Source organism: Paraburkholderia bengalensis, from assembly GCF_037126505.1.
Classification (GTDB): Bacteria; Pseudomonadota; Gammaproteobacteria; order Burkholderiales; family Burkholderiaceae; genus Paraburkholderia; species Paraburkholderia bengalensis.
Genome location: NZ_JACFYJ010000022.1, coordinates 57,672 through 101,566, shown reverse-complemented (window position 1 = coordinate 101,566; position 43,895 = coordinate 57,672). Strand labels below are relative to the sequence as shown.

Here is a 43,895-nt window from a genome sequence, read left to right as displayed (position 1 = left end):
CGGGACGCGCTCCCGGCATCTCATCGGTTCCGTCGGTCCCGTCGGCCGGATCGCGCGCACGGTGCGCGGCGCCCGCCTCGCGCGCGTCGCCTGGCTTGCGCGCGCTCCCCTTCGATTGCAGCGACGTCAGCACTGTCGCCAGCTTTCGACGCCCTCGCGCGAGCCGCGACATCACGGTGCCCACGGGCAGATCGGCGATCTGCGCGATCTCGCGGTAGCTCAGCTCTTCCAGCTCGCGCAAGATCAGGACCTCGCGATACTCGACGGCCAATTGTTCGAGCGCCTCGTGCACGAGCCGCGTGTCCTCGTCGCGGATCATCAGCGCTTCGGGGTCGGGCGAGCTCGAATTCCAGCCTTCGAACGACTCGTCGTCGAGGTTCTCGTCGAACTCGATGGTCGCGTTCACGCCGCCCGAGCGCCTGCGCCATTCCGTGTACCACGTGCGCCGCACGATCGCGAGCAGCCAGGGCCGCGCCGTCTCGCCGTGGAACGTGTCGAAAAAACGGAATGCGCGCATGTATGCATCCTGCACGACGTCGTCGGCGTCGTGCCCGTTGCCGCACAGCCAGCGCGCCAGGTTGTACGCCGCGTCGAGATGCGGCAGCGCCATCTGCTGAAAGCGCAGACTGCGTGCCGCCTCGGCGCGCGCGTCGCCAGATCCAGCATGTTTTCCGGTCTCATCCACCGATTGCCTCCAGGCTTGGCCAGACTCACAGCAACAATACCGATCCGAAATCCAGTTTATTCCCGCATTTATTCATGCCGCGAAAAAAGCGGGAATAGGAAGCATGGCCGCGCAGTAATACAGATGAGTCTTTCACTCGCGAGGAGAACCATGCAAAGCGCTCTCAAAAGTCTCAGGCGGCGTGACTTTCTGCGGCTCGCGGCCGTCGGCGGAGCGGCCTTCGCGTCGGCGCTGCCCGGTTTCACGTACGGACGCGACGACGATTTCTACTTCGTCCAGCTTTCCGATGCGCACTGGGGTTTCGAAGGCCCCGGCGTCAACCCCGATCCAAAGGGCACGCTGCCGAAGGCAATTGCCGCCGTCAACGCGCTGCCCTCGCCGCCCGATTTCGTGATCTTCACGGGCGACCTCACGCACACCACCGACGACAGCGCGCTGCGCCACGAACGCATGCGGCAGTTCCAGCAGATCGTCGCAGACCTGAAGGTGAAGCCGCTGTATGTGATGCCGGGCGAGCACGACGCGAGCCTCGACGCGGGCACCGCGTACAAGGAGCACTTCGGCCAGACACACTACACGTTCGATCACAAGGGCGTGCACTTCATCACGATCGACAACGTGTCGGACCCGGCAGGCCGCGTCGGCGACCAGCAGATCGCGTGGCTTGCCGCCGATATCGACAGGCAGCCGCAGGATGCGCGCATCGTCGTGTTCACGCACCGGCCGCTGTTCGATCTCGCGCCGCAATGGGACTGGGCGACACGCGACGGCGCGCAGGTGATCGACGTGCTGAGCCGGCGCAAGAACGTCACCGTGTTCTACGGGCATATCCATCAGGAGCACCACATGGTGACGGGCAACATCGCGCATCATGCGGCGCGCTCCCTGATGTTCCCGCTGCCGCCCGCGATGTCGCAGGCGAAGAAGCTGCCTGTGCCGTGGGATGCATCGGCGCCCTACCGCGGGCTTGGCTGGCGGCAGGTCGAAGTGTCGAGGCCCTCGGGCGCGCTCGCGCTCAACGAGATGCCCATCAAGACGTCGTGACGGGGAGACCAGCATGCAGACCTTTACCGTCGACAGGACGCGGCGCCGCTTCTTCACGCTTGCAGCGATGAGCGCCTTGCTCGTCGTCGCGGGCCGCTTCGAGGCGCGCGCCGCCGAGCCGCGCGTGATCAAGGTGAGTGCCCGCAAGTTCGTGTTCACGCCCAATCAGATCAAGCTCGCGCCGCATGAGAACGTCGTGTTCGAACTGACGGCGCAGGACACGGTCATGGGCTTCGCGATCCCGCAGTACAACGTGCGCGCCGATGTGCCGCCGGGCGTCGTCGTGCGCGTGCCCGCCCAGGCGGGCGCGGCCGGCACCGTCGATTTTCTGTGCGACATCTTCTGCGGATCGGGGCACGAGACGATGAACGGGACGATTGTGGTGGGGTGAGGGATTTGACCTGGCGGTATGGTTTTTGGGGGTGCTTTTGGTCCGGTGGCGTCAGGGTTGCGCCATCGCGGAGGCCCACGCAAAGGGCAACACCACCGGCAATGCCCGCGCCGCGTAGGCGCCAAAAACCAAACCCGAACCACAAAAGCCCGCGCAGCCAACTCCTTCATTCGACACTCGCCCAATAATCCGCCCGCGCGTACACCTCTTTCAGATAATCGATGAAATACCGCACTTTCGCGGGCACATAGCGCTGCTGCGGATACACGGCAAGGATGTCGTAATCAGGCAGCGCATATTCGTCGAGCACCGTCTCAAGTTCGCCGCGCGCGAGCTGCTGATCGATTTCCCACGTCGAGCGCCACCCAAGCCCGAGCCCCTCCGATACCCACCGGTGCAGCAACTCGCCGTCGTTGCAGTCGAGCGTGCCGCCCACCCGCACTGTCGTCAGCTTGCCGTTGCGCCGGAAATACCAGCCGCGGTTCTGCCCGCCTTGCAGGTTGAACGCGAGACAGTTGTGGTTCGGCAGGTCCTCGAGCGTCTTCGGCTTGCCGTGCTTGCGGAAATAGTCGGGCGTGCCGCACACCACGCGCCGGTTCGTCGCGAGCTTCACGGCGACGAAATTCGGATCGACGGCGCCGCCGATACGGATCGACAGGTCATAGCCCTCGCGCACCAGATCGACGACGCGGTCGGTCAGATTGAACGACACCTGCAACTCGGGCTTGTCCTTCAGGAACGCGGGCGCAAGCGGCGCGACGTGCTTGCGTCCGAACGCGGCGGGCGCCGACACGATCAGATGACCATTCACGGAGCGCCGCCCCGCCATCAGTTCGTTTTCAGCCTGATCCCATTCGCTCAGCAGCCCGCGACAGCGCTCCAGAAACGCGGCGCCCTCTTCGCTGACGACGAGCCGCCGTGTCGAGCGGTACATCAGCTTCACGCCGAGGCGCTTTTCGAGGGCATCGATGCGCCGCCCGAGGATCACGGGCGACACGCCCTCTTCCAGCGCCGCCGACGCGAGACTGCCCGCGTCGGCGACCCGCACGAAGGTTTCGATCTGTTTGAAGCGGTCCATGTTCGTCTCCTGTCGGCGGCCGTGGGCGCGTCTGGCTGAGCTTTCGCCCGAACCTCGCCCCTGTCTCGCCCCTGTCTCATCACTATGTCGCCCTATCTCGCCCTTGCCGCACCTGCGCCGCTACCGCGCGCCCTTCCGGCGGGCGTTTCCCAGGATCGCGCGCAAACGGCGCGGGACCCGAATTCCATACTTTTTGTTTCGTAATAAGCGACCGTGATTGATCTTATCAAACCCTGGATGCAGTTTTAAAGTGTGGCCAACACCCCATCACGCCCCACCGGCATTACAGACTTCAGGAGACACAACATGGCCAAGATGAGAGCCGTCGACGCAGCAGTGCTCGTGCTCGAAAAAGAAGGCATCGACACGGCTTTCGGCGTTCCGGGCGCCGCCATCAATCCGTTCTACTCGGCCATGCGCAAGGCAGGCAACATCAGCCACGTTCTGGCGCGCCACGTCGAAGGCGCATCGCACATGGCCGAAGGCTATACGCGCGCTGCACCGGGCAACATCGGCGTGTGTATCGGCACGTCGGGCCCGGCAGGCACCGACATGATCACGGGCCTCTATTCCGCTTCCGCCGATTCGATCCCCATTCTGGCGATCACGGGCCAGGCGCCGCGCGCGCGTCTGTACAAGGAAGACTTCCAGGCAGTCGACATCGAATCGATCGCGAAGCCCGTCACCAAGTGGGCCGTCACGGTGCGCGAGCCGGCCCTCGTGCCGCGCGTGTTCCAGCAGGCCTTTCACCTGATGCGCTCGGGCCGCCCCGGCCCCGTGCTGGTCGATCTTCCCATCGACGTGCAACTCGCCGAAATCGAGTTCGACATCGACACGTACGAGCCGCTGCCCATCTACAAGCCCGCCGCGACCCGCAAGCAGATCGAAGCGGCCCTCACGCTGCTCAACGATTCGGCGAAACCGCTGATCGTCTCCGGCGGCGGCGTGCTCAACGCCGCGGCAGAAGACCTGCTGGTGCAGTTCGCCGAAACGGTCGGCGTGCCCGTCATCCCGACGCTGATGTCGTGGGGCGCGATTCCCGACGATCACCCGCTGATGGCGGGCATGGTCGGCCTGCAGACGTCGCACCGCTACGGCAACGCGACGATGCTCGCCTCCGACTTCGTGCTCGGCATCGGCAATCGCTGGGCGAACCGTCACACGGGCAGCGTCGAGGTCTACACGAAGGGCCGCAAGTTCGTGCACGTCGATATCGAACCGACGCAGATCGGCCGCGTGTTCGGCCCGGACCTGGGCATCGTGTCCGATGCGAAGAAGGCACTCGAACTGTTCGTCGAAGTGGCGAAGGAATGGAAGGCGGCTGGCAAGCTGAAGGACCGCGGCGCGTGGGTCGAGGAATGCCAGGCCCGCAAGCGCACGCTGCAGCGCAAGACGCACTTCGACAACGTGCCCATCAAGCCGCAGCGCGTGTATGAAGAGATGAACCAGGTGTTCGGCCGGGATACGTGCTACGTGAGCACGATCGGTCTGTCACAGATCGCCGCCGCGCAGTTCCTGCACGTCTTCAAGGCGCGCAACTGGATCAACTGCGGCCAGGCCGGTCCGCTCGGCTGGACGATTCCGGCTGCGCTCGGTGTGCGAGCCGCTGATCCGCAGCGCCCCATCGTCGCGCTGTCGGGCGACTACGACTTCCAGTTCATGATCGAAGAGCTGGCCGTGGGTGCGCAGTTCAAGCTGCCGTACGTGCACGTCGTGGTGAACAACTCGTATCTGGGCCTGATCCGCCAGGCGCAGCGCGCGTTCGACATGGATTACTGCGTGCAGCTCGCATTCGACAACATCAACGCGCCGGAAGTGGAAGGCTATGGCGTCGATCACGTTGCCGTCGCGGAGGGCCTCGGTTGCAAGGCGATTCGTGTGTTCAAGCCGGAAGACATCAAGCCCGCGCTGCAAAAAGCACAGTCGATGCTCTCCGAGTTCAACGTGCCTGTGATCGTCGAAGTGATTCTCGAGCGTGTGACGAACATCTCGATGGGCACCGAGATCGACGCGATCAACGAGTTCGAAGACCTCGCCGTGACGCGCGCCGACGCGCCGAGCGCCGTCAGCCTGCTCGACTAAGCGCCGTCGCATTCCGCTTCGTCCGTTTTCTCCGCTTCACCGCTTCATCGTGCCGGAGGCGCTTCGCAAGAAACGCCTCCGACGCACGCCACGCTGTTCAATTTGACCGACCAGAGAGAAAAGCAACATGCCGAAATTTGCCGCGAATCTGACGATGCTGTTCAACGAAGTACCGTTCCTCGACCGCTTCGCAGCGGCCGCCGATGCGGGCTTCGACGCCGTCGAATTCCTGTTTCCGTATCCGTATCAGATCAACGAACTGTCGGAGCGTCTGCAGCAAAACAAGCTCAAGCTCGTGCTGCACAACCTGCCTGCCGGCAACTGGGAAGCGGGCGAACGCGGTATCGCTTCGCTGCCGGATCGCGTCGGCGAGTTTCAGGAAGGCGTGGGCCGCGCCATCGAATACGCGAAGGCGCTGAAGGTGCCGCAACTGAACTGCCTGGTCGGCATTCCGAAGAACGTCGATGCCGACAAGGCACGCGCGACGATCGTCGATAACCTGCGCTTTGCCGCCGCGGCGCTGAAGAAGGAAGGCATCAAGCTGCTCGTCGAGCCGTGCAACGCGTACGACATTCCGGGCTTCGCGCTGAACCGTTCGGCCGAAGGTCTCGACGTGATTCAGGCTGTCGGTTCCGACAACCTGTTCCTGCAATACGACATCTATCACATGCAACGGATGGAAGGCGAACTCGCCGCGACGATCAAGAAGCACTTCGCGCAGATCGCTCACATCCAGCTCGCCGACAACCCGGGCCGCAACGAACCCGGCACGGGCGAAATCAACTATCCGTTCCTGTTCGATCTGCTCGATTCGCTCGGCTATCAGGGCTACGTCGGCTGCGAGTACAAGCCGCGCACGACAACCACGGAAGGCCTCGGCTGGCTTCAAAGCGTCGCGGGCGTGAAGCGCGCACACGCGTCGGCCTGAACAGCGCCACGCCCCTCACGAACACCCGAGCACACTTTTCGAACCTCATTATCTGGAGACTCATTCAATGGCAAAGATCGGTTTCATCGGCCTCGGCATCATGGGCGCGCACATGGCGCGCAACCTCATCAAGGGCGGCCATTCGCTCGTCGTCAACGGCAAGTTCCCGGTGCCCGAAGATCTCGCCAAAACGACCACGGTCGTCGCCGATTCGACGGCTGTAGCGCAAGCGTCGGACATCGTCGTCGTGATGGTGCCGGACACGCCCGATGTCGCGAACGTGCTGTTTGCCGACGATGGCGTTGCGAAGGGTTTGTCGAAGGGCAAGCTCGTGATCGACATGAGCTCGATCTCGCCGCTCGACACGCAGAACTTCGCGAAGCAGATCAACCAACTCGGCTGCGACTACCTCGACGCCCCCGTCTCCGGCGGCGAAATCGGCGCACGCGACGCGACGCTGACGATCATGGTCGGTGGCCCGGAAAAGGCTTTCGACCTCGCCAAGCCGCTGTTCGAGCTGATGGGCAAGAACATTTCGCTGATCGGCGAGAACGGCGCGGGCCAGACCTGCAAGGTGGCGAACCAGATCATCGTCGCGCTGAACATCGAAGCCGTTGCGGAGGCGCTGCTGTTCGCCGCGCGTTCGGGCGCCGATCCCGAGCGTGTGCGCAAGGCGCTGATGGGCGGCTTTGCATCGTCGCGCATTCTCGAAGTGCACGGCGAGCGCATGACGAAGCGCACCTTCAACCCCGGCTTCAGGATCGAGTTGCACCAGAAGGACCTGAACCTCGCGCTCGACGGCGCGCGCAAGCTGGGCATCGCGTTGCCGCATACGGCGAGCGCCCAGCAGCTTTTCAGCGTGTGCGCAGCGAACGGCGGCAAGGCATGGGATCACTCGGCGATGGTCCGCGCGCTCGAGATCATGGCGAACTTCGAAGTCGCGCAGGCGCCCGCCGCCGAGCAGAAAGCGGCCTGATCGACGCAACAAACGATGCCGCGTGTTCGCACGCGGCGCAGGTGGGGCGCCCGGTCCGGCGCGCGGCACGCATCGGATCGGGCAAATCATGTCGCTCTGGGCTGAGAGCGGCAAGTGGGGTCCGCAGCGGCACCCGGCGATGCCGGGGAAGCCTTGGTCGGTCAGACGTCATCGTCGGGTGTCCTGCTGTGGTTTTGGTTTTTTGTCTGCGACGCTGTTTTGTGGTGCGATTTGGTGCCTTGGCTGCGCGGGCTCTTCTAATGCGCGTTCGACTTCTTCGCTGGCATCCACGATAGCGCCTACGCGGCGCGGGCATTGCCGGTGTGCGTTAGCCCTCTTCGCGGGCAACTGCTGCGCAGACCTTTCCGATGCGCGCTCGCCCTCTTCGTTGGCATCCGCGATAGCGCCTCGCGGCGCGAGCGTTGCCCCTGTGCGGGGCGGCACTTACTTTCTTTGCCGCCGCAAAGAAAAGTAGGCAAAAGAAAGCGGGCTACCACCGCCAGCCCTTGGCACTTGCCCACGGGCTCTCAACGTCCCCGCACTTCGCGCGGCATCGCGCTGTTCGGTTTTTTGGTGCCAGCGTACTTGCGGTGGGCCTCACCCGCTTCATGCGTCCGTGCAAACGTCGGCGCCATCAGATCTTTTGGGCCCTGTGCGGCAATCTCTGTGTAGGTTGGCTTGCCGCAAATGGCAGCGCCCGAATGGCGTGGATATTGCGAAGCGATGGTCGCGTGCAGTGACGCGCGCGCGTGAAACGGATGCGGCGATTGGGGATGCGTAGGCGACGCACGCGAAAAGAAAACTGCCGCGTGAACAGAGGGGACGTTGAGAGCCCGTGGGTAACGGTCAAGGATTGGCGGTCGTAGCCCGCTTTCTTTGCTTACTTTCTTTGCGGCGGCAAAGAAAGTAACTGCCGCCCCGCACAGGGGCAACGCTTGCGCCGCGAGGCGCTATCGCGGATGCCTGCGCACACCACACAAACGCAAACGCCCATGCCGCGAGGCACTTCACTTCGAGTACGAAATCCGGTAAACCGCGCCCGCGTAATCGTCGGAAACGAGCAGCGACCCATCCTGCAACTGCTGCACGTCGACGGGACGCCCCATGTACTCGCCGTTCGGCGTCAGCCAGCCTTCGGCGAACACCTCCGTCTGGCCGACCGTGCCGTCATCCTTCACAGCCGTGAACATGATCCGCGCGCCGATCGGCTTGGTGCGATTCCACGAGCCGTGTTCTGCATCGAAGATGCCGCCCCGGTACTTCTCCGGAAACATCTTGCCCGTGTAGAACGACATGCCGAGATCGGCTGCATGCGCCGCATATTCGACGGCCGGGAACACGACGCCCGCAGGCGGCGTGTCGTTCCGGTACTCGTCCGTGCGCACGTGTCCGCCGCCGTACCATGGAAAGCCGTAGTTCGCGCCCATTTTCACCGCGTGATTCAGCTCGCCCGGAGGAATGTCGTCGCCCATGCCGTCCACCTGGTTGTCGGTGAACCACAGCGACTTGTCCTTCGGATTGAAGTCGAGCCCCACCGAATTGCGCACGCCATGCGCATAGATCTCGCGGTTCTTGCCGTTCTGGTCCATACGGATGATGCCCGCGAGCCCGTTTTTGTCGAGCTCCGCGAGCTTGCTCTTCGGCGGCACGTTCCAGGGCTGGCCGAGCGCGATGTACAGCTTCTTGTCGGGCCCGACGCGGCAGTAACGCGCACCGTGATTGGCGCTCTCCAACTGCGTCGGAACCAGTTTGCCCTGCGGAACGACGACGGCGGCGGCCACATCCGGCCCGCCTTTGCCGACGACCTGCGCAGCGGGAAACGCCAACACCCGGTTCTGCTCCGCGACGTACAGCACGCCCTCGGGCGAGAAGCACACGCCATTGGGGTCCTTGAACGTCACGGAACTCGCGAACTGCACGACGTCGTCGGCGACGCGCCGCTTCCTGCCGTCGCTCACCTGCCACACGCGATCCCCGCGCGTGCCCACGAACACGACGCCCGTCGACGGCTCGACCGCCATCGCGCGCGCCTCGGGTACGATCGCATAAAGCTCGATCCTGAAGCCGGGCGGCAGCTTGACCGCCTTCAGGTTCTCGCGCAGCGCGTCGGCGCGCGCGCCCGTTTGCGGCACCGTTTCGGCCGGCTTCGTGTTGCCCGCGGTCCTGGAGTTCGACGGCGTCTGCACGCTGTCCTGAGCCGCCCGCGCGGCGGGCAAGACAGCCAGCGCCGCGCCGACGGCGAGCGGCCAAAGCCTCAGAGTTGCGTTCATCGGGGGTGTCTCCTGTCGGGCAACGTCGCGGCCTGCGCCTCACGCTGCCCATGCAAGCGGGTTGCCGTCGCCGTGATGCCGGTGGTTGGGCCTGCAACTACTGGAAAGACATGAATGCGCACATTGCGAATGATCGCTGCGCGAGCCGTTGCAAAAGCAACGGACCGAGCAGGCGATGTCATTTGAAAGCTAGCCCGACGCACGCGTATGAAGACGGCTTCAATCGTCCGGTTATTGATTGTTATAGACGATGCAGCGTCAAACGTAGTGACAGAAGGCGGAGCGAAGCGGGTCCGACATCGAAGTGCAAGAGAAGTCGCGTGATATCCGAAAGGACGTTCGCGCCGTCCTTTCGGATGCAAGAAATCAGTAGGTATCGAATACCTGCTGCAATGCGACGGGCGTCGTGTGTCCCGCCGCGAGCGCGAGCATCAGCAGCACGCGGGCCTTGTACGGGTTGAGCGCGCCCGCCGTGACGAAGCCGAGGGCGTCGTCGGAAGCCGCGCCGTTGCGCATCACATGCCCGGAACCGACGCGCGACGAGCGCACAATCGCCACGCCTTTCGCGGCTGCGTCGGCGAGCGCCGTTTGCACGCTCGCGTGAATCGAGCCGTTGCCCGTGCCCGCCACAACGAGGCCCCGCACGCCTGCCGCGACGAGGGCATCGACGGCGATGCGCGACGCGCCCGCGTAGCTCGCGATGATGTCGACGGCGGGCCATCCGGCGCCGATCGAATCGATCGAAAACGGCGTGGCCGTCGTGTGCGGCCGCACGACGCGCCGCTGAAACTCGACGCGTCCATCCTGCACCCAGCCAAGCGCGCCCATCTCCGGCGACTGGAACGCATCGACGGCATAGGTGCTCGTCTTCACCACGTCACGCGCGCTGTGAATGCGGTTGTTGAACGCGACCAGCACGCCCTGCCCTTTGGCTTGCGCGTTGCCCGCCACCGTCACCGCGTTGAGCAGATTGAGCGGTCCATCCGCGGACAGCGCCGACGACGGCCGCATCGCCGCCGTCAGCACGACGGGCTTGTCGCTCTTGACGCTCAGATGCAGCAGATATGCGGTTTCTTCGAGCGTATCGGTGCCATGCGTGATGACGATGCCATCAACGGTATCGGACGCCAGCAGATCGTTGACGCGTCGCGCAAGCGTGGCCCACAGCGCGAGCGTCATGTCCTTGCTGTCGACGCTCGCAACCTGCTCGGCCTGCACGTTCGCGACCGTCGCCAGCGACGGCACGGCGGCCAGCAGCTGCCCGACGCCGACGACGCCCGCCTGATAACCCGACGTATTGGTGGCATCGGGCGCGGCGCCCGCGATCGTGCCGCCCGTGGCGAGCACGGCGACGCGCGGCAGCGTCGATGCAGATGATGAAGTGAGAGTATTCATGGCGGCGATTGTAAGCGATGTGCCCGGCGCCGCCATCGATGAAAACACGAGCCGGATAGCGAACCGGTTCGCGAGCCCGTTCGCGAGCCGGATAGTGCGCTGCTCACGCAGCGCGCCACTCGCTGTCGCTCGTTCAGGCTGCTTCGCGCAACTGGCTCGCGATCTCCGCTTCGTGCAGCTGCGGCGCGAACATTTCGATCAGCCGGTACGCGTACGCGCGCAGGAACGCGCCCTTGCGCAAACCCACGCGCGTAGTGCTTGCTTCGAACAGATGCTGCGTGTCGAGCGCGACCAGTTCGCTGTCGCGCTTCGGATCGAACGCCATGGCGGCGACGATGCCGATGCCCATGCCGAGTTCGACATAGGTCTTGATCACGTCGGCATCGATAGCCGTCAACACCACGTCGGGCATCGCACCCACTTTCGCGAACGCCTGGTCGATGTGCGAGCGGCCCGTGAAATCCTGGTCGTACGTGACGATCGGATACTCGGCGATCTCTTCCAGCGTGAGGTTTTCGCGGCCCACGAGCGGATGCCCCTTCGGCACGACCACGACGTGATGCCACGAATAGCACGGGAACGTAACGATGTCGGGATAACGGTCGAGCGCTTCCGTCGAAATGCCGATATCGGCCTCGCCGTTGATGATCATCTGCGCGATCTGCTGCGGGTTGCCCTGGCGTAGCGCGAGATGCACCTTGGGATAGACCTCGGTGAACTGGCGCACCACTTTGGGCAGCGCATAGCGGGCCTGTGTGTGCGTCGTCGCGACGACGAGATGGCCGTTGTCCTGGTCCGCATACTGACGCGCGACGCGCCGCAGATTTTCCGCATCCAGCAGCATCCGCTCGATCAGTTGATGCACCGCTTTGCCCGGTTCCGTGAGACCTGTCAGGCGCTTGCCGCGGCGAATGAAAATATCGACGCCGAGTTCGTCCTCGAGATCCTTGATCTGCTTCGAGACGCCCGACTGCGACGTGTACAGCACGTTCGCGACTTCCGTCAGGTTCATGTTCTGCCGCACGGCTTCGCGCACGAAGCGCAACTGCTGAAAATTCATATCGATGTCTCCGGTTCGTCCAGAGTAAGTTTGTTGTTCGCTGCCTGCGTTGAAATCGGATCAATGCGCTGGAAACACACGCAACGCGCGCGGCACGGCCGTCACGCCGTCGCCGACTGAAAGCCGCAATTCCCGCCAGGTCTCGCGATCCAGTTCCGCTTCGAGCACATGTCCTTCACGCGCTTCGAGTTCGACGCGCACCGAACCGCCCAGCGGCACCACGCGCCGCACGCCGCGACGATGCCGTCGCGATGACCCGCCGCCTGCGGGTACAGCACGAGATCGTGCGGACGCACATATGCGAACGCCGGACCTGCAAAGTTCGCTTCGATCGCGATCGGTTGCGCCGCGCCGTCGACCACGAAACCCTTGCCGTCGACGCTGCCGTGCAAGCGGTTCGCCGCGCCGAGAAACTCGTAGACGAACGACGTCTGCGGATGGTCGTACACGTCCTGCGGACTGCCCACCTGCTCGACGCGTCCGTGATTGAGCACGACGATGCGATCGGCCACTTCGAGCGCTTCTTCCTGGTCATGCGTGACGAAGATCGTCGAGATGTGCAGGTCGTCGTGCAGACGGCGCAGCCAGCTGCGCAGCTCCTTGCGCACTTTCGCATCGAGCGCGCCGAACGGTTCGTCGAGCAGCAGCACTTTCGGCTCGACGGCGAGCGCGCGCGCAAGCGCGATACGCTGCCGCTGCCCGCCCGACAACTCGGACGGATAGCGTTGCGCCAGCCAATCCAGTTGCACGAGCTTCAGCAGTTCGTGCACTTTTTCGCGGATCACAGCTTCGGACGGTCGCTCCTTGCGCGGCTTCACGCGCAAACCGAACGCGACGTTCTCGAACACCGTCATATGACGGAACAGCGCGTAATGCTGGAACACGAAGCCGACGTTGCGCTCCCGCGCGCCCACTTCGGCGACATCCTGGCCTTGCAGCACGACCTGTCCCGCGTCGGCGTATTCGAGGCCCGCGATCACGCGCAACAGCGTGGTCTTGCCACAACCGGAGGGTCCGAGCAGCGCGACGAGTTCCCCCGGCGGGAAATCGAGGGAGACGTTGTCGAGCGCGGTGAAATCGCCAAAGCGTTTTTGCAGATTGCGTACGGTAATGCCCATCTTTGACAACTCTCCTTACTGGACCGATTGTGCGGCGGGTTGATTCGACGAAGCCGCCGGCTTCGCGACGGGACCGGCATGGGCGGGCACGTCGTGCGCGCTCGCGAGTTCCGCCGACATATGCCGCTCGGCGAGCAGCTTCAGACCGAGCGTGACGAGCGCGAGCAAGGCGAGCACCGACGCCACGGCGAACGCCGCCGAAAAGTTGTATTCGTTGTAGAGAATCTCGACATGCAGAGGCATCGTGTCCGTCTGTCCGCGAATGTGGCCCGACACCACCGACACCGCGCCGAACTCGCCCATCGCGCGCGCATTGCAGAGAATCACGCCGTACAGCAGGCCCCATTTCACATTGGGCAGCGTGACGCGCCTGAAGATCTGCCAGCCGGACGCGCCGAGCACATGCGCCGCTTCTTCTTCGTCGTTGCCTTGCGCCTGCATCAACGGGATCAGTTCACGCGCGACGAACGGGAACGTGACGAAGATCGTCGCGAGCACGATGCCCGGCACCGCGAAGATGATCTGCACGTTGTGATCGGCGAGCCACGGGCCGAACCAGCCCTGTGCGCCGAACATCAGCACGTAGATCAAACCGGAAATCACGGGCGATACCGAGAACGGCAGATCGATCAGCGTCGTCAGCAGCGCCTTGCCGCGAAACTCGAACTTCGCGATACACCACGACGCCGCCAGACCGAATACAAGATTTAGCGGCACGGCGATGGCAGCCGTCAGCAAGGTCAGCTTGATCGCGGAGACGGCATCGGGATCGGCGAGCGATTCGAAATAGAACGCGACACCCTTGCTCAACGCCTGATAGAACACGGAGACGAGCGGCAGCACGAGAAACAGTGCGAGAAACAGCAGCGCGATGCCCGTCAGCACCCAGCGCACGAGGCGCGGCTCGGTGACGGGATCGGGACGTCGCGCAGCATTCGCATTGCCCCCTGACGAACGCGACAGCATGACGGAATCCTGGCTCATTGCGCACCTCCCGTAAGCGTCGCCGCTTGCGCCGAGACAGGCGTGACCGTCGGTGCCGTGCGTCCGCGACTCGTGCGCCGCTGCAAATACCACTGCAGCGTGTTGATCAGCAGCAGCATCACGAACGACACCACCAGCATCACGACGGCCAGCGCTGTCGCGCCCGCGTAATCGTATTGCTCCAGCTTCGTGATGATCAGCAGCGACGTGATCTCCGACTTCATCGGCACGTTGCCCGCAATGAAGATCACCGAGCCGTATTCGCCGAGCGCGCGCGCGAACGCGAGCGCGAAGCCCGTCAGCAGCGCGGGAAAGACAGCGGGAAACACGACGCGCCGGAACGTCAGCCAGCGCGTCGCGCCGAGGCACGCAGCCGCTTCTTCCTGCTCCCGCTCGAACTCCTCGAGCACGGGCTGCACGGTGCGCACGACGAACGGCAAGCCGATGAACGTCAGCGCGACGAGCACGCCCGCCGGCGTGAACGCGATCTTGATGCCGAGCGGTTCGAGAAACTGGCCGATCCAGCCGTTGCCCGAATAAATGGCCGCGAGCGAGATGCCCGCCACCGACGTCGGCAGCGCGAACGGCAGATCGACGACGGCATCGACGATGCGCTTGAACGGAAACCTGTAGCGCACCAGCACCCACGCCACGAGAAAGCCGAACACGGCGTTGATCAGCGCGCCGCCGAGCGCCGCGAAAAACGTCAGCCGGTATGACGCGAGCACGCGCGGCGACATGACGGCGCGCACGAACTGGCTCCAGTCGAGCGTGGCCGTCTTCAGAAAAGTGGCCGCGAGCGGAATCAGCACCACGAGGCTCAGATACGCCACCGTGATGCCGAGCGTCACGCCGAAGCCGGGTATGGCGCTCGGTTTGCGAAAGGTCAACGTCGTCATGCGAAAAGCTCTTTCAGGTAAATGCGTTGCAATGCCCGTGCTGCCGCCTCCGGCCAGACGCACATTGCCGAAAGCGCGCCCGAGGGCGCGCCTTGCTCAAACTTCACTGCCGCGCTGCTTCACTGCGGCTGGTAAATCGAATCGAACACGCCGCCGTCGGCAAAGTGCGTCTTCTGCGCGTTCGCCCAGCCGCCGAACGAGTCGTCGACGGTGTACAACTTCAGCTTCGGAAACTTCTCGGTGAGGGCAGCCGGCACCTTGCTCGAACGCGGACGGTAGAAGTTCTTCGCCGCGATCTCCTGGCCTTCCTCGCTGTACAGGAAGTTCAGATACGCTTCGGCGAGCTTGCGCGTGCCGTGCTTGTCGACCACCTTGTCGACCACGGCGACGGGCGGCTCGGCGAGAATGCTCGCCGACGGCACCACGATCTCGAACTTGTCCGTGCCGAACTCCTTCACCGACAGGAACGCCTCGTTTTCCCACGCGATCAGCACGTCGCCGATGCCGCGCTGCACGAAGCTCGTCGTCGCGCCGCGCGCGCCGGAGTCGAGCACGCCCGCGTTCTTGTACAGCTTGCTCACAAATTCCTTCGCCTTCTGGTCGTTGCCGCCCGGCTGATGCGCGGCATACGCCCACGCGGCCAGATAGTTCCAGCGCGCGCCGCCCGAGGTCTTCGGATTCGGCGTCACGATCGACACGCCCGGCTTGACGAGGTCGTCCCAATCCTTGATGTGCTTCGGGTTGCCCTTGCGCACGAGAAACACGATCGTCGACGTGTACGGCGACGCGTTGTCGGGCAAGCGCTTCTGCCAGCCTTTGTCGACGAGACCCTTGTTCGCGATGGCATCGATGTCGTAAGCGAGCGCGAGCGTGACGACGTCGGCCTGCAGGCCGTCGAGCACGGAGCGCGCCTGCGCACCGGAGCCGCCGTGCGACTGCTTGAACGTGACGGATTCGCCCGTCTTCGCCTTCCACTCCTTGCCGAACGCCTGATTGACGTCCTGATACAGCTCGCGGGTCGGATCGTAGGACACGTTCAGAAGTGTGGTGTCCGCGTGAGCCGTCGTGATCATGCCGAGCGCAGAGGCCATGCCCAGCGCGAGCGCCACGACCAGACGCCTTGTCCGACCGCGCGGCGCGGCTTGTGCGTTCCCTGCTCCTGCCAACCCCGTTTTCCGATTGCCCATCGACCTTCTCCGTCTTGTTGGTGTGACTGCCTGTTTTCCGCTGATTAATGCACGTCAGGTGCACGCGAGGGTGCCGATGAAGGCGCCCGTCACGCCCTGTGCCGCTATCCGCCGCATTTGGCCGCTGCACAGTCGGCAAGCGGCTCTGGCGCTGCGCGTGTGTTGCTGTTGCATCAGTGGAGGCCAGTCTATCCAACGGGCTTCATCATTAAAAATAATGTTTCTTCATTTTTTAATACGCAATAGTGGTAAAGAAACATTCGACGTCTGTTGAGGCATCGGAAACGCCATATCAACGCGGTCTTTCGACGCTCGCGCGACACCTCACGCGACGAACTTAAAGTAAAGCTTGAAATGCGCCGAATACTGTATAAAAATACAGTCAACTGTCTATCCATACAGTAGCGCCATGACCAAACTCACCGCACGACAGCAGCAGGTTTTCGATCTGATCCGCCGCGCCATCGAGCGCACGGGCTTTCCTCCCACCCGCGCCGAAATCGCCGCGGAACTCGGCTTCAGCTCGGCCAATTCGGCGGAAGAACATCTGCGGGCGCTGGCGCGCAAAGGCGTGATCGAACTGGCAGCGGGCGCGTCGCGCGGCATCCGCCTGATCACCAGTTCGGACGACTCCCCGCATCAGTTCACGTTGCCGCACGCGAGCATCATGCAACTGTCGCTACCGCTCGTCGGCCGCGTGGCAGCCGGTAGCCCGATCCTCGCGCAAGAACACATCTCGCAGACCTACACCTGCGATCCTTCGCTGTTCTCGAGCAAGCCCGACTACCTGCTGAAAGTGCGCGGCCTGTCGATGCGTGACGCAGGCATCTTCGACGGCGATCTGCTTGCCGTGCAGAAAAAAAAGCGAAGCAAAAGACGGCCAGATCATCGTGGCACGTCTAGGCGACGACGTAACCGTGAAGCGCCTGAAACGGCGGCCGAACGGCATCGAACTGATCGCCGAGAACCCCGATTACGAAAACATTTTTGTTCAGGCCGGCAGCGCGGAGTTTGCGCTCGAAGGCATCGCGGTCGGACTGATCCGGCCGACGGAATTCTAATTAGCTGAACACTGTCTGGAGAGACTCATGGAACGCCTTGCCCGCTTGCTGCCTTTTCGCCAGTTCGGCCGTCTGCGCCATCTGCGCAATCTCGTCCCGTGTGCGCCGCTCGACGCGCTCGCGGCCGTTGCGAAGGGCCATACGGCATCGCTGTTCGATGACGAACCTCAACCGTTGCCGTCCGCGCAGCCGGCGTTCGCGCGCGTATCGCTGAACTCGGCGCTCAATGCGGAGCCGGCGCGGCGCGCGCCTGTGCGCGTCTATCACGGTCCGTCGCGCCTCATCATGGTCGGCACCGTCGACGCCGTCTGCAACATGATCGATCGCGCCATCGCGGAAGAAGGCGACCGACTGACGAAACAGGCGGCCTGACGCGCTGAGCGTCGCGCTGCCTGTTGTGTTGCACCTTGTATCGTGTGTTGTGGTGCGTTTTCTGCCCTTTCACGCGCACGTGGTGCGTTTTCTGCCCTTTCACGCGCACGCTCTCATACGCGCCGGCACGCCGCAAACTCGCGGGATCGTTTTGACGCCGCTCCGGTCCACATCAGATCGAAGCTGAAAACGGAGAGTCCCGCACAATGGCAGGTCTGGTAAGAATGCAAGGCCGGGTTGGCCGGCCGCTGCTGATCGCGCTGATCGTTATCGTCATCGTTGGCGTATTGGGCTATGCGTATGCGTCGCCTTACGTCGCGCTTGAACGGCTCATACGCGCCGCCGATTCTCGCGATGTGCAAACGGTCGACGAGTATGTCGACTACCCGGCGCTGCGGGAAAGTCTCAAGTTACAGGTCACGGGGCTTTTGACGCGCCGGCTCGATGTGCAGCACAACGGCAATCCGCTCGCCGCCATTGGCGCGATGATCGGCGTCGCGTTGATTGGACCGCTTGTCGACGCGTATGCGACGCCAGACGGCGTGGCCGCATTGTTAAACGGTATGCCGCCGCGCGGAGAGCCGGGTGAACGCCCGCCTGCGCCGCCCGCTGCGCCAGCAGACGGCGCAACGGCTCGGCCGCCCGCGCCGGGCTCGGGTCCGGGCGCGGCCAACGGCCAGACTCCGCCACAGCCACCGCAAACCACAGCGGGCTACCGAGGCGTCAACGAGTTTGTGGTGAGCTACCAGCACGGTGTCGGCGACACGCGTTATTCAGCGATCTTTCGTCGCAACGGGCTGTTCATGTGGAAGCTGTCAGCCGTCGATCTGAACGGCTGACGGACGTGCAAACACAGGCCCACGAGCACGCGCGCAGCGCTGCGTCTGTCTCAGGCGGCCGCTTGCGCCTCTTCAGCGGCCGACGAGCACGCAACCAGGATGCTGCACGACACGCGGTCGAGCAGCGGCGTGTTGCCCGCGCCCATCCACCAGCGCGACAGCCCTGTGCGGCAACGGTGGCCGACCACCACGAGGTCGACGTGCAGTTCGTTTGCAAGCGACGCGATCTCGTCGATAGGATGACCGAACGCGAAGTGCCCCGTCGCCTTCACGCCGCGCTCAGTGAGCCAGTCGACGCCTTCCTGCAGGATCTCGCGCGCCGTCTTCTCGAAGCTGCCGCACGCGACGTCCGTCAGCAGGCCCGCGCTTTGCGCGATGCTCGACCGCATGTCGACCACCGACAGCAGATGCGTTTCCGCCTTCAGATCAAGCGCGAGATCCGCGCCGCAGCGCAGCGCCTTGCGGCCTTCGCGCGAGCCGTCATAGCACAGCAGAATCTTGTTGTAGCTCGCCATTTTGCTTCCCCCTTCCGCGACTATCGCGGTCTCGCTTGAATCATGGTGCGCCGCAATTCGACATGCAAGGGATGGAAAACGCTAAGTGCGGCGAAGCGCCCAGTCGGGCATGACGCACTGCAAGATAGCCCGTCCGATCGGCCGGTCGTACATGTCGATGTGCCACACACCCTCCAAACGCGCGAGGTCCGATGCCCTAGAATAAGCAGCCGCCGCGCGCGTTGCACCACGCTTTGCACGCGTCGCGGGCGTCGCGCAAACAGGTCGCGCACATAGTCATGGGAGCATCTGCCGTCGTATGTCTGAAGCTGCAATTGAATTCGATGGGGTCGAAAAGCGCTACGGTGGCAAAGTGGTCGTCGACGGCTTGTCCTTCCACGTGCGCGCGGGCGAATGTTTCGGACTGCTGGGTCCGAACGGCGCCGGCAAGACGACCACGCTGCGCATGCTGCTGGGCATTGCTGCCCCCGACGCGGGCAGAATTCGTCTGTGCGGCGAGCCGATTCCCGGACGCTCGCGCTTTGCGCGGGCGCGCGTCGGCGTCGTGCCCCAGTTCGACAATCTCGATCCCGATTTCACCGTCCGCGAAAACCTGCTCGTATTCGGCCGCTATTTCGGGCTGTCCGCCGCGAAGTGCCGCGCGATGGTGCCGTCGCTGCTCGAATTCGCGCGGCTGGAAAGCAAGGCCGATGCGCGCGTCGGCGAGCTGTCGGGCGGCATGAAGCGGCGCCTGACGCTGGCGCGCGCGCTCATCAATGATCCGGACGTGCTGATCATGGACGAGCCGACCACAGGCCTCGATCCGCAGGCGCGGCATCTGATCTGGGAGCGGCTGCGCTCGCTGCTTGCGCGCGGCAAGACGATTCTGCTAACCACGCACTTCATGGAGGAAGCCGAGCGTCTGTGTCATCGGCTGTGCGTGATCGAGGAAGGACGCAAGATCGCCGAGGGCGCGCCAAATGAATTGATCGCTTCGGAAATTGGCTGCGATGTGATCGAAGTCTACGGGCCCGATCCCGTGGCACTGCGCGACGAACTCGCGCCGCTGTCCGTGCGCACGGAGATCAGCGGCGAGACGCTCTTCTGTTACGTCGACGATGCTCAGCCCGTTCACGCGCGCTTGAAACAGCGCGCGGGGCTGCGCTATCTGCATCGGCCCGCCAATCTTGAAGATGTGTTTCTGCGGCTCACTGGCCGCGAGATGCAGGACTGATCGCTTTGCCTGACGCCACGAAACCCACTGCCATCACAATCGAAGCAATGGACGCACGCACCTACGACCGCCCCGAACGCTCCGAGCCGACGCGCGAGCGCTACGCCGCGCTGCCCGCAAACGCCGTCAACTGGATCGCCGTGTGGCGGCGCAACTATCTGGTGTGGCGCAAGCTCGCGCTGGCATCGATGTTCGGCAATCTCGCCGATCCGATGATCTATCTGTTCGGGCTCGGCTTCGGACTTGGGCTGATGGTCGGACATGTCGACGGCGTGTCATACATTTCGTTTCTCGCGGCGGGCACGGTGGCGTCGAGCGTGATGATGTCGGCGAGCTTCGAGTCGATGTATTCGGGTTTTTCCCGGATGCACGTGCAGCGCACGTGGGAAGCCATCATGCACACGCCGCTCACGCTCGGCGACATCGTGCTCGGCGAGATCGTCTGGGCAGCCAGCAAGTCCGTGCTGTCGGGCGTGGCGATCATGCTGGTGGCGGGCGCGCTCGGCTACGCGAGCTTTCCGTCGATGCTGATCGCGCTGCCCGTGATCGTACTGGCGGGGCTCGCATTCGCCAGCGCCGCCATGATCGTGACCGCGCTCGCGCCGTCATACGATTTCTTCATGTTCTATCAGACCCTGGTGCTCACGCCGATGCTGCTGCTCTCCGGCGTATTTTTCCCGCTCGCGCAGTTGCCGGCTGCCGCGCAGATCGCGGCGCAATGTCTGCCGCTCGTGCATGCCGTGGACCTGATCCGGCCCGCGATGCTCGATCGCCCGATCGACGATGCCGCGCTGCATGTGGCCGTGCTGGCCGCGTATGTGCTGGTGCCCTTTTGCGTGTCGGCCGTGCTGTTTCGCCGCCGGATGATGCGCTGAGAGACACGCCGCGCGTCGTACGTCGCGCGGCGGTGCCTCAGGCGAGAACGATCAGATCATTCCTCGTCGTCCGACCACGGTACGTCGACGTCCGAAATGAACTCGACCGTCGCGAACGGGCCACCTTCCTGTCGTCCGATCTTGCCGTCCGCGCGATGCCATTCGACGCGGAACAGCGTACCCGGATCATCGGAGCGCAGGCGGATCGTGCGCAGCTCTTCGGGATCGGCCTCTTCGACGGGGCCGTCGAGCGAAACCAGCAGCGCCTGCGGCCACAAACCCTCGACGGGATCATAGATGCGGTCGCCGTCGGGAATCGACGTATGCGCCTCGACGCCGATCGTCGCCGATGCATCGACGATCATCTTGCCCAACGCGCGCAGCACGGCTGTCGCGCGCGCCGAGTTGGCCTGACGGATCGCGAGGTCGCCGCGCGTCAGCGCCTGCTCGAGTTTCGGGTTGGTTTTTTGTTGGGCCATGCGATGTCCTGTGTGACTGATGGGCGGTTACCCGCCCTTGCGAATATTTTCCGACGCCGCGCCGCGGTGCTTCCGCCGTCCTCCCCAGTTTAGGACGAGATTGCCCGCGGCGATGCCGGGTTTTACGACTACAGCGTGTTCGTTCGTACCGTCGTCGCTCAAAAACCGAGCGACACGGCCAGCAATCCGCCGACGACGCCGAACGCCACCACCGCTACGGCGACGATCGTCAGCACGCGCGGCCGGAACGAGCGCGCGAGCATCGCGAGCGACGGCACGCTGACGGGCGGCAGCGTCATCAGCAGCGCGCCCGCCGGACCGACGCCCATGCCGAGCGAAAGCATCGCCTGAATGATGGGCACCTCGCCCGCCGTCGGGATCACGAACAGCATGCCCGCGACGGCCAGCGCGACGATCCAGAACAGATCGTTGCCGACTTCGGGGCCAACCTGCGGGAAGATCCAGGCGCGCGCGGCGCCCAGCAGCAGGATCAGCACGATGTATTCCGGCACGAGACGCACGGCCATCCGCACGAAAATCGACAGCCAGCGCGCAAACGGATTGCCCGTGCGCTGCGCATCGGCGAGTTCGATGAGTCGCGCGTCCGCAGCCTGTGCTTCGTCCGGCGTGACAAGCCGGTTCACCAGATAGCCGAGGCCGAACACCATCGCGACGCCGAGCACGAGCCGCAGGCCCGTCCACTGCCAGCCGAGCACGAAGCCCATGAAGACGAGCGTCGCCGGGTTCAGCACCGAGTTGCCGAGCCAGAACGCGATTGCGCCGCCAGGCGAAGCCTGCCGCTCGCGCAGCCCCGCGACGACGGGCGCCGCGCAGCATGTGCACATCATCCCCGGCAGCGCCAGCAGACCGCCCGCCGCGACGCTGCCGAAGCCCGTCTTGCCCAAGAGGCGCGCGACCCAGTGCGCGGCAGCAGCGCCTGCACGGCCGAGCCGAGCAGCAGGCCGAGCACCATCGCCTGCCAGATCGCCTTGCCGTATGCGAGCGCGTAAGCGAGCGCCGCGTTCCACGACGGCGCGGGCGGACTGGACGCCTGGCCCATCAATATCGATGCACCGATGGAGTGTGTGGATGCCGCCGTGAATGCGCGGTTGTAGTACGGAAACCATTTGACGTAGAACAGCCCCGCAATGGCGAGCAGCACGAAAATGGGCCACGTCGAGGCGGCGGGTGAAGGAGTGGAACGCGTGGTTGTCATCGTTGTGCGTGGGTCGTTATCCTGGGCGCGGCCCCGTGGCACGCGGGCCGCGTTCGCGCGCCCGCGTGCCGGGCATCCGCGCGCGTCAGTGCGCACTGTACAGGAATGGACGGTCAGCCGTAAAAAGGGGACGCATCGCGCGCAGAAGCAGTGCAGCGCGGACGTGCCGTCTGCCGCGAGCGCGCCATCGTACGCGAGTTGCGACGTGCCGTGGGGCTTGACGGTGTTCGGCAGCGCCCGTCGGCTTGCAGAGATGTGCCCACGCGTCGCTCCGCTGCGTGACGTACGGGTGCTGGGCGACGGACGCCTGCCGGCAACGCGCTCAGGGCGCGGGGTTCGGCTGCTGCTCGTGCAGCGCGTCGATGTCGGCGAGCGCTTCGGGCGACAGCTTCACGTCGACGCTGGCGATGTTTTCCTTCAGTTGATCGAGCGATGTCGCGCCGATCAGATTGCTCGTCAGGAACGGCCGGCTGTTGACGAACGCCAGCGCGAACTGCGCGGGCGAGAAGCCGTGGCGCTTAGCGAGTTCGACATAGCGCGTCGTGGCCTGCACGGTGTGCGGCTTGCTGTAGCGCTGAAAACGCTCGAACAGCGTGATGCGCGCGCCCGCTGGCCGCGCACCGCCCTCGTATTTGCCCGACAGCCAGCCGAACGCAAGCGGCGAGTATGCGAGCAGACCGACATGGTCGCGATGCGTGAACTCGGAAAGCCCGGCTTCGAAGGTACGGTTCAGGAGGCTATACGGATTCTGGATCGACACGATGCGCGGCAAGCCCAGTTTTTCCGACGCGCGCAAAAACTGCGCGACGCCCCACGGCGTTTCGTTCGACACGCCGACATGACGCACCTTGCCCTCCTTCACGAAACCGGCGAGCACGCTGAGCGTTTCCTCGATGGGCACCGTGTACGCGTCGTCGATCCACGGATAGGCCGAACGGCCGAACGTCATCGTGCTGCGGTCGGGCCAATGCAGCTGGTACAGATCGACGTAATCCGTCTGCAGACGCTTGAGGCTGTCGTTGAGCGCCTCGGTGAGATTCTTGCGGTCGAACTGGTTGCCTTCGCCCCGAATGTGGCGCGGGTTGTGCGGCTGACGCGCGGGCCCGGCGATCTTGGTCGCGAGCACGATCGTCTCGCGCTGGCTGCGATGCCGCGCAAGCCACGTGCCGATGTAGCGCTCCGTCGAGCCTTGGGTTTCCGGGCGCGGCGGCACCGGGTACATTTCAGCGGTGTCGATCAGCGTGACGCCGTGGTCGAGCGCGTAGTCGATCTGCTCGTGCGCTTCGCGCTCGGTGTTCTGCTCGCCCCATGTCATCGTGCCGAGACCGATCACGCTGACCTGCACGTCCGTATCGCCGAGTCTGCGGTATTCCATCGTCAGTTCCTGTTCGCTCTTGTTTGTCCGGTGCCGGGTGGCAAATCGCCAAACCGCGAAATTACCACGTCCGCGCGCCGCGCGTGCGTGGCTAGAATGTCGGCTGGCGCGCAAGGCTTGCGGCCGGTTTTCGATGCGCTTACAACCTTTCGATCTGGAGTCTGATGTCGATGCGAGAAACGCCGCCTGCACCAGCGAGCCACGCGGCGCCTGCGAACGGGCGCCCGTCGCTGATCGTGACGCTGGTGGCGGCGGCGTTTTTCATGGAGAACCTCGACGGCACGATCATCGCGACGGCGTTGCCGCAAATGGCGCGTTCGTTCGACGTGCATGCCGTCGATCTGTCGATCGGCATCACGTCGTATCTGCTGACACTCGCCGTCTTCATTCCGATCAGCGGCTGGGCCGCCGACCGCTTCGGCGTGCGCAACGTGTTCACGGCGGCGCTTGCCGTGTTCACGGCATCGTCGGTGGCATGCGGGATGACCGACGGGCTCGTCGAGTTCACTGCGGCGCGTGTCGTGCAGGGCATCGGCGGCGCGATGATGGTGCCCGTCGGTCGTCTCGCCGTCCTGCGCGCCACGCCGAAAGACGGTCTGATGCGCGCCATTTCGATCATCACGTGGCCGGGGCTCGTTGCGCCCGTCATCGGTCCGCCTCTCGGCGGCTTCATCACGACGTATTCGTCGTGGCGCTGGATCTTCTATCTGAACGTGCCGCTCGGCATCATCGGCATGGTGCTCGCGTGGCGCTTCATCGGCACGGAAACCGACAAGCAGAAGCGTCCGTTCGACGGCATCGGCTTCGCGCTATGCAGCATCGCCGGCACGGCCATCATGTATGCGATGGAGCTGCTCGGGCGCGCCGGCGCGCCTTGGCGCGAGGCGCTCGCGTTTCTTGCGGGCGGCCTTGTTGCGGGTGTGGCTGCGCTGTTCCATTTGCGCCGCAGCGCGCATCCTGTTGTCGATCTGTCGGCGTTTCGCGTGAAAACATTTGCCGTCGCGATGGGCGGCGGGTCGCTGTTTCGCGTGTCGATCAGCGCGGTGCCGTTTCTGCTGCCGCTCATGTTCCAGCTGGGCTTCGGCATGAACGCGTTTCACTCGGGACTGCTGACGCTCGTCGTATTCGCGGGCAACCTGTCGATGAAGCTCGTGACGACGCCCGTCATGCGCCGGTTCGGTTTCAGGCGGGTGCTGCTCGCAAACGGTGTGATCGCTGCACTGAGCATCGCGGCGATGAGTTTGCTGACAGCCTCGACGCCGCTCCTGCTGACGGCCATCGTGCTGTTCGCGAGCGGCCTGTCGCGTTCGCTGCAGTTCACGGCCGTCAACACGCTCTCCTTCGCCGATGTGCCGAAGCCGCAAATGAGCGGCGCGTCTACGCTGTCCAGCACGCTCACGCAAATGACGATGGGCATGGGCGTCGCGCTCGGCGCGATGGCGATGCGGCTCGCCGCGTGGCTGCACGGACACGCCGCGCAGTCGGTGACGCCCGCCGACTTTAGCCTGGCATTCGTGCTGGTCGCCCTCGTCGGGCTCGTGGCGATCGTCGACGTGTTCGGGCTGGAACGCGATGCGGGCGCGCATGTGAGCGGGCATCGGCGGGAGCGGGCTTGATGGTTTCTGTCTGGCAGAATAGCCGCGTTGAACGTGTTGCGTTGGATGGCGCCTGGAAATGAACGTCGAACAGTTTGAATTGCTCGTCACGCGTACGATGCCGTTCGGCAAGTACAAGGGCCGCGTGATCGCCGACCTGCCGGGACATTATCTGAACTGGTTCGCGCGCGAAGGCTTTCCGCCCGGCGAGATCGGCCGGTTGCTCGCGCTGATGCACGAGATCGATCACAACGGGCTCAAAGGTATCCTCGACCCGCTGCGGAAGAAATAACGAACGCGTGGCCTACGCGCTTGCCGACGATCAGCGAAGCAATCTAGCCAATCGCATCGGCGTCGGACACGTCGGCGCCGCCCTTGCTCGGCTCCACGGGCAATAGTCCGTTGGTACGAAACGCCGAGATGATTTCTTCGACGGTCGCGTCCTCGAGCAAGCGCCGGCCAGCCGCCTTGCGCTGTGCATTGGTGACGTCGATTCCTCGTTGGAGATCGGAGGTTTGGGCCGCGATATAGACAGCCATCCCGTACCCATAGCGCTGGGCAAGATCGCTGCTGAAAAAGTTCTTCATGGTCAGATATTCGACGTCCGTCTGACGCGCTCTACCGCGCCGGACGGAACGGTCGCGCTGCGTCACTTCACGCTGTTCGGGAACGGTGCTATGGGATTGGCGTGTTCCAGGTCACGTCCGCATTCTCGGCAATCGCGCGAAAAACTTGAGCGTGCGATGCATCGCGACCTCTCCGGAGATGGAGATAAGACGTGACGCCGTCAGTTCACGTTTCAAATGGCGGCGATGTTGTACCGTCCAAAACATTGGCCAATGCGTTTCCGCTTGCGGAATCCACGAACAAAAACGGCACTGTGAAATCACAGTGCCGTTTTGTTGAAAGCTTGAATTCTTTGGGGTGGCTGATGGGACTCGAACCCACGACGACAGGAATCACAATCCTGGACTCTACCAACTGAGCTACAGCCACCACTGCACTACACTTTCGCTACCAAGCGCTGCTCAGCAACGAAGAAGCGAGATTATACAAACACGTATCGTATTTGCAAAGCCCTTTATTCAAAGATTTCGCTGGGCTCGCGCAAATGCTGTCGCGCTTCGTCGAAAATCGCGAGATCGCGCGCCGCAAGCTTCTTGTTGTCCGACAGCACGCGCCGCCAGCCGCGCGCACCCGCCACGCCGCGGTACAAGCCGAGCGCGTGGCGCACGATCGCACCGAGATAGGTGCCACGCGCGAGCTCGGCTCGGCAATACTCGACCAACTTTGCTTCCGCTGCTTCGCGCGTCGGCGCGCCTTGCGTCGAACCGTAGAAACGCGCGTCGACATCGGCGAGCACATACGGGTTGTGATACGCCTCGCGACCGAGCATCACGCCATCGACATGCTGCAGATGAGCATCGACTTCATCCAGCGTCTTGATTCCGCCATTGATGATGATTTCGAGCTGCGGAAAGTCGCGCTTCAAGCGGTACGCGTAGTCGTACTTCAGCGGCGGAATCTCGCGGTTCTCTTTCGGGCTCAGGCCTTTGAGTATCGCGTTGCGCGCGTGCACGATAAACACCCCGCAGCCCGCCTCCGCAATCGTGCCGACGAAGTCGCGCACGAACGCATAGTCTTCGACGGCATCGACGCCGATCCGATGCTTCACCGTCACCGGGATCGACACCGCATCGCGCATCGCCTTCACGCAATCGGCGACGAGCTGCGGCTCGTTCATCAGACACGCGCCGAACGCGCCCCGCTGCACGCGCTCCGACGGGCAGCCGCAATTCAGATTGATCTCGTCGTAACCCCACTGCTCGCCGAGTTTTGCCGAATGCGCGAGATCGTCGCGCTCGCTGCCACCCAATTGCAGCGCCACGGGCGCTTCGTTGGCGGCAAACGCGAGATGACGCTCGACGTCGCCGTGGATCAGTGCGCCCGTCGTCACCATCTCTGTATACAGCCAGCTGTGCCGCGTCAGCGTGCGGTGAAACGAGCGGCAGTGGCGATCGGTCCAGTCCATCATCGGCGCGACGGACACGCGGCGAGGACTGGTGGCGGGCTTCGGTTGCATGGGGCGGCGGACCAAAAAGAAACAGACAGAAACGAACGAAATGAACCCGCGATTTTACCGCAAGCTGCCGCCGATACCCTCGTTTTGCGCCGCAACAACCCTGGAAGCCCATGATTTGCTTGGGGTTTTTTCAGTGCATCGGCACGGCTTATAAGGGCGCATACGCGTGAAAGCCCCGTCTGGCGGGCGTCGCCGCATTGTTCCTGATCTCAGAATAGTAATTTCAAATTATCGGCACAAAAATTCGATAGTAGGGGTATACACTGCCTTCCATCGACGTTGCGAACAGATCGCAGCAAAACGCAGCAAGCCGCAACGTCTTACTGAATCAAACATTACGGAGAGTTCACCATGAAGACCAAGCTTATCGCCGCAGTTCTGATCGCCGCTTCCGCCACGCTGGCTGCTCCCGCTTTCGCAAGCGGCTACGGTCCGGCTCCGCATTACAACCCGACGGTCGGCGCGCCCGCTTCGCAACAAGGCCAGAACACGCAGACGCTGGCAGCCGAAGCCCAGCAAGCGAACGCAGTCGCTTACGGCGGCGTGCAAAACGGTTCGTCGCAAGCCGGCAAGCATGAGCCCGTCACGGGCCCGGGCTCGGTGTTCTTCGGCCATTAATCTGGTCACGAAGCCGGACGCAGGATTCATAGCAGGCAGTAGCAGCAAGCAGTAGCAGCAGGAAGCACCACTGGCATTACCGGGCAGCACAGGAAACACGCAGTTCTCGCAGTATCAGTGAGCAGTTCGAGGTTGCAGTTCCAGCAGTGGCAGTACCGCAGTTGAAGGCGTAGTCAAGCAGTACCGTTGATGGCGTAGTAGAAGTTGCAGTATCTGGAATGACCAAGCTGTTGAAGTTGCCGTACCCCTGTTAGTTCACGCAGTCTGTTGTTGCAGGTGTAGTCGAGCCGGATGTTCTCCACGGAGCATCCGGCTTTGTTTTTTGCGTTTGCGCCGTCTGCGTGCGCACATGCGCACTAGCCGCTCAGCTACCCGCCCGCAGCGAGCAGTTCGACATCGATCGCCTCGCGCGCCGCGCGAAATCCCGCTTCCGCCGCGGCGTGCTCGGTCGGCCAGAACCTGTCGATATGCACGAGCCGCCAGTCCAGCATGATAGTGTCTTGCTTCAGCACGCGAAAATGCGCCTTCACGCCCGTCAGCACCTGCTCGACGGCGACCTCCATATCGAAGTCCTTATAGCGCTCCTGGTAGTCGCCCATGTCGATGCCTTTCGGCTCCATCGCGTGCCCCTCGTGTGATGTGACCTTGGCTGGCTATGAAACTGATGAAACGGCAGACGCGGAATGCGCTCAATCGCAGTCGCCCGTCAGATACTTCCTGCCGTCGCAGGTAATCTCGACGCCCGTGCCCTTCCCCGATTTCGCCACCAGCCCCGCGCCCAGCAGCTCTTTTTCGACGACGGGCTCGACGGGCGGCGGCGTTTGCCCCGCGCCGATGTCGTTCAGTTGCCGCAGCGTATCGATTGCACCTGCACTCAAGGACTTTGACATCGCAGCCTCCGCAGTCGTGTGCGGCGCCCGCCCGCATGGCGACGCGCCCATCGATGGTCAATTCATGCTAGCACTTCCAGCCAGCCTTGCCGGACGCGTTGCATCGCCGAACGGGCGATAAATGCGCGCGCAGCCGCGCCAGGGGCTGGCACGCGCCTAGCGACAGTGAAGAAAAACCAACCCGGAGAAAACGCGATGATTCCGACCCTGTTCAAGCACCGGCACGATGGATGGGCTTTGCGGGCCGCGGCTGCCCTGCTCGCCACGTCGGCGGGCGTTGCGTCGACGGCCTGGGGCCAGACCGTCGCGCCGCAGGCCGGCGGCACGCCGATGGTCAAGCCGCCGCCCGCGGCGGCCTCGGGCGCGGCGAGCGCGACCAACCCCGACAACATGCCCGTCAAGACACCGCGCAAGCCGACCAACGACGACATGACGCACAGCCCGCCCGCCAGCGCGACGAATGCGAAATAGCGGGCACGCCGACGCGCGCGGACGAAAGCGCTCCTAAACAGCAGCGTAAACAGTGCGCGACAGGCCGTCCCCAACGAACGCTCCCGAAGCGCTCTGAAAGGGCTCCCAAAACGCACCTGCGAGCCAGCGCGCCTCACAGACGCGCGATCGACACCTCCGTCGATTTGACCAGCGCGACCACTTCCGCGCCAACCTTGAGTTCGAGTTCGTCGATCGAGCGCGTCGTAATCACCGACGTGACGATGCCGAACGGCGTCTCGACATCGACTTCGGACACCACGGGTCCGCGAATGATTTCTTTCACCTTGCCTTTGAACTGGTTGCGTACGTTGATCGCGGAAATGCTCATATCGGATAGCTCCGTGGGTCGAAAAAAAATGTCGTGAGCGGCTCAGACCGCCCAGCGTATGTCGCGGGCATGCACGCGATGTGCGTCGCGCCGTGCGTCGGTTTCCGGTGCATCGGCGCCCGCTGCGCGCGTCTTCATCACGCGCTGCAATACGTGTTCTTCCAACCTCGCGAATGCCGCCGATGCGCGCACGCGCGGACGCTCGAGCGGCACCCGCTGGTCGAGCGTGATCCGCCCCGCTTCGATCAGCAGAATGCGATCGGCGAGCGCGACGGCCTCCTGCACGTCGTGCGTGACGAGCAGCGCCGTGAAGCGATGCTCGCGCCACAGCCGCTCGATCAGCGCGTGCATTTCGATCCGCGTGAGCGCGTCCAGCGCGCCGAACGGTTCGTCGAGCAGCAGCAATTGCGGCCTGTGCACGAGCGCGCGCGCCAACGCGACGCGCTGCCGCTGGCCGCCCGACAGTTGCGCGGGCCAGTCGTTCGCGCGCTCCAGCAGACCGACTTCATCGAGCACGGCGCGCGCATCGTCGCGTGACGAGCGGCCAAGGCCGAGCATCACGTTCTGCAGCACGGATTTCCACGGCAACAGGCGCGCGTCCTGGAACATGATCCGCGTGTCGAATGGCTGCGCGCCGTCAGCGCGCTTGTCGAGCGCGCCCGAACTGGGCGCTTCGAGCCCCGCGACCATGCGCAGCAACGTCGACTTGCCGCAGCCGCTGCGTCCGACGATCGACACGAAGCTGCCCCGTTCGATCGACAGGTCGACGTCCGTAAGCACCGCACGCTCGCCATAGCGCTTGCCGACGCCGCGCAATTGCACCGAGATGTCTTGGTCTTTCGCGTCGCGTGCGTCCTCGCGCACCGTGCCCGCGTGGCTCGCGTCCGACGCCGTGATCCAGTCGTGCAGCGACACGGCATCGCGTTCGATCGCGGCAGCGGCTGCTTCCGTCGATGTGCGATCGTGCGTGCGCGGCTGCTGCAGCTCCGCTTCGAGATCCGCGCCCGCGACGCCGCCAAACGACGCCGCCCCTGTGCTCGCGCTCATGTCTTCGCTCCTCGTTGATAGGCGGGGTGCCAGCGCAGCGACGCGCGTTCGAGCGCTTTCGCGAACATGTCGGCGAGTTTGCCGAGCGCCGCGTACAGCAGAATCCCGACCACGACCACATCCGTTTGCAGAAACTCGCGCGCGTTCATCGTCATGTAGCCGATGCCCGACTGCGCGGAAATCGTCTCGGCGACGATCAGCGTGACCCACATCAGCCCGAGCGCGAAACGCACGCCGACGAGAATCGACGGCAACGCACCGGGCAGGATCACGTCGCGATACAGCGCAAAGCCTTTCACGCCGTAGCTGCGCGCCATCTCGATCAGATTCGCGTCGACGGAACGGATGCCGTGATACGTGTTCACGTACACCGGAAAGAACACGCCGAGTGCGACGAGAAACACCTTCGCCTCCTCCTCGATGCCGAACCAGAGAATGACGAGGGGAATCATCGCGAGCGCGGGGATGTTGCGGATCATCTGCACAGTCGTGTCGAGCGCGACGTCGACGGGCCGAAAGAGCCCCGTCGCGAGCCCGAGCGAGAAACCGATGCCGCCGCCGATCGCAAAGCCCGACAGCGCGCGCCACGTGCTGACCTTGACGTCGGCCCACATTTCGCCCGACTGGATCAGCGACCACGCCGCCTTCACGACAGCAAACGGCTCAGGCAGCACGCGCGTCGACAGCACGCCGCTGCGCGCGGCCAGTTCCCAGCCGGCGAGGATGACAAGCGGCACGATCCACGGCGCGACCTTCCGCGCGAGCCGCGCAAGGCCGCCGTTTGCCTGGCCGCTGATGGAAACACTCGACATAAAACAGCACTCCTTCGATGACGCGTCGCTCCCGCTTCAGCTTTGCGAAGCCTTCGGCGCATAGTGGTTGCCGACGATCTCGCCGAACGGTCCCGACAGCGGACCGCTCGCGCTCGCGCGCTGACGTCCCGGCAGCAACGGGAACACGAGTTCGGCAAAGCGATACGACTCCTCCAGATGCGGATAGCCGGACAAGATGAACGTTTCGATGCCGAGATCGGCGTATTCCTTCATGCGCGCCGCGACCTGTTCCGGACTGCCGACGAGCGCCGTGCCCGCGCCGCCGCGCACGAGGCCCACGCCCGCCCACAGGTTCGGATGGATCTCGAGATCCTTGCGCGTGCCGCGCTTGCCGCCGTGCAGCGCCGCCATGCGCCGCTGGCCTTCGGAGTCCATCTTTGCGAACGCGGCCTGCGCGCGCGCAATCGTGTCGTCGTCGAGCTTGCTGATGAGCTTGTCGGCGGCCGTCCACGCTTCGTCTTCCGTCTCGCGCACGATCACATGCAGCCGAATGCCGAAGCGGATCTTGCGGCCATGTTCGGCTGCGCGCGCGCGGATGTCCGCGATCTTCTTCGCGACGGCTTCGGGCGGTTCGCCCCAGGTCAGATAGGTGTCGATGTGCTCGCCCGCCATGTCGTGCGCCGCCGGCGACGAGCCGCCGAACCACAGTGGCGGATGCGGGTTCTGCACGGGCGGATACAGCAGCTTGCCGCCCTTCGACTTCAGATGCTTGCCGATGAAATCAACGCTCTCGCCCTGATGCGCGCTCGTCAGCAGCCCGCGCCAGATGCGCAGGAATTCGTCGGTGATTTCGTAGCGCGTGTCGTGATCGACGAACAGGCCATCGCCTTCGAGTTCGGCGGCATCGCCGCCCGTCACGACGTTGATCAGCAGCCGCCCGCCCGAGAGCCGGTCGAAGGTCGCCGCCATCCGCGCCGACAGGCCCGGCGACGCGATGCCCGGCCGGATCGCGACGAGAAACTTCAGGCGCCGCGTGACGTGAATCAGGCTCGACGCGACGACCCATGCGTCCTCGCACGAACGGCCTGTGGGCAGCAGCACGCCTTCGTAGCCGAGCGTGTCGGCGGCGACGGCGATCTGCTGGAAGTAATCGAAATCGGCTGCCCGCGCGCCTTGCGATGTGCCGAGATAACGGCTGTCGCCATGAGTCGGAATGAACCAGAACACATTCATTTGCTGCTCCTGCATTGTTCGTGTGATGTCGTGGAAGGCGGAACCGGCTGCGCCGTGCGCGAACGCGCCCGACAGGCGTGAGCGCGCCCTGCCGCGCCAATCGCGCGGCGATTCGATAACGGGTAATGGGAGAAGAGCGCGTCAGCAGCGACAGCGCAACGAAGACGCCGCGAAGCAGGCGCGAATCGGCATTGGAAGAAACATCGCGACGGGTTCTCTCATGTGAATCGATCTGATGGACGCGCACGCCGCGCACATCACGCAAGCAACGCCGCTGTCTGCATGGGAAAACAGTCTATGGACCGCGCTGTTTCTTTTGAACGATTTTTTTTTAGCTTAGGTTTTCCACTTTCGTGCTTTACCTGATGCTGGAACATACGCCGCCGACGGCGTTGTCCGCGCGCGGGCACACCAAACGCGCGGCACGCCGCCGATATAATGGCGCTCGTTTCCGATCAACCCGTGCGTGCGCTGCTGCCATCCGTCAGCGGCGCCCGCGACCGTCGCCGTCAAGCATGCAAAAAATCATCCTGCCGTTCGTGTCCGGCTTTCTCGCGTCGCTGTTCTTTCACGAGTCGACGCTCGCGCTCCTGCACGCTGCCGGCCTCATCGACCCGACAGGGTTTTCGACCGCGCCGTTCATGCCCATCGGCTTGCCGGAATTCATCGCGAACGCAATCTGGAGTTCGGTATGGGCCGTGCTGATGGCGTGGCTGCTGCGCGTTGCGCCCGAGCGGCCCGCGCCGTGGATTCCCGCGTTCCTGTTCGGCGGCATCGTGCTGACGGCCGCGAGCGTGTTTGTCGTCGATCCCATTCGGGGCATCTGGCCGACGGGCAACATCCTGCCGCGCCTGGCGCTCGGCTTCGCGTCGAATGCCGTGTGGGGCTGGGGCGCGCTCGTGTTCATGCGCGCCTTCATGGCGGGCGAAGAGTGAGTTCGGCCGCGCCCGGCGGGTCAAGACGTTAAGACGCTAGCCCTGCAGGTCCCGCAGCGGATGCTCGTTGGCAGGCCACGGGCTCTCGAACATCCTCTCGACGTCGGCGCGCGTCACGTCCTCGATGCGCGCGAAGCGCCACGCGGGCTTGTTGTCCTTATCGATGATGCGCGCGCGGATGCCTTCCGCCGCGTCGCCCCGCTCGAATGACGAGCGTGTCAGATCGAGGTCGCGGCGCAGCACCTCTGCCATCGTGCCTTCGGCGCGCGTCACGGCCTCGAGCGACACTGCCATCGAAAGTGGCGAACGCTCGCGCATCATGGCCCCCGTCTGCTCGGCCCAATCGGCGTGGGCGCAATCGCCTTCGCGCTCGAGCGAGCGGATGATCCGCGCGACGTCGGGCAGCGCGAAGTGCTTGTCGATCAGCATGCGCGCGTCGGCCAGCGGCGACGTGCCGGGCGTCGGCACGACCTTGTGCGCCTGCGCCGCTTCGCGCACGTACGCGACAACCTCCGAACCCAGCGCAAACGGCTGCGACTTCAACCGGTCGAGCAGCGCGGGAATCGCGTCGTCGGGCAGCCAGGCATCGGCGAGGCCCGCATAGAGGGCGTCGGCAGCACCGATCGTGTCGCCCGTCACGGCCAGATACCGGCCGATGGCACCCGGCGTGCGCGCGAGAAACCAGCCCGCGCCGACATCGGGGAACAGTCCGATGCGCGTCTCGGGCATCGCCATGCGCGTCGACGACGTGACGACGCGCAATCCGCCCGTGCGATGCGCGCCCTGCGAAATCCCCATGCCGCCGCCCATTACGACACCGTTCATCAACGCGATATAGGGCTTCGTGTACGTGAAGATCGCGTGATCGAGCCGGTATTCGTCGATGAAAAAGGTATCGACGGCGTCGCCGTAGCCGCGTCGGAAAGACTCGTACAGATAGCGGATGTCGCCGCCCGCGCAGAACGCGCGCGCGCTGGTGCTGCGCACGACGACGGCGAGCACGTCGGGATCATCCCGCCATTGGTCGAGCGCCGCGTGCATCGCGTGCATCATGCCGAGCGACAGCGCGTTGAGCGCCTTCGGCCGGTTCAGTTCGATGAAGCCAATGCGGTTGGCGACATGGACGATCAGTTCGTCGTGCGATTCAGGCGTCGACATGGCGAATAACGGAAGCGGGTGAATGAATATGCACATGCAACATGAGCGCAGGACGCAAACGGTAGCACGCTCCGTTGACTTCTTCAGGCACCCGGGCTCGCCGGCTGTCGGTGGCGGATAGCGCCTTATGCCGTCTTCGTTCTGGCGGATGGCGCGCGGCGCCGTTTCGGCGCTGCCGTGCTCGCGGTTGCGGTTGCGGTTGCGGTTGGAGTTACGGCTGCGTGTGCGATTGCAGGCGCGGCATCGGCCGCGACGGCTCCCGTCCATGCCTCCTGCGCCGCTCCGAACCACGCGACGAGCGCGGCATCCACCACGGCATCGAGCGGCGCGCGCGGGAACACAGGGCAAGTCAGGTGCAGCGCGACGATGCCATGCAGCGTCGCCCAGAACGCCTCGGCGCACACGTGGCTGTCGGGCGCGCCGGGCAGCCGCCCCGCCGCCTTCAACGCGTCGATCGAATCGACGAGCAGACGGAACGCGGCATCGCCCGATTCGTCGTCGGCGGACTCGCCGGCCAGCGCCGCGCCCGTGTAAGACGGATCTTCCATGAAGATCAGCCGGTACGTTTCGCGGTGCGCGACGCCGAAGCCGACATACGCGCGCCCGATCGCCTTCAGCCGCTCGGCGGGATCGGCGATGGCGGCAAGCGGCTCGAAGGTGGCGAGGATCTGCGCGTAGCCTTCGGCGCATAAGGCGCGCGCGATCGCGTCGCGACTGTCGAAGTGCAGGTACAGCGTGGCGGGCGAATACTCGATCGCGTCGGCGATCTTGCGCATCGACAGCGCGCCAAAGCCCTCGCGCATGACGATGCGCGCGCGGCGTCGAGGATGCGTTCCCGCAGTTCCACTTTTTGGCGAGTCTTTCTTTCAGCGATTCCCATGCGAGCAATTTTCCCGTTGACAAACTGAAAAGTCAAATTAAACTGAACACCGTTCAATGAACATCGTTCAGTAAATTTTCAGCAATCATCGCTGCCGGCGTCCAACGCGGCAGACAGGTCGGAGGCCGCGCTTGCGGGAGACAATGATGGAAAAACGCACGGAAAACGCAGCACAGATCGGCCTGTTCGGCGCAGCAGGTGCCGCCGGGCAAAGCATTGCTCGCGCGCTCAGCGCGGCGGGCCGCTCCTATCGCGTGATCGGCCGCGGCGAGGCCGCGCTGAAGGCGTCGTTCGGTCACGACGGGCTTGCGGACATCGTCACCTGGAATCCCGATGCCCCCGCCTCGATCGCGGCAGCGGCGGAGGGACTGCAGACGGCCGTGTATCTCGTCGGCGTGCCGTATCACCGTTTCGACCAGCATCCCGTGCTGATGCAAAAGACGCTCGCCGGGCTGCGTGCGGCGGGTGTGCGGCGGCTCATCCTGATCGGCACCGTCTACCCGTACGGTCGCGCGCGCAGCCAGCCCGTCACCGAATCTCACCCGCGCGAGCCGCATACATTCAAGGGCAAGATGCGGCTCGCGCAGGAAAATCTCGTCATCGACGCGCACGGGCGCGACGGCCTCGAAACGCTGGTGCTGCGTCTGCCCGACTTCTATGGTCCGGGCGTCGAGCGCAGCTTCCTGCACGGCGTGTTCGACGGCGCGGCGAAAGGCACCCGCGCGCAGATGGTCGGCCCCATCGACGTGCCGCACGAATTCGTGTTCATGCCCGATGTCGGACCGGTCGTCGAACGCTTGTCGCGCACGCCGGAAGCGTTCGGGCGCGTGCTGCATCTGGCGGGCGCGGGCACGATCACGCAGCGCGCCATCGCCGAACGCGCGTACGCGCTGGCGCGGCGCGAGCCGAAGCTGATGGTGGCAGGCAAGACGACATTGCGCATCGCGGGCCTCTTCAACCCGATGATGCGCGAACTGGTGGAAATGCATTACCTGCTGACGGACCCCGTCGTACTCGACGACTCGGCGCTGACGGGCCTGATCGGCCCTGTCACGAAGACGTCGTATGAAGCGGGCATTGCGCAATCGCTCGCAGCCGCGCAACGCGCCGCCGCGCGGCATCCGGGCGCACAGGCGGCATAGCGCGGGTTAGCCGCGCTGGCAGGAAAGCGTCGCGAGGCTCGGGCAACAGCCGCATCGAGCGATGCCATGTGGAATGCGCATCGCGTCGCGGATCTCGCAAGGTGCGCGCGATCTGCGCGCTACGTGCTTGCCAGATTGCCAGGCGGAAAGTGGCCGCTCTTGAGCAGCACAGGCGTGCCGTTGCTGATCAGCAGATGCTCGCGCGCGACGGCTTCGATGCGCTCGCGGCCTGCGTCGAATGCGCGGCGCCAGCCATCCGTATCGTTCGCGTCGGCGCCGAAGTGATCTTCGAGCGCTTCGACGGAAATCGCGCAGGGCACCCTTTCGCCGTCGACCAGCGCCGGAAACACCAGCGTCAGATTGAAATCGCGGTAAGCGGGCGCGTCCGCGGGAAAACGAATCTCCATAGTGACCTCATCAGGACAATCCGGCGTTGAAGGCGAGCCGCCGCGTCCATGCATGCTGCGCGACGGACGCACGGCTGGCCCGATCAGCGCGCCTATGGTACTCGTCGCGGCATACGCCGGTCCAGCACCGGTCGTGTCCGCGTCGGCGTGGCGGCCGCGCGTCGTCTGCGCCCGTTCTCCCCTCATTCTTCACCTTCGATGCGAGCCTGCCGCGAGCCGCGCCGGACAGCATCGCTATTCGCCATCCAGCAGCCGGTCGACGTACGCGCGCCCTGCCCGCTCCACGTAGACGAGCGCCTCGTCTTCCGTTGCGAAGCGATGCTCGTCGCCCACTTCGATCAGCGTCTCCATCCGGTGGGGATCGTCCGGCCCCCGCTCCGACAGACTGACCGACCCGACATACAGTCCTTCGCGCTCGCCCGCGCGGCGCGCCTGCTCGTGCGGCGGCACGAGCCGCGCCGACGCACTGATGTAAAAGCCCCGGTAGGGCCCGCTGACCCGCTCTGCCATACTCGCCTCTCGCTCGCTGTGATAGCGCTTCGTTGAATCGAAAGCACGCGGCACGCCCCGTGCAATACACGGTAAGTCTGCGCGTCGCGCGATAAGTTCTGCCTGCCGGGCCAGCCGCGCGCGCGGCGCCGCGCTAGCCGGGGAACGGGGCGCGCGGCGCGCCCGGCTGCAAGCGCACTGGCGGCGCACCGCCTGCAATTTCCGGACGCGAACCGACGATATGGGAAAATATTTTCTTCGAGAGCGCGAGATCGCCGAACCGGACGCGGCCAATGCATGGTTCGCGTACGCGGAAAGTCACGGCGTCGACATTCCGAAAGCAATCAGCATCTGGGAAGACGCCGCGACGCAGGAAGGGGCCGCAAGCCGGCGCCTCGTCGAACAGGCGGGCATCCGCATCGATCCGTCGGATACGGGACACGCCGCCATCCGGCCGGAAGCCTGAGGCGCCCGGCAGCGCGCAGCCCATCGACGCAAGTGCGACGCTGCGCACTCGCGGACGGCACGGACCGCGGCACAGGCAACCCGCGCGTCGGCTGCGCTTCGCCGCTCTCTACTACTGACTGGTTCTTGAAGGAAACACAATGAAGTCGATCGAACGGCGCGCGCGCCACCCTCTCGTTTCCCACGCGATCCGTGCCGCGGCGCTGTCGCTCGCCGTGCTCGCGCTCGCGAGCCTCGGCGCATGCGCATCGTCGAACACGACCAAGCTGATCAACCTGCCCAACGGCGAGACGGGTTTCGCCGTCAGCTGCAGCGGCGCGGACGCGAGTTCCAGCTGGGCGTCATGCTACGTCCAGGCGGGCAAGGCCTGCGGCGCGACGGGCTATGACATCGTGTCGAAGGACAACGACGAAGGCGGCACCGCGGGCGGCAGCATTTCGAACGTGGTATCGGCGAACGTGAAGAACCGCTCGATGGTGATTCGCTGCAAGTGAGCGCGCGGCCGCCTGGGGCGGGCGTGTCGGCTTCCCGATCGCCGCGGCGGCCAGAATCAATGCGCCTGCATCGTCGAGAACAGATTGAGGACGACGACGCCCGCGACGATCAGCCCAAGCCCCGCGACGGCGGCGAGATCGGGCACCTGCCCGTACATCACGATCGCGACGAGCGTGATCAGCACGATGCCGACGCCCGACCAGATCGCATACACGATGCCGACGGGCAGGCTCTTCAGCGTGAGCGAGAGGCAGTAAAACGAAATGCCGTAGCCGAGCAGCACGACGAGCGCGGGCACGAGGCGCGTGAAGCCTTCCGACGCACGCAGCGCCGAAGTCGCTATCACTTCGGCGACGATGGCGACCGCGAGCAACGCATAAGGAGGCACGCGCATGCGTCACGCCTTCGCAAGCGCGAGCTTGCTGTAGTCGTGGCCGAGATGCGCGCACAGCGCCTCGACGACGAGCTCGTGATCGGCGCGTTGCGGCAGTCCCGACACCGTCACCGAGCCGATCACGCCCGCGCCCTTCACCGTCAGCGGAAAGGCGCCGCCGTGCGATGCGTATTCGGATACGGCGAGGCTGTGCTTGTCGGCGAGCGTCGCATTCGACTGCTGCAGCGTCAGGCCGATGGCATACGAACTGCGGCGGAAATGCGCGACGGTATTGCTCTTGCGGCGCGCCCAGTTGACGTTGTCGGGCGTCGCGCCGTCGAGCATCGAGAAGAACAGCGGTTGACCGAACGTACGGATGTCGATGGCCAGCGCCATGCCGCGCGCCTTCGCGATCTCGTGCAAATAGGCGCCGAGCTGCCACGCCGTGTCGGCGTCGAAATGAGGAAAGACGAGCGCGTGTTCTTGCGCAGCAATCGACTGCAAATCGTGAGCGATGTCCATGACGGGTCGGGAAAATGTTGATGGAGGCGCGCCACGCGCAGACGACCGCGCAGCCCGGAAGAACGGCGATTCTAGCGCACGCACCGCGTGCGTCACGACCATGCTCTCACAACGTCGGCGGGCGTTCGAGGCGCCTGTCGCGGCAAGCCAGATCGCCGTCGCTTTCGATACTTTCATGCCGATTCTTAAAAACCCATTGCAGCTGCCCTGCGTTTGTCATATAATCTTTTCTTCGACGGACGCGGGGTGGAGCAGTCTGGCAGCTCGTCGGGCTCATAACCCGAAGGTCGTAGGTTCAAATCCTACCCCCGCAACCAGTTCAATCTGGTCATCATGTTTCAGATCTCCGTCGCATCATCAAACCCGCCCTTGGCGGGTTTTTTGTTTTTCGCGCCTGGTTTTTCGCGCTTGCATACTTCTGTTCTGGCTTGGATGGAATGCGCGGCTCGCCCGCGTTTCACGGCATTGAATGCGCGCGTCCGGGCGTCGTCGTGAATCCATCGCCCGGTGATACACTCCCATCACCGTTTCCCATCCCCTCCCTATGAAATTCTGTTCCGTCTGCGGCCACGCGGTGAGCCTGAGCATTCCGCCCGGCGACAACCGGGAGCGCTTCGTCTGCGCGAGCTGCGGCACCGTGCACTATCAGAATCCGCGCAATGTGGTCGGCACCCTTCCCGTGTGGGACGACAAGGTGCTGCTGTGCCGTCGCGCAATCGAACCCCGCTACGGTTACTGGACGCTTCCCGCGGGCTTCATGGAAATGGGTGAGACGACCTCGGAGGCCGCCGCGCGCGAAACGCTGGAAGAAGCCGGCGCGCGCGTCGAAGTGCAGAACCTGTACACACTGTTGAACGTGCCGCACGTGCATCAGGTGCATCTGTTCTATCTGGCGCGGCTGCTCGATCTCGATGTCGAAGCGGGCGAGGAAAGCCTCGAAGTGCGCCTCTTCGAAGAGCACGACATTCCTTGGGACGAGATCGCGTTCCCGACGGTCGCGCAGACGCTGCGCTTCTTCTTCACCGACCGCGCGTCGGGCAACTACGGCCTGCACACGGGCGACATCTTCCGCTCGCTGCGCGACGGCTGAGCACGACCGCCGCCGCATGGTTCCCTGGCTAGGCCCCGACGATCCCTTTCCGCCTGTCGAGCGCGCGCTGTCCGCATCGAGCGGCGCGCCCGGACTGCTCGCGGCGAGCGCGGACCTGTTGCCGTCGCGTCTGATCGACGCGTACCGGCGCGGCATTTTTCCGTGGTATTCGGACGGCCAGCCCGTACTGTGGTGGACCCCCGACCCGCGCATGATCTTGCGCCCGCGCGAGTTCAAGGTGTCGCCGTCGCTGAAAAAAAACGCTCAAGCGCGTGCTGCGCGACGACGCATGGGAAATCCGCGTCGACGCCGACTTCCCCGCCGTAATGCGCGCCTGCGCGCTCGCGCCCCGTCACGGCCAGCGCGGCACGTGGATCACGTCGGATGTGATCGACGCGTACACGTCGCTGCACCGGCGCGGCGACGCGCACAGCATTGAAACATGGCACGACGGAAAGCGCGTGGGCGGACTGTATGGCGTGTCGTTCGGCAAGATGTTTTTCGGCGAATCGATGTATGCCGAAGTCACGGATGCATCGAAAATCGCGCTTTCCGCGCTCGTCTTTCACTTGCGACGTCACGAAATAGAAATGATAGACTGCCAGCAGAACACGTCGCATCTGGCGTCGCTGGGCGGCCGCGAGATTGCGCGCAAGACGTTCGTCGCGCATGTGCGCGCCACTGTCGATGCCGCGCCCGTCCCCTGGCCGTTCGACAAAACCGTCCTGCGCGATCTTTTTGCAACGGCAGCGTGATGCGCAAGCGCCGTCGACAGCAGGCGGCGCCGCATGCACGATTTTCGTCATCGACGTGTCCGTCGGGCGCGCTGCAAGCCGAATCCACCTGCCAGCAGTCGCCCGGTTGGCAAATCCGGCAAAACCAGAAACGCTTCGAGAGCTGCTAACGTGACTCACCCGAATGAGCTGCCGCTTTCACCGCTTTCGGCGCTGCAATTCTATGCAACAGCGCCTTACCCCTGCAGTTACCTGGACGGGCGCGTCGCGCGCTCGCAGGTCGCGACGCCCAGCCATCTGATCAACTCCGACGTCTACACCGAACTCGTGCGCGCCGGCTTTCGCCGCTCGGGTGTGTTCACGTACCGGCCCTACTGCGACGGCTGCCGCGCGTGCGTGCCCGTGCGCGTGCCCGTCGAGCGCTTTACGCCGAACCGCACGCAGCGACGCGTGTGGAAAAAGCACGGCGGCCTGATCGCCACCGTCGCGCCGCTGCACTACGACGAAGAGCATTACGCGCTTTACATGCGCTATCAGTCGGCGCGTCATGCGGGCGGCGGCATGGACCGCGACAGTCGCGACCAGTACGAGCAGTTCCTGCTGCAAAGCCGGATCAACTCGCGGCTCGTCGAGTTTCGCGAGCCGGCCAACCCCGGTTATGCGGGTCATCCGGATATGCCCGGCGTCCTTCGCATGGTCAGCATGATCGACATTCTCGGCGACGGGCTGTCGTCGGTGTACACGTTCTTCGATCCCGACCAGCCGCACAGCAGCTTCGGCACCTACAACATCCTCTGGCAGATCGAGCAGGCGCGCAGCCTCAAGCTGCCGCACGTCTACCTCGGCTACTGGATCCGCGAAAGTCCAAAGATGGCGTACAAGGCCAACTTCACGCCGCTCGAAGGGCTCTTCGATGGCGTGTGGAAAGTACTCGATCCCAACGCGCAGGATCTGCCTCTCATCGACGCGGCGAAAAACGGCCCGCGCGCGACGCGTATCGAACGCGGTTGAGCGAGCCCGTCCGTTGTCTGCCGGATTGTCTGCCGGGTTGTCTGCCCGTTTGTCCGCCCGGCTTCCCGCTCGCGACGCCCGCCTCGCCGCGCGACGGAGCATCGAAACCGAAACGTCGATAGCCGCCGCGCCGAACCGTTAAAATAGCGGGTTATCATTTTTCAGCCGCCAGGCGCCCCGCCGTGTTCAGTTCCCTTTATCCGCTCGTACGCGCCCAACTTTTCCGCATGGACGCGGAAGACGCCCACCATCTGACCCTGCGCCTGCTCGGTGCCGCCGGGCGCACCGGCATCGCGGGCGCGCTTGCGCCGCACGTGCCCAACGCGCCGCGCACGGTGATGGGCCTGACGTTCAAGAATCCCGTCGGTCTGGCGGCGGGTCTGGACAAGGATGGCGCAGCCATCGACGGTCTGGCCGCGCTCGGCTTCGGCTTCATCGAAGTCGGCACCGTGACGCCGCGCGCGCAGCCGGGCAATCCGCGTCCGCGCATGTTCCGCCTGCCGGCGGCGAACGCCGTCATCAACCGGATGGGCTTCAACAACGCGGGCGTCGACCAGTTCGTGAAGAACGTGCAGGCCGCGCGCTATCGCGGCGTGCTGGGGCTGAACATCGGCAAGAACGCCGACACGCCGATCGAGCGCGCCGCCGACGATTATCTCTACTGCCTGGAGCGCGTCTATCCGTTCGCGAGCTACGTGACAGTGAACATTTCGTCGCCGAATACGAAGAATCTGCGCCAGCTGCAGGGCGCGGACGAACTCGACGCGCTGCTCGCCGCGCTGAAAGACAAGCAGCAGCGTCTCGCCGACCTGCACGGCAAGCTGGTGCCGCTCGCACTGAAGATCGCGCCTGACCTCGACGACGAGCAGGTGAAGTCGATCGCGGACACGCTGCTGCGCCACAAGTTCGAAGGCGTGATCGCGACCAACACGACGCTCTCGCGCGCCGCCGTGCAAGGCTTGCCGCATGCCGACGAAACGGGCGGACTGTCCGGGCGCCCCGTGTTCGATGCATCGAACGAGGTGATCCGCAAGCTGCGCGCGGAAGTCGGCACCGACGTGCCGATCATCGGCGTGGGCGGGATTTTTTCAGG

General features: G+C 64.5%; 44 protein-coding genes, 2 tRNA genes and 5 pseudogenes (1 of these 51 only partly in view). 23 read left to right on the top strand and 28 right to left on the bottom strand.

Annotated elements, in window-relative coordinates:
- A partial coding sequence (locus H3V53_RS15905) for an RNA polymerase sigma factor (protein WP_336598742.1) occupies window positions 1-685 on the bottom strand: 685 nt, incomplete at its 3' end.
- A 150-nt stretch (window positions 686-835) separates the two neighbouring features.
- Here H3V53_RS15905 and H3V53_RS15900 point away from each other — a divergent pair.
- Window positions 836-1,729, top strand: coding sequence for a metallophosphoesterase family protein (locus H3V53_RS15900; protein ID WP_336598741.1), 894 nt, complete (start codon window positions 836-838; stop codon window positions 1,727-1,729).
- Window positions 1,730-1,742: 13 nt separating this feature from the next.
- Window positions 1,743-2,120 (top strand): cupredoxin domain-containing protein, encoded by a 378-nt coding sequence (locus H3V53_RS15895; protein WP_336598740.1) that lies wholly within the window; start codon window positions 1,743-1,745, stop codon window positions 2,118-2,120.
- A gap of 166 nt (window positions 2,121-2,286) precedes the next feature.
- Here the strand turns inward: H3V53_RS15895 and H3V53_RS15890 are convergent, their stop codons facing one another.
- Entirely contained in the window at window positions 2,287-3,198 is a 912-nt protein-coding gene (locus tag H3V53_RS15890; RefSeq protein WP_336598739.1) for a LysR family transcriptional regulator, read from the bottom strand.
- A 306-nt stretch (window positions 3,199-3,504) separates the two neighbouring features.
- Between H3V53_RS15890 and gcl the strand changes: the two genes are divergently transcribed.
- From gcl to H3V53_RS15875, 3 genes are all read left to right on the top strand, one after another.
- The gene (gene gcl, locus H3V53_RS15885) at window positions 3,505-5,280 is read left to right on the top strand and encodes a glyoxylate carboligase (protein WP_336598738.1); all 1,776 of its coding nucleotides are present in this window, start codon (window positions 3,505-3,507) and stop codon (window positions 5,278-5,280) included.
- Window positions 5,281-5,407: 127 nt separating this feature from the next.
- A complete protein-coding gene (otnI, locus tag H3V53_RS15880; RefSeq protein WP_336598737.1) occupies window positions 5,408-6,208 on the top strand; it encodes a 2-oxo-tetronate isomerase in 801 nt (266 codons plus the stop codon).
- Between the two features lie 67 nt (window positions 6,209-6,275).
- Entirely contained in the window at window positions 6,276-7,184 is a 909-nt protein-coding gene (locus H3V53_RS15875; protein ID WP_336598736.1) for a 2-hydroxy-3-oxopropionate reductase, read from the top strand.
- 1,007 nt (window positions 7,185-8,191) lie between these two features.
- Here the strand turns inward: H3V53_RS15875 and H3V53_RS15870 are convergent.
- The 7 genes and pseudogenes from H3V53_RS15870 to H3V53_RS15840 form a co-directional block, all read right to left on the bottom strand.
- Window positions 8,192-9,454 (bottom strand): PQQ-dependent sugar dehydrogenase, encoded by a 1,263-nt coding sequence (locus tag H3V53_RS15870; RefSeq protein ID WP_336598735.1) that lies wholly within the window; start codon window positions 9,452-9,454, stop codon window positions 8,192-8,194.
- Window positions 9,455-9,820: 366 nt separating this feature from the next.
- Window positions 9,821-10,849 carry an asparaginase gene (locus H3V53_RS15865; protein ID WP_336598734.1) on the bottom strand — a complete coding sequence of 343 codons (1,029 nt, stop codon included), beginning with the start codon at window positions 10,847-10,849 and terminating at the stop codon, window positions 9,821-9,823.
- A 133-nt stretch (window positions 10,850-10,982) separates the two neighbouring features.
- A complete protein-coding gene (locus H3V53_RS15860) occupies window positions 10,983-11,909 on the bottom strand; it encodes a CysB family HTH-type transcriptional regulator (protein WP_054926842.1) in 927 nt (308 codons plus the stop codon).
- 60 nt (window positions 11,910-11,969) lie between these two features.
- Window positions 11,970-13,027, bottom strand: a pseudogene (locus tag H3V53_RS15855) (sulfate/molybdate ABC transporter ATP-binding protein).
- Window positions 13,028-13,042: 15 nt separating this feature from the next.
- Window positions 13,043-14,011 carry a sulfate ABC transporter permease subunit CysW gene (gene cysW, locus H3V53_RS15850; RefSeq protein WP_336598733.1) on the bottom strand — a complete coding sequence of 323 codons (969 nt, stop codon included), beginning with the start codon at window positions 14,009-14,011 and terminating at the stop codon, window positions 13,043-13,045.
- Complete coding sequence (cysT, locus tag H3V53_RS15845; protein WP_336598732.1) at window positions 14,008-14,910, bottom strand: sulfate ABC transporter permease subunit CysT; 903 nt, start codon at window positions 14,908-14,910, stop codon at window positions 14,008-14,010. The genes cysW and cysT overlap by 4 nt, the downstream gene beginning before the upstream one ends.
- A gap of 119 nt (window positions 14,911-15,029) precedes the next feature.
- On the bottom strand, window positions 15,030-16,097 hold the full coding sequence (locus H3V53_RS15840) for a sulfate ABC transporter substrate-binding protein (protein WP_336598731.1): 1,068 nt from the start codon (window positions 16,095-16,097) through the stop codon (window positions 15,030-15,032).
- A gap of 409 nt (window positions 16,098-16,506) precedes the next feature.
- On the opposite strand from H3V53_RS15840, the pseudogene lexA reads away from it, so the two are divergent.
- The 3 genes and pseudogenes from lexA to H3V53_RS15825 all read left to right on the top strand — a co-directional run bounded on the left by lexA (window position 16,507) and on the right by H3V53_RS15825 (window position 18,369).
- A pseudogene (lexA, locus tag H3V53_RS15835) lies at window positions 16,507-17,158 on the top strand (transcriptional repressor LexA).
- Between the two features lie 27 nt (window positions 17,159-17,185).
- Window positions 17,186-17,530 carry a hypothetical protein gene (locus tag H3V53_RS15830; protein WP_054926837.1) on the top strand — a complete coding sequence of 115 codons (345 nt, stop codon included), beginning with the start codon at window positions 17,186-17,188 and terminating at the stop codon, window positions 17,528-17,530.
- 206 nt (window positions 17,531-17,736) lie between these two features.
- The gene (locus tag H3V53_RS15825) at window positions 17,737-18,369 is read left to right on the top strand and encodes a DUF2939 domain-containing protein (protein WP_336598730.1); all 633 of its coding nucleotides are present in this window, start codon (window positions 17,737-17,739) and stop codon (window positions 18,367-18,369) included.
- A gap of 50 nt (window positions 18,370-18,419) precedes the next feature.
- Here the strand turns inward: H3V53_RS15825 and H3V53_RS15820 are convergent, their stop codons facing one another.
- Window positions 18,420-18,884, bottom strand: coding sequence for a universal stress protein (locus tag H3V53_RS15820; RefSeq protein ID WP_336598729.1), 465 nt, complete (start codon window positions 18,882-18,884; stop codon window positions 18,420-18,422).
- Window positions 18,885-19,182: 298 nt separating this feature from the next.
- Here H3V53_RS15820 and nodI point away from each other — a divergent pair, with 298 nt between their 5' ends.
- Window positions 19,183-20,097, top strand: coding sequence for a nodulation factor ABC transporter ATP-binding protein NodI (gene nodI / locus H3V53_RS15815; protein ID WP_336598728.1), 915 nt, complete (start codon window positions 19,183-19,185; stop codon window positions 20,095-20,097).
- A gap of 47 nt (window positions 20,098-20,144) precedes the next feature.
- Window positions 20,145-20,972 carry an ABC transporter permease gene (locus tag H3V53_RS15810; RefSeq protein WP_336598727.1) on the top strand — a complete coding sequence of 276 codons (828 nt, stop codon included), beginning with the start codon at window positions 20,145-20,147 and terminating at the stop codon, window positions 20,970-20,972.
- A gap of 56 nt (window positions 20,973-21,028) precedes the next feature.
- Here H3V53_RS15810 and H3V53_RS15805 read toward each other — a convergent pair whose 3' ends face one another.
- The 3 genes and pseudogenes from H3V53_RS15805 to H3V53_RS15795 form a co-directional block, all read right to left on the bottom strand.
- A complete protein-coding gene (locus H3V53_RS15805; RefSeq protein WP_054926831.1) occupies window positions 21,029-21,451 on the bottom strand; it encodes a hypothetical protein in 423 nt (140 codons plus the stop codon).
- 158 nt (window positions 21,452-21,609) lie between these two features.
- Window positions 21,610-22,667: pseudogene (locus H3V53_RS15800) on the bottom strand (permease).
- Window positions 22,668-22,989: 322 nt separating this feature from the next.
- A complete protein-coding gene (locus tag H3V53_RS15795) occupies window positions 22,990-24,042 on the bottom strand; it encodes an NADP(H)-dependent aldo-keto reductase (protein WP_336598726.1) in 1,053 nt (350 codons plus the stop codon).
- A gap of 170 nt (window positions 24,043-24,212) precedes the next feature.
- Between H3V53_RS15795 and H3V53_RS15790 the strand changes: the two genes are divergently transcribed.
- Together H3V53_RS15790 and H3V53_RS15785 are read left to right on the top strand one after the other, a co-directional pair.
- Entirely contained in the window at window positions 24,213-25,658 is a 1,446-nt protein-coding gene (locus H3V53_RS15790) for an MFS transporter (protein ID WP_336598746.1), read from the top strand.
- Window positions 25,659-25,716: 58 nt separating this feature from the next.
- Window positions 25,717-25,929 carry a putative quorum-sensing-regulated virulence factor gene (locus H3V53_RS15785; protein ID WP_054926828.1) on the top strand — a complete coding sequence of 71 codons (213 nt, stop codon included), beginning with the start codon at window positions 25,717-25,719 and terminating at the stop codon, window positions 25,927-25,929.
- A 43-nt stretch (window positions 25,930-25,972) separates the two neighbouring features.
- On the opposite strand, the gene H3V53_RS15780 is transcribed toward H3V53_RS15785, so the two are convergent.
- From H3V53_RS15780 to dusA, 3 genes are all read right to left on the bottom strand, one after another.
- Window positions 25,973-26,290, bottom strand: a complete 318-nt coding sequence (locus tag H3V53_RS15780) for a hypothetical protein (protein ID WP_336598725.1) — start codon at window positions 26,288-26,290, stop codon at window positions 25,973-25,975.
- 267 nt (window positions 26,291-26,557) lie between these two features.
- Window positions 26,558-26,633: transfer RNA gene (locus H3V53_RS15775), tRNA-His, on the bottom strand.
- An 85-nt stretch (window positions 26,634-26,718) separates the two neighbouring features.
- On the bottom strand, window positions 26,719-27,720 hold the full coding sequence (gene dusA, locus H3V53_RS15770) for a tRNA dihydrouridine(20/20a) synthase DusA (protein ID WP_336598724.1): 1,002 nt from the start codon (window positions 27,718-27,720) through the stop codon (window positions 26,719-26,721).
- Window positions 27,721-28,071: 351 nt separating this feature from the next.
- Here dusA and H3V53_RS15765 point away from each other — a divergent pair, with 351 nt between their 5' ends.
- On the top strand, window positions 28,072-28,338 hold the full coding sequence (locus H3V53_RS15765; RefSeq protein WP_054926826.1) for a hypothetical protein: 267 nt from the start codon (window positions 28,072-28,074) through the stop codon (window positions 28,336-28,338).
- 368 nt (window positions 28,339-28,706) lie between these two features.
- Here H3V53_RS15765 and H3V53_RS15760 read toward each other — a convergent pair whose 3' ends face one another.
- Both H3V53_RS15760 and H3V53_RS15755 read right to left on the bottom strand, forming a co-directional pair.
- Window positions 28,707-28,958 (bottom strand): hypothetical protein, encoded by a 252-nt coding sequence (locus tag H3V53_RS15760; RefSeq protein WP_336598723.1) that lies wholly within the window; start codon window positions 28,956-28,958, stop codon window positions 28,707-28,709.
- A gap of 69 nt (window positions 28,959-29,027) precedes the next feature.
- A complete protein-coding gene (locus tag H3V53_RS15755) occupies window positions 29,028-29,228 on the bottom strand; it encodes a hypothetical protein (RefSeq protein WP_336598722.1) in 201 nt (66 codons plus the stop codon).
- A gap of 195 nt (window positions 29,229-29,423) precedes the next feature.
- Here H3V53_RS15755 and H3V53_RS15750 point away from each other — a divergent pair, with 195 nt between their 5' ends.
- On the top strand, window positions 29,424-29,699 hold the full coding sequence (locus tag H3V53_RS15750; RefSeq protein ID WP_336598721.1) for a hypothetical protein: 276 nt from the start codon (window positions 29,424-29,426) through the stop codon (window positions 29,697-29,699).
- A 133-nt stretch (window positions 29,700-29,832) separates the two neighbouring features.
- On the opposite strand, the gene H3V53_RS15745 is transcribed toward H3V53_RS15750, so the two are convergent.
- Genes H3V53_RS15745 through ssuD form a run of 4 tightly spaced genes read right to left on the bottom strand, consistent with a single transcriptional unit; the run spans window position 29,833 to window position 33,101 of the window.
- Window positions 29,833-30,048, bottom strand: coding sequence for a TOBE domain-containing protein (locus tag H3V53_RS15745; protein WP_054926822.1), 216 nt, complete (start codon window positions 30,046-30,048; stop codon window positions 29,833-29,835).
- Window positions 30,049-30,090: 42 nt separating this feature from the next.
- Complete coding sequence (locus H3V53_RS15740; protein ID WP_336598720.1) at window positions 30,091-31,095, bottom strand: ATP-binding cassette domain-containing protein; 1,005 nt, start codon at window positions 31,093-31,095, stop codon at window positions 30,091-30,093.
- Window positions 31,092-31,907 carry an aliphatic sulfonate ABC transporter permease SsuC gene (gene ssuC, locus H3V53_RS15735; protein WP_054926819.1) on the bottom strand — a complete coding sequence of 272 codons (816 nt, stop codon included), beginning with the start codon at window positions 31,905-31,907 and terminating at the stop codon, window positions 31,092-31,094. Before ssuC ends, H3V53_RS15740 begins: the two co-directional genes overlap by 4 nt.
- Window positions 31,908-31,943: 36 nt before the next feature.
- Window positions 31,944-33,101 carry an FMNH2-dependent alkanesulfonate monooxygenase gene (gene ssuD / locus H3V53_RS15730; protein WP_336598719.1) on the bottom strand — a complete coding sequence of 386 codons (1,158 nt, stop codon included), beginning with the start codon at window positions 33,099-33,101 and terminating at the stop codon, window positions 31,944-31,946.
- 515 nt (window positions 33,102-33,616) lie between these two features.
- Here ssuD and H3V53_RS15725 point away from each other — a divergent pair.
- Window positions 33,617-34,036 carry a hypothetical protein gene (locus tag H3V53_RS15725; RefSeq protein ID WP_054926817.1) on the top strand — a complete coding sequence of 140 codons (420 nt, stop codon included), beginning with the start codon at window positions 33,617-33,619 and terminating at the stop codon, window positions 34,034-34,036.
- A 36-nt stretch (window positions 34,037-34,072) separates the two neighbouring features.
- On the opposite strand, the gene H3V53_RS15720 is transcribed toward H3V53_RS15725, so the two are convergent.
- Together H3V53_RS15720 and H3V53_RS15715 are read right to left on the bottom strand one after the other, a co-directional pair.
- Window positions 34,073-35,194: an enoyl-CoA hydratase/isomerase family protein gene (locus H3V53_RS15720; RefSeq protein ID WP_336598718.1), complete on the bottom strand. Its 1,122-nt coding sequence runs from the start codon at window positions 35,192-35,194 to the stop codon at window positions 34,073-34,075.
- Between the two features lie 125 nt (window positions 35,195-35,319).
- A pseudogene (locus tag H3V53_RS15715) lies at window positions 35,320-36,074 on the bottom strand (TetR/AcrR family transcriptional regulator).
- A 146-nt stretch (window positions 36,075-36,220) separates the two neighbouring features.
- On the opposite strand from H3V53_RS15715, the gene H3V53_RS15710 reads away from it, so the two are divergent.
- A complete protein-coding gene (locus H3V53_RS15710) occupies window positions 36,221-37,216 on the top strand; it encodes an NAD-dependent epimerase/dehydratase family protein (protein WP_336598717.1) in 996 nt (331 codons plus the stop codon).
- 119 nt (window positions 37,217-37,335) lie between these two features.
- Here H3V53_RS15710 and H3V53_RS15705 read toward each other — a convergent pair whose 3' ends face one another.
- Window positions 37,336-37,623, bottom strand: a complete 288-nt coding sequence (locus H3V53_RS15705) for a DUF1488 family protein (RefSeq protein ID WP_054926813.1) — start codon at window positions 37,621-37,623, stop codon at window positions 37,336-37,338.
- 234 nt (window positions 37,624-37,857) lie between these two features.
- Window positions 37,858-38,133: a hypothetical protein gene (locus tag H3V53_RS15700; protein WP_054926812.1), complete on the bottom strand. Its 276-nt coding sequence runs from the start codon at window positions 38,131-38,133 to the stop codon at window positions 37,858-37,860.
- Window positions 38,134-38,353: 220 nt separating this feature from the next.
- Here H3V53_RS15700 and H3V53_RS15695 point away from each other — a divergent pair, with 220 nt between their 5' ends.
- Both H3V53_RS15695 and H3V53_RS15690 read left to right on the top strand, forming a co-directional pair.
- A complete protein-coding gene (locus tag H3V53_RS15695; RefSeq protein WP_336598716.1) occupies window positions 38,354-38,578 on the top strand; it encodes a hypothetical protein in 225 nt (74 codons plus the stop codon).
- A 139-nt stretch (window positions 38,579-38,717) separates the two neighbouring features.
- Entirely contained in the window at window positions 38,718-39,071 is a 354-nt protein-coding gene (locus tag H3V53_RS15690) for a hypothetical protein (protein ID WP_336598715.1), read from the top strand.
- A 56-nt stretch (window positions 39,072-39,127) separates the two neighbouring features.
- Here H3V53_RS15690 and H3V53_RS15685 read toward each other — a convergent pair whose 3' ends face one another.
- Entirely contained in the window at window positions 39,128-39,460 is a 333-nt protein-coding gene (locus tag H3V53_RS15685) for a DMT family transporter (protein ID WP_419539503.1), read from the bottom strand.
- Window positions 39,461-39,469: 9 nt separating this feature from the next.
- Complete coding sequence (locus H3V53_RS15680; protein ID WP_336598714.1) at window positions 39,470-39,967, bottom strand: heme-degrading domain-containing protein; 498 nt, start codon at window positions 39,965-39,967, stop codon at window positions 39,470-39,472.
- Between the two features lie 240 nt (window positions 39,968-40,207).
- Here H3V53_RS15680 and H3V53_RS15675 point away from each other — a divergent pair.
- The 5 genes and pseudogenes from H3V53_RS15675 to H3V53_RS15655 all read left to right on the top strand — a co-directional run.
- Window positions 40,208-40,284, top strand: a tRNA-Met gene (locus H3V53_RS15675).
- A gap of 227 nt (window positions 40,285-40,511) precedes the next feature.
- Window positions 40,512-41,057, top strand: coding sequence for a zinc ribbon domain-containing protein (locus tag H3V53_RS15670; RefSeq protein WP_054927147.1), 546 nt, complete (start codon window positions 40,512-40,514; stop codon window positions 41,055-41,057).
- Between the two features lie 16 nt (window positions 41,058-41,073).
- A pseudogene (gene aat / locus H3V53_RS15665) lies at window positions 41,074-41,812 on the top strand (leucyl/phenylalanyl-tRNA--protein transferase).
- A 150-nt stretch (window positions 41,813-41,962) separates the two neighbouring features.
- The gene (locus H3V53_RS15660) at window positions 41,963-42,802 is read left to right on the top strand and encodes an arginyltransferase (RefSeq protein ID WP_336598713.1); all 840 of its coding nucleotides are present in this window, start codon (window positions 41,963-41,965) and stop codon (window positions 42,800-42,802) included.
- A 182-nt stretch (window positions 42,803-42,984) separates the two neighbouring features.
- A protein-coding gene (locus H3V53_RS15655) for a quinone-dependent dihydroorotate dehydrogenase (protein WP_336598712.1) crosses the window boundary here: on the top strand, window positions 42,985-43,895 show its 5' portion. The gene runs 121 nt beyond the window's last position; 911 of the gene's 1,032 nt are visible here — the first part of the coding sequence; it begins with the start codon at window positions 42,985-42,987; its stop codon lies off the right edge, out of view.

Coding starts and splice junctions, on each gene's coding strand:
- H3V53_RS15900 (WP_336598741.1), top strand. CDS start 836: ATGCAAAGCGCTCTCAAAAGTCTCAGGCGGCGTGACTTTCTGCGGCTC.
- H3V53_RS15895 (WP_336598740.1), top strand. CDS start 1,743: ATGCAGACCTTTACCGTCGACAGGACGCGGCGCCGCTTCTTCACGCTT.
- H3V53_RS15890 (WP_336598739.1), bottom strand. CDS start 3,198: ATGGACCGCTTCAAACAGATCGAAACCTTCGTGCGGGTCGCCGACGCG.
- gcl (WP_336598738.1), top strand. CDS start 3,505: ATGGCCAAGATGAGAGCCGTCGACGCAGCAGTGCTCGTGCTCGAAAAA.
- otnI (WP_336598737.1), top strand. CDS start 5,408: ATGCCGAAATTTGCCGCGAATCTGACGATGCTGTTCAACGAAGTACCG.
- H3V53_RS15875 (WP_336598736.1), top strand. CDS start 6,276: ATGGCAAAGATCGGTTTCATCGGCCTCGGCATCATGGGCGCGCACATG.
- H3V53_RS15870 (WP_336598735.1), bottom strand. CDS start 9,454: ATGAACGCAACTCTGAGGCTTTGGCCGCTCGCCGTCGGCGCGGCGCTG.
- H3V53_RS15865 (WP_336598734.1), bottom strand. CDS start 10,849: ATGAATACTCTCACTTCATCATCTGCATCGACGCTGCCGCGCGTCGCC.
- H3V53_RS15860 (WP_054926842.1), bottom strand. CDS start 11,909: ATGAATTTTCAGCAGTTGCGCTTCGTGCGCGAAGCCGTGCGGCAGAAC.
- cysW (WP_336598733.1), bottom strand. CDS start 14,011: ATGAGCCAGGATTCCGTCATGCTGTCGCGTTCGTCAGGGGGCAATGCG.
- cysT (WP_336598732.1), bottom strand. CDS start 14,910: ATGACGACGTTGACCTTTCGCAAACCGAGCGCCATACCCGGCTTCGGC.
- H3V53_RS15840 (WP_336598731.1), bottom strand. CDS start 16,097: ATGGGCAATCGGAAAACGGGGTTGGCAGGAGCAGGGAACGCACAAGCC.
- H3V53_RS15830 (WP_054926837.1), top strand. CDS start 17,186: ATGGAACGCCTTGCCCGCTTGCTGCCTTTTCGCCAGTTCGGCCGTCTG.
- H3V53_RS15825 (WP_336598730.1), top strand. CDS start 17,737: ATGGCAGGTCTGGTAAGAATGCAAGGCCGGGTTGGCCGGCCGCTGCTG.
- H3V53_RS15820 (WP_336598729.1), bottom strand. CDS start 18,884: ATGGCGAGCTACAACAAGATTCTGCTGTGCTATGACGGCTCGCGCGAA.
- nodI (WP_336598728.1), top strand. CDS start 19,183: ATGTCTGAAGCTGCAATTGAATTCGATGGGGTCGAAAAGCGCTACGGT.
- H3V53_RS15810 (WP_336598727.1), top strand. CDS start 20,145: ATGGACGCACGCACCTACGACCGCCCCGAACGCTCCGAGCCGACGCGC.
- H3V53_RS15805 (WP_054926831.1), bottom strand. CDS start 21,451: ATGGCCCAACAAAAAACCAACCCGAAACTCGAGCAGGCGCTGACGCGC.
- H3V53_RS15795 (WP_336598726.1), bottom strand. CDS start 24,042: ATGGAATACCGCAGACTCGGCGATACGGACGTGCAGGTCAGCGTGATC.
- H3V53_RS15790 (WP_336598746.1), top strand. CDS start 24,213: ATGCGAGAAACGCCGCCTGCACCAGCGAGCCACGCGGCGCCTGCGAAC.
- H3V53_RS15785 (WP_054926828.1), top strand. CDS start 25,717: ATGAACGTCGAACAGTTTGAATTGCTCGTCACGCGTACGATGCCGTTC.
- dusA (WP_336598724.1), bottom strand. CDS start 27,720: ATGCAACCGAAGCCCGCCACCAGTCCTCGCCGCGTGTCCGTCGCGCCG.
- H3V53_RS15765 (WP_054926826.1), top strand. CDS start 28,072: ATGAAGACCAAGCTTATCGCCGCAGTTCTGATCGCCGCTTCCGCCACG.
- H3V53_RS15760 (WP_336598723.1), bottom strand. CDS start 28,958: ATGGAGCCGAAAGGCATCGACATGGGCGACTACCAGGAGCGCTATAAG.
- H3V53_RS15755 (WP_336598722.1), bottom strand. CDS start 29,228: ATGTCAAAGTCCTTGAGTGCAGGTGCAATCGATACGCTGCGGCAACTG.
- H3V53_RS15750 (WP_336598721.1), top strand. CDS start 29,424: ATGATTCCGACCCTGTTCAAGCACCGGCACGATGGATGGGCTTTGCGG.
- H3V53_RS15745 (WP_054926822.1), bottom strand. CDS start 30,048: ATGAGCATTTCCGCGATCAACGTACGCAACCAGTTCAAAGGCAAGGTG.
- H3V53_RS15740 (WP_336598720.1), bottom strand. CDS start 31,095: ATGAGCGCGAGCACAGGGGCGGCGTCGTTTGGCGGCGTCGCGGGCGCG.
- ssuC (WP_054926819.1), bottom strand. CDS start 31,907: ATGTCGAGTGTTTCCATCAGCGGCCAGGCAAACGGCGGCCTTGCGCGG.
- ssuD (WP_336598719.1), bottom strand. CDS start 33,101: ATGAATGTGTTCTGGTTCATTCCGACTCATGGCGACAGCCGTTATCTC.
- H3V53_RS15725 (WP_054926817.1), top strand. CDS start 33,617: ATGCAAAAAATCATCCTGCCGTTCGTGTCCGGCTTTCTCGCGTCGCTG.
- H3V53_RS15720 (WP_336598718.1), bottom strand. CDS start 35,194: ATGTCGACGCCTGAATCGCACGACGAACTGATCGTCCATGTCGCCAAC.
- H3V53_RS15710 (WP_336598717.1), top strand. CDS start 36,221: ATGGAAAAACGCACGGAAAACGCAGCACAGATCGGCCTGTTCGGCGCA.
- H3V53_RS15705 (WP_054926813.1), bottom strand. CDS start 37,623: ATGGAGATTCGTTTTCCCGCGGACGCGCCCGCTTACCGCGATTTCAAT.
- H3V53_RS15700 (WP_054926812.1), bottom strand. CDS start 38,133: ATGGCAGAGCGGGTCAGCGGGCCCTACCGGGGCTTTTACATCAGTGCG.
- H3V53_RS15695 (WP_336598716.1), top strand. CDS start 38,354: ATGGGAAAATATTTTCTTCGAGAGCGCGAGATCGCCGAACCGGACGCG.
- H3V53_RS15690 (WP_336598715.1), top strand. CDS start 38,718: ATGAAGTCGATCGAACGGCGCGCGCGCCACCCTCTCGTTTCCCACGCG.
- H3V53_RS15680 (WP_336598714.1), bottom strand. CDS start 39,967: ATGGACATCGCTCACGATTTGCAGTCGATTGCTGCGCAAGAACACGCG.
- H3V53_RS15670 (WP_054927147.1), top strand. CDS start 40,512: ATGAAATTCTGTTCCGTCTGCGGCCACGCGGTGAGCCTGAGCATTCCG.